Raw genomic sequence first — 56823 nt, 5'->3', positions numbered from 1 at the left:
TCGGTCCTAGACTGGTGCAGTGATGAGTACTGAAGAATCGCGCACCGAACCCACGCTGTCGGCGGACGAGAACCTCACCGACGCGGGAGTCATGGGCGCGCCGATGATCGTCCGGGGAATCCTCGGCGTCCTCTTCGGCTTCGCCACGGTGTTCTGGCCGCGCGATGCCGAGAATCCGATGCAGCTGTCCCTCGGCGTCGGCATCGTCGACCTGCTCTGCATGGTCGACCTCGGTCTCCTCGCCCTCGTGCTCGTCTACCAGGCGCTGCGCTCGCCCCTGTCGGTGCGCACCGCCGTCTTCGGCCAGGCCATCGTCACGGTGCCGGCCATCGTCTTCCTCGCCATCGCCGACACCCCCGCCGAGCTGCGCGCGGCCCTGAGCATCTGGGCGATCCTCCACGGACTCATCGAGCTGTGGAACTACCGCAAGCTCGTCCACCACCCGATGGCCACCGACTTCCTCATCTCCGCCGCCGTCCACATCCTCCTGGGCATCATCCTCCTCGCCGGGGACACCCTGCAGGCGCTCGACATCGTCGGCTTCACCGGTGCCGCGGCGCTCATCGCCGGCGTGATCTTCATCATCGGCGGGTACTCGCGCATGAGCAGAGTCAGACAGGTCCGCCGGGCTGAGAGCTCCGGCGAGACGCCCGAGACGCCCGGCGAGACCGCAGCCGACGACGTGTGAGGCTCACGCACCGACACTCCGGCACCACCGACCGCCACCCGACCTCCGACCGATACCCGAGGTGAGATGAGCACCGTCGAACACGATTACAACGATGTGTCCCCGCTGACTCCGATCTCCGCGTCCGTCTCCTCGTCGGGCCTCCTCGGCGATCTCGCGGAAGCCAGCCGCGCACTGCCCGACGCCCTCTTCCGGCGCCTCTTCGAGGTCTCGCGCTCGCCGTCGCTGCTCATCGCCACCGACTACGACGGGACGATCGCTCCGATCGTCGACAACCCGGCAGAGGCGTACCCGCTCGAGAGCTCGGTCGACTCCCTGCGCGCGCTCGCCCTGCTGCCGTCCACCTCGGCGGGGGTGATCTCCGGACGCAGCCTGCGCGACCTCGCGGCGATGTCGCGGCTGCCGCGGGAGGTCCACCTCTTCGGCTCCCATGGCGGGGAGACCGACACCGACGTCCACCGTGCGCTCGACCCGAGCCAGCGGACGACGCTCGAGGCATTCCGCCGTGATCTCGTCGATGCTCTGCCCGCCGAGGTGATCGAGCATAAAACCGCGGGAGCGGCCGTCCATCTGCGCGGACTCGACGACGAGACGCGGGCACGGGTCGAGGACGGGATCGCCGCCCTCGTCGAGGACCACGCGATCTTCCCGACCCGGGGCAAGCAGGTCGTCGACCTCTCCGTGGTGCCCTCGTCGAAAGCCGATGCCCTGGCGAACCTGCGGACGCGCACCGGAGCCGACGTCGTCGTCTTCATCGGCGACGACCGCTCCGACGAGGGTGCGATGGAGACGCTCGGCGACCTCGATCTCGGGATCAAGGTCGGTGACGACGAGACGCATGCGGACTTCCGCCTCCCCGACCCGAATGCGGTCTCGGTCGTCCTCGCCGCGATCTACGAACTGCGCAAGTCCTGGCTCTTCGGCCGTGAGGCCACCCCCATCGACCGCCACAGCCTGCTCGGCAACGGACAGTCGACGGCGCTCGTCGACCCGCACGGAAGCATCTGCTGGATGCCGCACCCGCTGCCGCATTCGGCCTCGATGTTCTCCGAGATCCTCGGCACCGCTGCTGCCGGCTACTTCGCCGTCGACGCCGCCTCCGGCGTCGCCCCGCTCACCCAGCGCTACCTCACGCATTCGACCCTGCTCGAGACCCGGTGGCCGGGCCTGAGCTGCATCGACTACCTCGCTCCCGTCGACGGGGCCAGCGACGACACCATCGTCGTCCGCGTCCTCACCGGCGACGCCCCCGCCCGCATCCGCTTCGCCCCGCGCCTCGACTATGCGACCGTGCCCACTCGACTCGCCCCGGTTCGTGACGGCGTCCGGGTGCTCGGCACCGCCGAGCCGATCATGCTCATCGCCCCCGGTGTCGACTTCGACATCGTCGAGTCCGGACAGTCCCAGACTGCCGAGGCGACGGTGGTGCCCTCGGAGTTCCCCGGCGGAACCGTCGTCCTCGTCCTCGCATGCGGCAGCGGCACCGGCGATGCCCGCTACATCGCCGAGGGCGGTGAGGAGCGGGTGCGCGATCAGGCGCTGCGGTTCTGGACGAACTGGACGTCGACGCTGTCGATCCCGAGCCACCACCGGGAAGAGGTCATCCGTTCGGCGATCACCCTGCGCGCGCTCTGCCACGAACCCACCGGCGGCATCCTCGCCGCCCCGACGACCTCCCTGCCCGAAGGCATCGGCGGTGTGAGGAACTGGGACTACCGCTACACGTGGCTGCGCGACGGGTCGATGACGGCCCGTGCCCTGCTCGCGCTCGGCTCCCCCGCCGAGGCGGAGGGCTTCCTCTCCTGGCTGACCGGGATCCTCGACCACACCGTCGCCCCGGAACAGCTCCACCCGCTCTACGCCGTCGACGGATCCGCGCTGACCACCGAGGCGGTGCTCGCGCACCTGCCCGGGTACGCCGGCTCCCGGCCGGTACGGGTGGGCAACGCCGCCGAGCATCAGGTCCAGCTCGACGTCTTCGGACCGATCACCGAGCTCCTCGACGAACTCACCGAGCACCTCGGCGAGCTGCCGGAGGCGTACTGGAAGCTGACGACCCAGATGGTCGAAGCAGTGAGCAAGCGGTGGTTCGAAGCCGACCACGGCATCTGGGAGGCCAGGCGGCCGCCGAAGCACAACGTCTACACGCGGGTGATGTGCTGGGTCACCGTCGATCGGGCGCTGCGGATCGCCGAGCGCTTCGACAGGCAGCCCCCCGGCGCGTGGCGCCAGCTGCGGGAGGAGATCAAGAGCGACATCCTCACGCACGGCTACAACGAGGAGATCGGTGCGTTCACCGTCGCCTACGGTGAGACCGATCTCGACTCCGCGTGCCTGTTCGTCGGGCTCAGCGGTCTGCTCGAACCCGACGACCCGCGGTTCATCGCGACCGTCGACGCCATCGAACGGGAGCTGCGGGTGGGCCCGACGGTCTTCCGCTACCGCTACGAGGACGGTCTGCCGGGACTCGAGGGCGGGTTCCACATCTGCACGACGTGGCTCATCGAGGCGTTCATCAAGGTCGGGCGCATCGACGACGCGTGGGATCTGTTCCGCCAGCTCGACAATCTCCTCGGACCCACGGGGCTGCTGCCCGAGGAGTACGACCCCGTCGCGGAGATGCATCTGGGCAACCACCCGCAGGCGTACTCCCACCTCGGCTACATCCGGGTCGCGCAGATGCTCGACGCCCACCGCCAGAGCTGAGGGGGTCGTCGCTCAGACGAGGTCGGCGAGCGCCGCGGCGTCCGGGGTGCCCGCCTCGGCGGACCAGAGGATGAGCTGCTGCCCGGTCGACCCGGCGTAGGTGAACGAGTCCCACTGGAGGCGGATCCGCCCTGCGCGGGGGTGGTTGAGCACCTTGTCCCCGAAATCCTGCTCGGCCACGCGATGCTCGGCCCACCAGCGGCGGAAGTCCGCATCGGCGATCGAGAGCCGACCGACGAGCGAGGCGAGTTCGGGGTCGTCGGGGTTGTCCGCGGCCTCACGGCGGAGGATGCCCACGCACGTGCGCGCCACCGTGTCCCAGTCCTCGTAGAGGTCTCGGATCTGCGGGACCGTGAACGTCATCGAGACGTAGTTGCGCTCGTGCGGCGGCAGTTGGGAGAAGTCCATGAGCAGAGCCGCTGCCGCCGGGTTCCAGGCGAGGATGTCCATCCGTGCGCCGAGGACGATCGCGGGCAGGTCTCTCAGCTGGTCGAGGAGCAGCTGGAGGCGGCCGTTCGCGGCTTCGCGACCCGGTGCGGGGGAGTGGTGCCCGCGAGCATGAGCGAGGAGGTCCTCGGCGTAGGCGGTCTGCTCGGACGTCAGGGACAGCACTCGGCAGAGGGCGGCGAAGACCTGGTCGGACGGGGCGAGTCGGCCCTGTTCGACCCGGGTGTAGTAGTCGGGGCTGACCGCGACGAGCTGGGCGACCTCCTCGCGGCGCAGACCGGGCACCCGCCTGATGCCCGTCGATCCGACGACGTGGCTGGGCACCGACCCTGGCGAGACTTCGCCTCGGCGGACGCGGAAGAACTCGCCGAGCGCGGCGAGCTGGGGTGAGGAGGCCATGCCCTCACGATAGCCCGGTGCGCGGGCGGTGTTCCTGGGAGGGATCCTTCCCAGGAACAGTCCTGTTCTGGTTGGGGCGCGGGAACCCGCGAAGGATGGAAGCACGAGGACGACGCACAGGATCGTCCCACCGACCACGAGGAGGACCCGTGTCCACAGGCACCATCAAGCGCACCGAACTCACGAACGTCGAGCACGTGACGTTCCGCAATCCCGACATGTACTGGGACATCGCCGCCGACATCCACTTCCCGACCGACTTCGACGAGACGCGCACCTATCCGACGATCGTCGCCGCTCACCCCATCGGCAGCTGCAAGGAGCAGACGTCGGGCAACGTCTATGCTCCGGCCCTCGCCGATGCCGGATACGTCGTCATCGCCTTCGACGCGAGCTTTCAAGGGGCCAGCGGCGGGCTGCCGCGCTTCCTCGAGGATCCCGCTCAGCGCGTCGAGGACTTCAGCCGCGTCGTCGACTACGCCGTCACCCTTCCCTACGTCGACGCCGAACGGATCGGCGTCCTCGGGATCTGCGGCGGAGGCGGCTACACATGGGCGGCGGCGAAGACCGAGAAGCGGTTCAAGGCCGCCGTGTCGATCACCGGAGCGAACTTCGGCCGTCTCCAGCGGGAGATGTCCGAACTCAGCGGTGGCCCGCTCGCGGCACTGCGCGGCATCGGAGATCAGCGCACCGCGGAGGCCCGAGGCGCCGAGAGCCTCGTCAACGGGTTCCTCCCCGAGACCGCCGAGGCGGCACAGGAGACCGGAGACATCGACATCATCGAAGCCTTCGACTACTACCGCACCAACCGGGGCCGGGCCGAGGGCGGTGCCGTGAGCTTCGAAGGCGCGCACGGATCGTCGGCGCTCGGCTGGGATGCCTTCGACCTCGCCGAAGTGCTCCTCGACCAGCCGCTCCTCGTCGTCATCGGCGACGAGGGCAAGCAGGGGGCCTTCGGCGCGTGGCGCGACGGCCACACGATCATCGAGAAGGCCGCATCGGAGGACAAGGAACTCGTCGAAATCCCCGGTGCCTCCCACTACGACCTCTACGACCAGGGCGACGGGGCCGGGAAGGCGCTCGAGTCGGTCATCCCGTTCTTCGCTCGGACGCTCTGAGGCCTCACTCGACGAGGAGGCTGACCATCTCGGCGATGCACGCCGGGCGGTCCTCTCCCTCGATCTCGATGACGTGACTGATGATCACCTGCGTGCCCTTGGGCCCGCGGGTGACATCGGTGAGCGTGGCGGTGTCGCGCAGGCGCGAGCCGACGCGGACCGGCTGCGGGAAGCGGACCCTGTTGAGCCCGTAGTTGATCTTCATCGACACCCCGTCGATGGCGAAGATCTCCGAGGAGAACTTCGGCAGCAGCGAGAGCGTGTAGAACCCGTGGGCGATCGTCGCCCCGAACGGACCCGCCGCGGCCCGCTCCTCATCGAGGTGGATCCACTGATGGTCGTCGGTGGCGTCGGCGAACGCGGTGATCGCCGCCTGGTCGACGGTCAGCCACTGCGAGGAGCCGAGCTCCGTGCCGACGGCTGATTCGATCTCGTCGATGCCGGTGAGGGTGCGCATGGGTTCTCCTTCGATCCTGTGGGTGCGCGGGCTGTTCTCTGCGGGGCGTGTCATCGTGCGCGGGCTGTCGGAGTGTCTGGGCAGCCGCGTGATGTCCTTATCGGACATTCGATCGTCGAATGCCGTCACTGTGCACTCTACTGCCGAATCGGAGGCGTTGGCTACGGTGTTCCTATGACCCCGGTTCCTCTGACCTGTCCGCAGAATCCGCTCCTCACCCGTCCCCATTCGCCGAGGTGGCTCGACCGTCCCGACGGCTACCGCTGCTTCGAGGCCGCGTACTTCGTCGGGCGGGGTCGGACGACGTTCGAGGCCTGCGCCGAGGACCTCCTCCAGTGGAAGGTGAAGACCCGCAGCGGCTTCGACATCGAGCCGGCCGGGCGCCGGGTCGAGGCCGGCCAGGAGCCGACGATCCGCGTGCGGCTCGGCCCGTTCCGACTGCCCGAACCCTCCCGGGTGCTCGAGGTCGTCGAGACCGAGGATCTCCGCGGGTTCACCTACGGCACGAAGCCGGGGCATCCGATCACCGGGGAGGAGTCGTTCCTCCTCGTCCACCGTCCCGACGACCGCGTGTTCCTCGTCCTCCGCTCCGTGTCGCGGGCGGGGCTGGGCATCTGGCGCCTCGGCGAGCCGGTCGTCCGCCTCGCGCAGAGGGTCTACCGGCGACGGTACTCGCGCGCCCTGCGGGGTAACGCGAACGGGCTCGCGAGGCGACCACTCCCCCGAGGAGGATCCGAGTCGAAAGTGAGCCGGATTTCGCACCGGATCCGCCTCCTGGGCACCGACGGCAGGGTGCCGCGCGGAGGCTCATCTCAGACCGGGGTCACTTGCCCTTGATCTGGTCCCGGGCGGGGACGTACTCCCAGTGCCAGGGCTCGTACTTCGACGACTTCGCCCAGTCCGGGTTCTCCCAGCCGAACTTCCCGGCGTTCTTCACCAGCCAGTCCCATGGGCCGGTCTTCGATTCGGTGCCGCCGCCGAGGTCGAGGGCGATCCCCCAGCCGTGCATCGACGTGCCGGGACGGGCGGAGAGGCCGGGCTTGCGGCCGGCGACCGAGACCTGGCCTTCGAGGCTGCGGTAGGAGTCCGTGATCGGAATCTCCTTGCCCGTCTCCTTCTTGTACGCGGCATTCATCTCCGCGAACGACACCGCGGCGTCGGCGCGGAGCTTGTGACCGCCCTTGCCGAGGTCGCACAGCCACTCATCGGGCAGCTGACCGTTGCTCGCACCCGAACCGAACTCGGTCTCTGCATCGCAGCCGGGCAGGGCGCTCTTCGCGATCGAGCGGCTGGCGGCCTTGGCCCCCTGCTGCTTCGCACTCGGGGCACCGACTTCGATCGACGAGTTCTCGTCGGCGGCGGGGATGTCGGCGTTGACGGATTCGGCGTTGATCTGACGAGGTTCGGATCCGGCGCTGGTGTCGACTGTGACTTCGCTGCCGTTTCCGGCGGTCGCGAACATCACCGTGGCGACGGCGGCGCCGGCGACCGAGAGGCCGGAGAGGGTGGTGACCGTCGTCGCGCGCTTGCGGCGCACCGAGCGGAGCAGAGCGCCGTCGGATCCGCGACGGCCGGACTGTGCCGTGAACGCCGAGCCGGACTCGCGGGCCTCCTTGGCCATCGCTGCGCGCCGCGGTGATCCGGCGGCTGCGCGGGCCTCTGCCGCCATGGCGGCGCGGCGGGGGGAGAGCGGTGCGGTCGACGCGGATGCGGCGGTCACTGCCGAGGTGGAGATCGGTGCGGTGTCGAGGTCACTGGGGTGGGGTGCGACTGTCGGGGTGTGTGCCTGCTGCCTGCGAAGATCTCGCCGCCGCACCTGTCCCGCGGTCGTTGCCTCACCCGTCATACTGCTCCACGTTGCTCTCACGATTCGACCGCCGGATCTCCCCGACGGCCGCGACACTCAATATCACAAGAGTGTAACGGTCGAGTAACGCTCTGTCACATCGGTGAAGGGACCTACTCCACTCCGAGCTGCTGGCGCAGGGCGATGTCCTGGGCCTCCTCGTCGGGGAAGATCACCTCGGTGCGCGCACCCCCGGCTGGCGCGTTGCTGAAGATCAGACGGATGCCGAGGAGGCGTGCCTGACCTTGGGCGATGACGAGACCGAGCCCCATCCCGCCGCCGCCGGCGGAGACGAAACGGGTCGGGCCGGTCTCGACGATGTCGGCGGGGTATCCGCTGCCGGAGTCGGTGACGACGATCGAGGTGGGGCTCGTCGTCAGGTGGATGGGGTCGGCGCCGTGCTTGATCGCGTTGACGAGGAGATTGGAGATGATGCGCTCGAAGCGGCGGACGTCGGTGACGAGTTTGGCGCCCTGCGCACCAAAGTCGGTGCCGACCTCATGTCCGGCGAGCGCTCCCGACGCGGTCATCGTCCCGAGCAGGGACCGGATCGCCTGGTCGATGTCGACGCGGGTGAACTCCGGGTTCGCCCGGCCGGCGTCGAGGCGGGAGACCTCGAGGAGGTCCTCGACGAGGACCTGCATCCGCTGCACCCGGTCCTTGACGAGTTCGGCGGGACGCGAATCCTCAGTGAGCAGGCTCGCCGCGTTGACGAGGCCGGTGAGCGGGGTGCGCATCTCGTGGGCGAGGTCGGCGGTGAACCGCTGCTCGGAGTCGATGCGCTCGCTCAGCCTCGTCACCGCAGTGTCGACCGCCGAGGCGAATGCCCACACCTCCTGATCCGATTCGTCGACGACGTCGGCGATGCGGATCGACGTGTCCCCGGCGGCGATCTTCCGCGCCGCCTGTGCGCCCAGGGTGAGTCGGCGAGAGATCCGTCCGGCGACGATCGACCCGACGCCGCCGACGACGAGGGCCGATCCGATCATCCCGACGAGCAGGGCCTGGTCGATGCGGCCGATGAGCTCACGGCTGTCGGCGGTCGAGGCGCGCACGGAGATCACCTCGGTGTACGTGCCGACCTCGATCGGTGCGGCCGCCCAGACGATCTCCTCCCCGTCGACCTCGGAGCGGATCGTCACGCTCTGGCCCTTGAGCGCCTGCGCGCGGGCCTCGTCGGGCAGCTGCGGGTCGTCGATGCGCGCATTGAGGGTGAGCACCCCGGTCTCGGAGAAGATGTTGACAGCGTTGGCGAGCTGGTCGGTCACCGTCGAGCGCATCCGGTCGTCCTCGGCCCGGGCTGCGGACTGCCGGAGGATGATGCTGCACGAGAGCACCGCGATGATCACGGACGCGACGATGAGAAGGGAGATCTTCCAGCGCAGGGACATGGCTCAGCCGGCGAAGCGGTACCCGAAGCCGCGAACGGTCTCGATCATGTTCGCCCCGATCTTCTTCCGCAGGCGCTGGATGTGGACGTCGACGACGCGCGAGTCGCCGGCCCATTCGTAGCCCCACACGGTGAACGCGATCTTCTCCCGCGAGTAGACGTGTTCGGGCTGCTCGGTGAGCAGGAGGAGGACGCGCAGCTCGGTCGGGGTGAGGTGGACCTCCTCACCGTCGACCTCGACAGTCAGTCGTCCGGTGTCGAGGACGAGGGACCCCAGCCGCGTGCGGAAGGGTCCGAGCTCATTGGTCGACTGCCCCGCCTCGGCGGCCGAGGGCGGAGACGATGCGGGCCGCGGAGGGACGGTGACATCCGTGCCCGCCGCCGACGTGAACTTCCCGCCGGCACCGAGGTAGGTGTCGTCGTCGGCTAGGGCGCTGCGGGTGCGGTCACGGGAGTCCATGCCGGGGCTGGGACCGAGCACTTCGGGGATCCCGTCGCCGGTGATGACTCCGCCGGGGCCGATGACGGTCTCGTGTTCGTCGACGATGTCGGTGGTCGGCGAGTAGCCGAGGCGGTCGGTGCCGGTGGTGATGAAGCGGCGGACGACGGCGCGGATGCGGGCGTTGAGGACCTGCATGTCGAAGGGCTTGGTGAGGTAGTCGTCGGCGCCGGCCTCGAGGGCCTGGACGATGTCGATGGCCTCCGAGCGGGCGGAGATGATGATGATCGGGATCGACGAGCGCTCCCGGATGGCCCGGCAGATCGAGGCCCCGTTCATCGTCGGGAGCATGAGGTCGAGGAGGAGCACGTCGGCGCCGTGCGCGGCGACGAACTCGTAGCCTTCGCGGCCGTCGGCGAAGGCGGAGACGGTGTAGTCGAACTGCTCGAGTCCGATCTGCGTCGTCTCCCGGATGACCTCGTCATCCTCGACCAGCACGATATGCATTACGACTCTCCATTCAGTCGCGTGAAGCGTTGACCCGGTTCAAACCTACCGTCATGGAGACGGAATACCTGCACCGACCAGCCAGAAGGGCAGCAGTCTTCGTCGCCGTCGGCATACATCGCCTCCTGGACGACGAGGGTCCCGTTCTTCCCGGGGCTGAGCGTGAGCTGGTTGCCGGTGGCGATGAGCTCGAGGCGGGGGGCACCGTCCTTCTCGCTGACGACGACACCGGCGATGTCCTCACTGCGCTGCTGCGGGTTGGCGACGGTGACGACCTGGAACTTCTCCTCGCCACGGGTGAATGGGGCACCGAACTTCAGGCAGTCCTTGCATTCGCCGACGACCTCGGCGGTCTCCGCCGCGCGACCGGTCACGGCGACACCGGAAGCGTCCTCGATCGCTGTGCGGATCGTCTCGAGCGAGAAGGGCTTGTCCGGAGGGCCGGCGTCCTCGTTGGACTGGTTGAGCAGTGTCGGGGAGGCTGTGCTCGCGGGCTCGATCCGCAGTCCCCGGTCCGGGCCGCAACCGGCGACCGTGAGGAGGACGAGGGCGCACACGCACGCAAGCAGCGTCCTCGGACCGACTCTGGTCAGGACGCCTGCTGCCGACGTGGCAGCCCGCGAGCGCACAGGTGTGGGGATGGGCACGATGACATTTTCGCGTGTTCGGGCGTGCGCGTCCACCTGGGGTGATTCGCCGGGGTCAAGGAGTCTTGGCCGATCGGGCGGATGCCGGGAGAGGCGGGGGAGAGGTGCGGATGCGACGACTCCCAGCTCGAGTCGGTACCCTGGGGGTATGGCAGCGTCGAAATCCGCGAAGAAGTCCTCCAGCACCGTGTCCTACAAGGACGCGCTCAAAGTCGGGCTGGTCTGCGGCGTCGCCGTCCTCATCCTCTCGATGATCGTCACCCGCGCGTGGCAGGACTCCGGTGCCTTCGGCTTCTCGTTCATCTACGCTGGTGTCGCGTTCGTCCTCGTCACTGCCCTCGCGTCGGTGCTCAACTGGGTGATGCGCAACGACACTCAGAACGACGACCAGTCCTACCCTGTCCTCAAGTAGGCACCCTGGCCTCAGGTAGGCGGGCGCTGCCTCGAGCAGGGCCCTGCGTATCACGTCGAGGTGCCCTGCCTGGTCCGGGCGAGAACGGCCCATGAGCCGAGGCCCGCGGCCACGACGAGCACGGCGACGACTCCGAGGGTCCGGAGGTCCGTCTCGAGGATCGACTGACCGCTGATCGCCTGGGCCGCGGTGACGGCGACGATGCCGAAGTAGAAGAGTGCGAAGATCCTCACGAGCCCCACCCGGGTGCTCTCGGGGTGCAGCCTGGGCCACTTCCGCCCGAGGAGCACGAGGCCGAGGGCGAAGGCGGGGATGATCTGCAGGGCGTGGAGACCGACGAAGTGGGGGACGCGGATGTCGCCGGCTTGAGTGTTCCAGCCGGTGATCGGCATCGTCGGACCCCCGTCGACGGCGCCGACGCTGTGCGCACCGGCGAGCCCCTGCGCCTCGGCGGCGTCCATGTCGACGATCTCGAACTCGCCGATGGTCATGAGGAAGGCGATGGCCATTCCGATGAGCCCGATGGCCGTCCCCCAGCGGATCCCGGCGGCGATGCCGCGGTCGGGGAGGCGGCGGACGGCGAGCACGATGCCGAGGATGAGGTTCGCGATCCACACTGCGACGATGAAACCGCCCATGCCGTAGTAGACGGCGGCGTCGAAGACGGTGCCGACATTGAAGTGGCTCATCTGACCACGGATGATCTGGAGGACGATGAGGACGAGTTCGACGGTGATGCCGAACGCGATGATCGTGCCGATCACGCGAGCGAAGCGGCTGCGCGAGGGCAGGAAGGTGAGCATCCACGCGATCGTCAGGGTGTAGATGGTGATCGAGACGCCGAACTTCGCCGCTTTGTGCCAGATCGGAACGCCGACAAGCGTGCGGTCATCGACGAAATAGCCGATCGTCGCGACGACCGCGACGACCGCGGAGAACGCCGCCGCGACGAGCAGGGGCCGGTGGAGGCGCAGAAGTGCGGTGACGAGGGTTCCTCGCCGTGGTTCGCCGAGGTGGTCCCCGCGCCGGTGCTCCGGCGACGTCCCGGTCGACGTCCGCTCCGGTGACCTCTTGCCGCCATTGGCAGATAGTCCGCTATCCATACATGGATAGTAGGCTATCTGCGAGGCCTGCGCAAGAGGTCAGTGACCAGGGGCCTGCGACGAGGGCGGCAAAGGCCGCGACGAGGTGAAGGCCGCGACGACGGTGACAGGTGCTGCGCCTTCGACGACGGCTGCGGCACCGGCGACGACGAGGAGGCGATGGACGGCGATGCGGATCTCCGAGCTCAGTGCTCGCAGCGGCGTGCCCATTCCGCGGATCAAGTACTACATCCGCGAAGGGCTCGTGCCGCGCGCGCAGCCGACCGCTGATGACCCGGGCGGCTACGGGGACGACCACCTCCATCGCGTGCGCCTCATCCGAGCCATGGTGACCATAGGCGGGATGTCGATCGCCACGGCGCGCACGGTTCTCACGGAACTCGACTCCCCGACCCCGGAGGTGCCCGTCGTGCTCGGCCAGGCGATGCTCGGGATCAACGCCCGATCCGACGATGCGCCGAGCGAGAACCGCGCGCGGGCCGCGAGGGTCGTCGACGACCTCGTCGCCGCGCGCGGCTGGAACCTCGCCGAGGACGAACCGGCCAGGGACGCCCTCATCACGGCCGTGGAGACCATGCTCGACACCGGTCACGCCGACCTCCTCGGTCATCTCGACGTCTACGCCGAGGCGGCCGACCGGATCGCCGATGCCGATATGGCCAGCGTGGCAACCACCGATTCCGCAGCGGCGATCGTCGAGAAGGCGGTTCTCGGCACCGTGCTCGGCGAGATCTTCATCGGCAGCCTCCGCAGGCTCGCCCACTCCGACCGGGCGCGGCGGAGGTTCTGGCCCGGCGAGGGCGACGACGCTGAGCAGTGAGGGCGGGGGTGCGCGCTCAGACTGAGCACGGGCTCCGCCGGCGGCGCGGTCGCACCGCCGGCAGCGCTCACGAACCGCCTGCGCCCGCGGACACAGACGCGAGCGGCGCCCACGGACCGTGCCGTGAGCGCCGTTCGCGCAGTCGCCGTGGCCGGGGAGCGCCGGTCACAGCGACTGCGGCCGTGCTGCCTGAACCGGAGGCGCCGCCGTGCGGCCTGAACCGCAGCAGCCGCCGGGCTACCTGAACCGCAACAGCCGGAGGCTGTTGAGGACGACGAAGACCGAGGAGAACGCCATCGCAGCACCCGCGATCATCGGGCTGAGCAGCCCTGCCGCGGCCACCGGGATCGCCGCGGTGTTGTAGGCGAAGGCCCAGAACAGGTTGCCCTTGATGAGCCCGAGCGTCTTCCGCGAGAGGCGGATCGCCTGCGGGATCTGCCGCGGGTCCGAGCGCACCATCGTGATGTCCGAGGCCGCCATCGCCGCATCCGTGCCCGAGCCCATCGCGATGCCGAGGTCGGCCCCGGCCAGCGCCGCGGCATCGTTGATGCCGTCGCCGACCATCGCGACCGACCGGCCCTTCTCCTGGAGCTCGTTGACGACGGCGATCTTGCCCTCGGGACGGACGTCGGCGCGGACCTCGGTGATCCCCACGGCCTGCGCGACCGCCTCGGCGGCCGAGGCGTTGTCCCCGGTGAGCAGCACCGTGGAGAGTCCGAGGTCATGGAGTTCGGCGATCGCCGAGGCGGCCCCGTCCCTGATCTCGTCCGCGACGAAGGTGAGCCCGCGGAACTGCCCGTCGACGGCCAGGGCGACGACCGTCGCTCCGGCCGGCACCTCGGCGGGGTCGATGTCGACGGTGATCCCGCGGTCGCGGAGCAGATCGGGTCGACCCGCGAGGACCGCGGAGCCGTCGATGCGAGCTTCGAGCCCACCGCCGGGGATGGCGGCGAAGTCCTCGACCCCTTCCCTCGACCGTTCCACCCCCGCCGAGGCGGTCCCCGCGTCCGTGGTCCGCAGTGCGGTGCGTTCACCCGCGCCGTTGGTATCGGGCGAGCCGCCGGCGGTGCCGCCGGTGACAGAGCCTCCGACCGTGCTCCCCGCATTGCGCGCGGCTTCGGCGTCGACGATCGCCCGGGCCACGGGGTGCTCGCTGCCGTGCTCGAGGCGCGCAAGGAGCGCGAAGTCGTCCGGGCTCAGCTGCGTTCCGGTCAGCGACATCACGCCCGTGGTCAGGGTGCCCGTCTTGTCGAGGACGACCGTGTCGATCGACCTCGTCGACTCGAGCGCCTCGGGCCCCGAAACGAGGATGCCCAGCTGGGAGCCGCGACCTGAGGACACGGCGAGAGCCGTCGGAGTCGCGAGTCCGAGCGCACACGGGCACGCGATGATGAGCACAGTGAGCGCGGCGTGCAGGCCCATCGCCCAGTCACCGGTGACCACACCCCACGTGAGCAGGGTGAGGGCGCTGATGACGAAGACGATCGGAACGAACACCGCGGAGATCCGGTCGGCCAGGCGCTGCACGGCGGGTTTGCCCAGCTGCGCGCGGCTGACGAGATCGGCCATCGCTGCCAAGGTCGTGTCGGCCCCGACGCGTTCGGCGCGGACCTCGAGGACGCCCGCGGTGTTGATCGTCGCCCCGGTGACGGTGTCGCCGACGCCGACCTCGACGGGCGCGGATTCGCCCGTGAGCATCGCCTCGTCGACGGCCGAATGACCGGCGACGATGACTCCGTCGGTGGCGATCTTCTCACCCGGCCGGACGAGGAAGACGTCGCCGACCGCCAGCTCGTCGATCGGCACCTCGACCTCGACCCGCGAGCCGGAGAGCGCACCGGTCCCGACCGGCGACCCGGACACCGAACCGCCGGCCCCAGCCCCAGTCTCCCAGAGCACGGTCGCCGACTTCGCCCCGAGGTCGAGCAGCTCGCGCAGAGCCGCCGTCGCCCGGTTCTTCGCCCGGTCCTCGGTGAGCTTGCCGATGAGGAGGAAGACGGTGATCGCCGCAGCCGCCTCGAACCACACGTGGTAGTCGCCGGGGATCTGCCAGCCGTAGCCGTCGACGACGGCGCGGATGAGTGTGGCGTAGGAGTAGCCGCTGGCGACGATGATGCCGACGCTCACCAGCGTGTCCATCGTCGTCGAGCGTCCCCTGGCGGCTTTGAACGCCGCCGAGTGGAAGGGCCAGGCGCCCCACGTGACGACGGGCAGGGCGAGAGCGCCCACGACCCACTGCCAGCCGGGGAAGTGCCAGCTCATCACCATCGAGATGGCGATGATCGGCACGGACAGGACGAGCGAACCGATGAAGCGCGGGCGCAGGTGCCGGGGATCGTAGTCGACGATCTCCGGCCCCGCCGAGGCGGCCTGCCGCACCGTCGCCCCGTACCCGGCCTTCGCGACGGCCGCGGTGATGTCATCATCACTGAGACCTGAGTCGATGACGACATGGGCCGTATTCAGCGGCAGGTTCACCTCGGCGCTCACCCCGTCGAGACGCGAGAGCTTCTTCTCGATCCGAGCCGAGCACGATGCGCAGGTCATTCCCGTGATGTCGAGATCAACCTCGCGCGACATCACTTGACCTCGTAGCCCGCTTCGTCGACGGCGGCGCGCAGGTCCGCATCGTCGAGGTCGTTCGCCGAGGTGATCGTCACCGGGGAGTCCCCGCCGGCGTTGAGATCGACCGCGACGTCGGAGACTCCGGGCAGCGCCCCGATCTCCTCCTTGACGGACGCGACGCAGTGGCCGCACGTCATGCCTGACACGGTGATGGTGGTGGTGGTCATGTCTCCTGCTTTCCTCGCACGTGCTCGCCGACCGGTCGGTCGGCGAGGTCGCGATGACTCGTCAGAGATGCGCGATCGTCGGGGGCATCGGTCCGGGAAGGGGGCCGGCGCCCTGGAGATCAGGTCAGCTCTTGATGAGCCTGGCGATGGCGGCTGAAGCCTCCTCGATCTTCTTGCGCGCTTCGTCCTCGCCGGCGGCGGAGGCGTCGACGACGCAGTGAGCGATGTGCTCCTCGAGGAGATTGATGGAGACCGCATGCAGCGCAGCCGTGGCGGCCGAGACCTGGGTGAGGATGTCGATGCAGTACTTGTCGTCATCGATCATCTTCGCGATCCCGCGGACCTGTCCTTCGATCCGCTTCATCCGGCGAGCCAGAGCGTCTTTCTGCGGGGTGTATCCATGTTGCTCAGTCATGACAGGACTATATACCCCCATAGGGTATCTGGCAACCCCGGTGGCCCGTGTGCCGTTGGTCTCATTCTCGCATCCCCGCGGCGGCGGTGCTCGTAGAATCGGGGCATGCGTGCATCCAGACTGTTCCGCTTCCCCGTCAAGGGGTTCCCTGCAGAGGAGATCGCCGAGGCGGTCGTCGACTCAGGTCGCGGCATCCGCGGTGACCGCGTCGCCGCCTTCACGAACGGAAGCCTCAACGTCCCCGCCGACCAGTGGCAGCGCTATTCCGCTTTCACCGTCCTCAAGAACTACCCTGACCTGCAGAAATGGCAAGTGAGCACGGCTCCCGATTCTGCGATCACGCTGACCGCGCCGGCGGGAGGGTCGACGACCTTCTGCGCGGACGATGACGAGTCACGGGCCGCCTCGGCGGAGTTCCTCTCCTCGCATATACCCCCGCAGGGTTCTCATCCGCGCGGGATCGTCGTCGCCGGGCAGGGGATGTTCGACTCCCGCGAATCGGGGATCTCCCTCATCAACCCCGCCACCGTTGAGGCCCTCGGCGCCACCGAGGAAGGACGGGCCGCGCTCGGCACTGGCGACCTCGACCCGCTGCGGTTCCGCGGCAACATCTTCGTCGAGGGGCTTGATCCCTTCGCCGAGTTCGGGCTCATCGGTCGGATCGTGCGCATCGGCGGCGTCCGGCTGGCGATCAGCCAGGCGATCGAGCGCTGCCCGGCGACGACCGTCAACCCCGTGACCACCGAGGTCGACGTCAACGTCCCCCGCATCCTCGCCTCGGCGTGCGGGCACCTCCACTGCGGGGTCTACGGACGGATCCTCGAGTCAGGGACGATCACTGCCGGCGATGAGATCGTCGTCGAAGGCGAGGCCCCGCGCGATCTCGTCCCCACCGCGCGGACCCCGCGCTTCCTCACGGTCGTCAGTTCCCGGCAGATCTGCAACGACACGGTGGAGATCTCCCTGCGCGACGAACTCGGGTGGATCCGCGACTTCGACGAACCGGGGACGAACCTGCGCGTCCACCTCGAGCTCGGGGCGCCGTTCTGGCGGACGTACACGATCACCGACGTGACCGACGACGTCGTCTCCATCGCCGTGCGCACCCAGGGGAAGGGATCGCGTGCGGTCGCGAGCCTGCCGCCCGGCGAGCGCGTGCTCGCGTCAGGACCGCATGGGACGATGACAGCGGATCGGGTCTTCGGCGGCACGACCGCGCTCGTCACCGCGGGCATCGGGATCACCCCGAGCCTCGGGCTGCTCCGCGAGGTCGCCCGTGAACCCATGACCGTCGGCGCTGCGCTCGGTGTCGGCGGCGACTCCGCGGCCGGGGTCGGGCCGGGGTCTGCGGACGGGGCTGCCGCACAGGAGACGCTCGGCAGAGCCGTGCCGGCAGCCGAGCGGCTCAGGCTGCTCCACATCGACCGGGATCAGCGCACGGCGTGCCTGTGGAACCGGCTCGTCGACCGAGCCGAGGGCACGGGCCTGCCCGTCGAGGCCGAGCACCGCGACACCGCCGTCGACGGCAGGCCGGGCCACGACGATCTCGTCGCGACCCTGAGCGGCTGCGACAACGTCATGGTGTGCGGGCCCGCCGACTTCACCCGGGCCGTGCTCGCCGCGGCCGAGGAAGCCGGGGTTCCCGGCGTCCACCAGGAGACCTTCGCCTCCCCGCACACGGGGATGAGCGAGGCGATCGCCGACTGCGAACCCGCCGAGGTCACGCTCGCCGAATCCGGCACGAGCTTCCTCTGGGAGCCCGCGCAGGGCACCCTCCTCGACGCGCTCGAGTCGCGCGGGGTCCACGCGGAGAGCTCGTGCCGCGGCGGATCGTGCGGAACGTGTTCGATCGCGCTCGCCTCCGGCACCGTCCTCTACCCCGTCGAACCGGCAGCGCGCGTTCCTGCCGATCACGTCCTCGCATGCTCGGCGGTGCCCGCCGGACCGATCAGCCTCGCCCTCTGAGGCTTAGCCTCGGGCCGGCCCGCAGTCGCGCCCGCTGAGTCGCGGTCTCGTCCCGCGCCCGCCGCGCCCCTGCCTGATCGGCTGAGGCGGGACGACGACGGCCCGCGCCCGACCGCCTCGGCGGGTCCGGGTGACACAATGGGGCCATGACCGAGGCTGCGACGACCCCCCGCCCGGCGCTCTCCCGCGCGCTCGTCGGGCCCGTCGTCCGGCTGAGCCGCCGGGTCCGCTACGGCGTGGCCGGGCGGATCATGTTCGCGAACTCGGTCATGCTCATCGGCATCATGGTGCTCACGACGAGCCTGCTCTACCTCCAGCTCTCGCAGCTCAACACCAAGCGCGAACAGGACCTGCTGCGGTCCGCCGCGGACACCATCTCGCTGTCCCTCGGCGTCGTCGAGGCCGACGAGACGAACGCGCGCGACGAATTCCTCGCCCCCTCCTCGCACGAGAAGCTGCAGACGATGCTGCGCACTGTCGTCAGCGAATACGACTTCGACATCGCCGCCGTCGTGCCCATCGACTATCTGCGCACTCCGCCCTCGCTCGGGTCCGCGAACCGGCGGGCGGGCCTTGCGGAGAACCTCGTCACCGCCTCCTCCGGCGACATCCCCGTCGACTCGCTCGACCAGCTCGCCGCCTCGGTGAATACGACCCGGGTGCTCAGCGGCCGGTCGGATGTCCGCTTCGTCGACGACGGGGGTGAGGGCGGAGGCACGATGTACGTCGTCACCCCGGTCTTCGCCCAGCAGCTCGGCCTCGACGAGGTCGGCCCGGGCACAGTCGTCGGGGCGGTCGTCGTCGGCAACTCCGCTGACTCCGTGCGTGCGGGCTTCCTCGCGCAGAGCAAATGGCTCATCGGCATCGCCATCGCCACGCTTCTCCTCGGCATCGGCGCCTCATGGGTGACGTCCCGCGGTCTGCGCAGGGTCACCGGGGACTACGGTGCGAACGAGCTGCGGAGCATGATCGAGTTCTACTCCTCCGTGCTCAAAGCCGTCTCCGAAGGACTCATCCTCATCGACCGGTCGATGGGCATCGTCCTCATCAACGCCCAGGCCAGGGAGCTGCTCGGTCTCCCGAGCACGGGGTCGAAGCGGGAGCCGGCGCCGGCGGCGGTCGGTGCCGGAGGCGACGAGCAGATCCGTGGTGGGGACGAGCAGAGCGTCGGCAGTGCCGAGCAGCGCCTCGGCGAGGACGCGCACGTCGGCGCCGGGGACGGAGAGAAGTCCCCGCACCTCGGCGGCGATTCCGCCCCGCCCGATGCGGTGGCGGCGACGACCCCGGAGGGCGGGATCCCGCTCGCCGAGCTCGCCCTGCCCGAAGCCCTCTCCGAACTCCTCTCCTCGGGCCGGTGGGCGCGCGACGAGATCCACTACACCGACGAGCGTGTCCTCGTCGTCAACCAGCAGCCCACCGAGGAGGGTGCGGACACGTGGGTCGTGACGATGCGCGACCACACCGAGCTTGCGGAGCTCACCGGCGAACTCGTCTCCGTCCGCTCGTTCTCCGATTCGCTGCGCGCTCAGACCCATGAGTACGCCAACCGCCTCCACATGGTCATCTCCCTCCTCGAGACCGGTCACGTCGACGAGGCCATCGACTTCGCGGCCAAGGACCTCGACGACCTCAGCTGGGTCACCGGCGATGGTCACATGAGCTTCGACCATCCCGTGCTCTCGGCCCTGCTCCTGTCCAAGGTCGCCCAGGCCGCCGAGGCGGGCATCGAGATGACGGTCGACACCGCGGGACTCACGAGCCGCCTCGGCGGGGACGACCGGGATCTCGCGACGATCCTCGGCAACCTCGTCGACAACGCCTTCGACGCGCTGAGCAGGCAGGACGTCCTCCCGGAGAACAAGCGGGTCCACGTCCACCTCAGCGGCGCGGGGGGAGCGGCAGGATTCACGATCGAGGTCAGCGACGACGGTCCCGGCATCGCCGAGGAGGACCTCGACGCGATCTTCGAACGCGGCTGGTCGACGAAGCACGACGGGGTGACCACCGACAGCGGGCACGGACGCAGGCAGACGGGCACCCGAGGGGTCGGACTCTCGCTCGTCATCCAGGCCATCCGCCGCCTCGGCGGGGCCATCGACGTCCAGGGCCGCGGTGAGGACGGCGACGACTTCACCGGTGCCGTCCTCACCGTGTGGCTGCCCGACCGCGGCTGAGGCAGGACCCGGCGGCTCACGGCATGTGTCGAGCCTGGAACACGTGCCCAGCCCGCAGGCGCGGTGCGGAGATTAGACTGACGGCATGCCCGAGACCACCCAGCCTGATGCGAGCATCGGTGTGCTCGTCGTCGAGGACGAGGCCGTCGCCGCCCGTGCTCACGCAAAGTACATCGAGCGCCTCGAGGGCTACCACGTCGCCGGGGTCGCGAAGAACGCCACCCAGGCGATGGCGGCGCTCACGGGCAAGATCCTCGGCCTCGACCCCGACGGGATCGACCTCGTCCTCCTCGACATGAACCTCCCCGACGGCCACGGACTCCAGGTCTGCCGTGCCATCCGCGGTCAGCGGGTCGATGTCGACATCATCGCCGTGACCGCGGCCCGGGACATGCAGATCGTCCAGGAGGCCCTCTCCTACGGCGTCGCGCAGTACATCATCAAGCCCTTCACGTTCCCCGTCTTCAAGTCGAAGCTCGAAGCGTACTCGTCGTACCGGTTCCGCCTCGGGGCCGACTGCCCGGAGGGCGAGGTGACCCAGAACGAGGTCGACACCGCGATCGCCGCCCTGCGCACGCACACCGTCACCGCGACTCCGAAGGGAGTCCCTGACGGTGTCCAGGACGAGGTGAGAGGGGTGCTCACGCAGACCCCCGGTCAGTCCGCCGCCGAGGTGGCCGAGAGTCTCGGTGTCTCGCGGGTGACCGCCCGCCGCTACCTCGAGGCCATGGCCGACGCCGGCCTCCTCGATCGCCGTCCCCGCTATGGGTCCGCGGGGCGTCCCGTCCTCGAATACACCGTCGTCGACGAGGAGTGAGGGGCCCTGGCTCCCGGGCTCCGGAGATTAGTTTCGCTCACCGGAGCGAGCGCAGGTGCTCGATCGCGAGCCGGGCGCAGTAGCCGATCGAGGCGTCGAGTTCGGGCTGGGAGAACGTCGCGATCGTCGAGCGGGTGAAGATCGCGATCGAATACGCCGTGCCGTCGCTGTCGACGATGACCCCTGCCTCGTGCCGGAAGTTGAGGAACGTCCCGGTCTTCCCGTAGTAGCTGACCGCATCCATGGGGAAGCCCGCGGCAATCCGGTGCCGGAAGATCTGCCTGCGCAGGAGGTCGCGCAGCACCGCGGAGTCCTCGGCCCCGAGCAGACGGCCTGTGTGGATGAGCTCGAAGAGGCGCGCGGTGGCACGCACGGTGCCGGTGTTGAACGCCGAATCCGGCAGCTGGGGCACGCGACCCGAGCGGGCATCGGCGACGGCGACGGCCAGGGCACGGGCCTCGTCGCCGCCGGCCACCTCGGCGAGGACATCGTAGAGGTGGGACATCGGGGCGACGACGTCGAACGAGCGGATACCGAAGCGGTGGAGCAGAGCGGTGATCCTCTCGGGCCCGACGAGGGCGAAGAGCGTGTCCGCGGCGGCATTGTCGCTGACCGACAATGCCATCGCGGCGAGGTCGCGCAGGCTCATCTCGACGGGATCGTGCAGTCCGGAGATCCCCGTCCCGCCCGGAGTCGCGGTCGTCGGGTCGACGACGACGCGCCGCGTGAGGTCGAGGACGCCGTCGGCGGCGGCATCGAGGAGGCCTGCGACGATCGCGACCTTGCCGACCGAGGCGAGCGGGATGCGCGCGGACTCCCGGATGCCGACCGAACGGTGGGTCTCGAGGTCCTCGGCGAAGAGGAACCCCTGCGCGCCGAGGCTCGTCCACACCCCGTTGATCTCGTCGATGACGGTTTCGCTCATGACGGTCCGAACAGCCTTTCATCCGCATAGCGGCCCTGGTGAGCGACGCTGCGGGTCTCATGGGAGCGGGCCCCGAGGATCCGGGCGATCGCCGTGAGGATGAGCGGCGACTCCATCGCGTCGAGGAGATCGAGGCTGCCGGAGCCGACGACCTCGACCCGGCGGGCGAGGTCGACGTCGCGCAGACCGCGGTAGGGCAGGGAGTGGGTGCGCGCGGTCATCGCCGGGCACAGGAGCACCGAGCCGTGGGCGAAGACATGGGTGACGGCGTCGAATTCGGTGTCGGCGACGACGAACTGGCCGAGGTGGATGCCGCGAGCGACGAGCGGGGTGAGCAGACCCGAATCGTGGAGGAGGCCGGCATCCTCGGGGAGGATCATGATCGTCTCCCGCTCCGAGGCCCGTCCGAAACCCATGCCAGGCGGCATCCCGCGCAGGTCGGCGGCGCTCATCGCTCCCTCGGACCCTGTGAATCGGGTCGAGGCGGCGACGAGGTCGACGACGAGGTCACTGGACTGCCGTCGACGCTGCGTCGGCAGGGGAGAGCCGAGCCCGCGGACGTCGAGTCCCGCGTCGATCTCCCCGGACTCGATGAGATCGTCGAGGGCCGCCGATTCGGCGGGGACGAACCGCGGCACGGCCCCGCCGAGGCGCAGCTCCTTCGTCGCCGAGACGAGGACCGCGGGGTCGAGGCGCCCGTGGACGCCGATGAGGGTGCCCTCCTCGCGACGACCCGCCACCTCGGCGAGGCCGTCGATGCGGCGCAGTATCTCGAGGATGTCGGGCAGCACCGCCCTGCCGGCGGCGGTGAGTCGGATGCGGCGACGGCTGCGGTCGAAGAGGCGCACCCCGAGGTGCCTCTCGAGGTCGGCGACCCCACGGGAGATCGGCGGCTGTGCGAGCGAGAGTTCGTCGGCAGCCCGCGTGAAGCTCTCGTGCTCGGCGACGGCACGGAACATCTCGAGGCTCTTGAGGAGGTTCACCGACCGGTCTCCACCTGGGTGTATATCAGAATCAGCATGATGCGAACTCCATGTGATATTGGACATGCTCAGGATGGGTGCCAACGATAGCACCATGAAGCCCCTGACACGAAGGATCATCGGTGTCGTCGTCGTGCTCGTGCTCGTCGGAGTCGGCGTTCTCGCGCTGCGCACCCTCCCCGTCCTCCCCTCGATCGCCGCGAGGCAGATCGCCGCCGACCTCACCTCCGGTCAGCTGCGCTCACAGGCATGGACGAACCCGGACGACGGGGACGACCTCGCCGGGATCGTCACGGACCTCGCCGAGGCGGGACAGGGCACACGCCGTGTCACCGTCGACGGCGTCGACTCGGCCGGCGGCACCGCGACGGCGACGCTGCGCTGGGACTGGGAGTTCGCCTCGGCGGCGGGTGACTGGTCCTACTCCGTCGACGTCTCCCTCCGGCGGTCCGGGGCACTGTGGACGGCCGAGTTCGAGCCCCGCCTCGTCCACCCCGACCTCGGTGACGGTGAGATCCTCACGGCCGAACGCACGGCCGGTGAGCGCGGGCGGATCCTCGGTGCTGACGACGCCGTCCTCGTGGCCGAGGGCGAGGTCATCGACGTCGGCCTCCAGCCGAGCAGGCTCACGGATGAGAAGGCGACACTCGCGCAGCTGGAGAAGTCGCTCGACATCGATCCGAAGGAGCTCGCCGAACGCGTCGAGAAGGCCGACCCGGACGCGTTCGTCCCCGTCATCACCCTGCGCAAGGACGACTACGAGCTCGTCAAGGGCGCGATCCTTAAGCTGCCGGGCACCGTCTTCCGCTCCCGCACGCAGCCGCTCGCGCGGACGAAGGGATTCGCCGCGGCGACGCTCGGCTCGGCCGGACGCGCCGAACCCGACGAGATCGCCGCCGAACCCGAGAGCCTCACCTCTGACTCCTACGTCGGGCGCAGCGGAATCCAGATGCTCTACGACGGCACGCTGCGGCCGGGCCCCGGGCTGCGGATCCTTGCCGAGGATGCTGCTTCGGGTGCTGCGGGCGGCGGATCCGGTGAGGGTCCGGGATCCGGTGAGGGTCCGGCGACGCTGTACACGGTCGACGGGACTTCCGGGGAGGACGTGACGACGACGCTCGACGTCGCCGTCCAGACCGCCGCCGAGGAAGCGGCGGCCACGGCGACGAAGCCGAGCGCGATCGTCGCGATCCGCCCGAGCGACGGCCATGTCCTCGCCGTGGCGAACTTCGACCCCACCGGGGCCGCGTGGGACCGGGCCCTGACCGGCCAGTACCCGCCCGGGTCCGTGTTCAAGATCGTCTCCGGGGCGGCGATGGTCGACTCCGGGATCACCCCCGGCACCGCCCTCGACTGCCCGAAGACGACGAGCGTCAACGGCAAGCGGTTCAAGAACGCCGAGGACCACGTGCTCGGCGAAGTCGACTTCTCAGAGAGCTTCGCCCAATCGTGCAACACGGCCTTCGTCAACTCGGCCCCCGACGTCACCGCGGCAGCCCTGAGTGAGACCGCGTTGAGCATGGGCATGGGCCAGATCGACATCGGCACAGACTCCTACATGGCCTCGGTGCCCGAGGCCGACGACCCCGTCGAGCACGCGGCGGCGATGATCGGCCAGGGCAAGGTGCTCGCCACACCATTGGCCGTCGCGACGATGACCGCGACCGTGGCCAAGGGGTCCACGGTCCGACCCCTCCTCGTCCTCCCCGACCGCCGGGACCGGGCCGGCGAGGTGCCCGCCCCCGATCCGAAGGGGCTGGCCGAGGTCAAGGAGATGATGCGGGCGACGGTGAGCGACGGCACCGCCTCGGCGCTCGCCGACGTCCCCGGTGACCCGGTCTACGGGAAGACGGGGACCGCCGAATACGGCACCGCGGTGCCCCCGCGCACCCATTCGTGGTTCGCCGGGTTCCAAGGCGACCTCGCCGTCGCCGTCCTCGTCGAGGACGGGGGATTCGGCGCCGAGGCGGCAGTGCCCGTCGCCGACCGATTCTTCACGGAGCTCAACTCATGAGACATCTGCTGAGATTCCTCGCCCTGTCCGTGTGCGCCGGGATCGTCGCCGCCGGACTCGCCAGCCCCGTCGCCGGATCCTCCGCCGCCGCCCTCGGTGCGGGAATGGACCTCTTCGACTCCCTGCCCGCCGAGCTCGACGACCGCCCACTCGCCCAACCGTCGACGCTGCTGACGAAGAATGGGACGACGATCGCGACCTTCTCGTGGCAGAACCGGGACGAGGTGCCGCTCGAGAGGATCTCGCAGCCGATGCGGGATGCGACGCTCGCGATCGAGGACCGCCGCTTCTACGAGCACGGTCCTGTCGACGTCGAAGGTGTGGCCCGGGCCGTCGCGAAGAACCTCCTCACCGGGTCCCTCCACGGCGGATCGACGCTCACCCAGCAGTACGTGAAGAACGTCCTCATCAATGCCAGCCAGGCCGATGGGGACGAGCAGGGCATCGACCGGGCCAGGGACCGCTCCGGGGTGAGCGGCATGGCGCGCAAGCTGCGGGAGATGCGGCTCGCGATCACAGTGGAGAAGACGTTCACGAAGGACGAGATCCTGAACCGCTACCTCAACATCGCCAGCTACTCGGGATCGCCCAACGTCTACGGCGTCCAGGCCGCCGCCCGGCAGTACTGGGGCGTCGACGCCGCCGAGCTGTCGATCGCGCAGGCGGCGACGCTCGCCGGGATCGTGCGCAACCCGTATGAGTACAACCCGCAGAAGAACCCCGAGGCGGTCATCGAACGCCGCAACCTCGTGCTTGAGAAGATGGCCGAATACGGGTACATCACCGCCGACGAGCAGAAGGAGGCGGCGGAGTCCGGACTCGACCTCAAGCCGAACGTCACTCCCAACGGCTGCGCCTCCGCCGGTGACCTCGCCTACTTCTGCACCTACGTCGAGAGCGGCGTCCTCACCGACGAACGCTTCGGTGCCACCCCCGAAGAGCGGAAGGAGACCCTGCGCCGAGGCGGTCTGACGATCCGCACCTCCATCGACTCGGCCCTGCAGAAGAAGGCCGTGGAAGCGGTGCGGGACCGGCTTCCCGTCGGGGACTCCTCCGGGGCGGTGCAGGCTCTCGTCAGCGTCGATGTCGCCACCGGAGAGATCCGGGCGATGACCCAGAACACGGAGTACAGCCTCGGCGAGGAGGAGAAGCGGGGACGCACCTCGGTCAACTACGCCGTCGACAGTCCCTTCGGCGGGGGCACGGGCTTCCAGCCGGGTTCGACGTGGAAGCCGTTCGTGCTCGCAGCCTGGCTGGCCGACGGCCGCAGCCTCGGCGACACCGTCAACGGGTCGGGGACCGACTACACGGGGTTCTCGACGCAGGGATGCGACGGTCGCAACTATGCCGCCGGCGGCTACAACCCGCGCAACGCCGGGGACTCCGGCGGCGCGGACGGCAGGATGACCGTGCTCGAGGCGACGAAGAAGTCGGTGAACAAGGCGTACGCGGACATGGCCTCGCAGCTGAACATGTGTGAGATCCGGGATACGGCGACGAGCCTCGGCGTGCGTCTGGGAACCGGGGAGAAGCTCTCTGCGGCGACATTGGAGAACGGGACCGAACAGGTCCTCTACCCGTCGTCGATCCTCGGGACGGTCTCCGTCTCACCGCTGACGATGGCCTCGGCGTACACGGCGTTCGCCAACCACGGGACGCGGTGCGCACCGCAGGCGATCGTCACCGTCACCGACTCCGAGGGCGAGGAGATCCGCGGTGCCGGTGGTGATGGGAACGCGGGGTGCGCCGAGGTGATCGACCCGACGATCGCCGACACCGTCGCGTACGCGCTCAGTCAGACCTTCGAGGGCGGGACGACGACGAGGCTGCGCATCGGCACACCGGCTGCGGCGAAGACGGGGACGACGAACTTCGAGGTCGGAGCGAGCTGGCTCGTCGGGTTCACCCGCGGCCTGTCGACGGCTGTGTGGACGGGCGACCCCGAGGGCATGCGCGACTGGCGGCGGAACTCACGCGGGTCGATGCCGCGCATCGTCTATGGTCAGACTGTATCGGGGCCGACATGGCAGGAGTTCATGCGCTACGCGGGTCCGCGCGCGGAGACCGGCGGCTTCCCGCGGCCCGACGGCGGAGGCGAGAGCGCGGGTCGGAATGCTCGGGGACCCGACGGCGGTAGCGAGGTCTCCCGCGGTGCCGACGGCGGGAGCGAGCCCGGCCGGTCGGGCGACGGACCGTCGGAGGCGGACGATGCTGGGAAGCCGGATGATCCGGCGAAACGCGACGGTGCCGAGGCGGGGCTGGGAGGGAGATGACTGTCGATGCCAAGGGTCGTCCGCGCTCGGTCGGTGGGGCTGTCGGGTTCGGGATCGCTGCCCTCGCCGTGTTCGCGTTCCCCATCGCGATGCTCGCCTTCCTCGGTCTCATCGCCTACTCGGGCTGCATCGTCCACTGCTCGGGGGAGCCGCAGACGGACTGGGTGACCACGCTGTCCTACCTCGGCGTCGCAGGCCTCCTCATCGTCGACATCGGACTGTGGGCGTGGGCAGGGTATCGATGGGGCCGGCCCGTGCCGCTCATCATCGCGGCGGTCCCCGTCGTTCTCACCTACATCGTTGTCGGCATCGGCGTCCTCGCCGGCGCGTTCTGAGAACCGGGGGAGAAGTCGACAGGGGTGGCCCAATCACGTGCCTGCCCCGAGTGCTCGGCCGAGGCGCGCACAGGCTCGGGAAGCGTACGCAGAGGGGACTTACTCGGATAGGAGAGAGATGACGAAATCACTGACACCGCGAACCCGGATGCTGCGGGCTGCGGCCGCGCTGGCCTGCACGAGCGGCCTCATCCTCGTCGCCGGCTGCCAGGAGGGCGGGGCGGCCACCTCGGCGGACGGGGCCGATCCGACTGCATCCTCCACATCGGTGACGCCCACGGATACAGGGGATCCGACTGCGGCGGACCCAGCCGAAGCCGACTCCGCCTTCACCCAGCTCGAAGACGACTTCGATGCCAGGGTCGGCGTCTACGCCGTCGACCTCGACACGGGTCGAGAGCTCGCCTGGCGCGGCGATGAGAGGTTCGCGTACGCGTCGACGATCAAGGCCATGGCCTCGGCGGCGCTGCTCGATGAGGTGGGGACTGACGGACTGTCGAAGAGGGTGTCGATCTCCGAGGACGACATCGTCAGCCACTCGCCGGTGACCGAGACGAAGGTCGGAGGCACGATGACGCTCGCCGAGCTCTGCGAGGCCGCGATGACCCAGAGCGACAACGGTGCTGCGAACCTCATCTTCGCCGAACTCGGCGGGCCCGCAGCCCTCGACGAACGCCTGAACGATCTCGGCGACACCGGAACCACGGTCTCGCGCACCGAACCGGGACTCAACGAGGCGAAGCCCGGGGATCCCCGCGACACCACCACACCGCGCGCCTCGGCGGGCAACCTCCGCGAATACGTCTTCGGCGGAGCGCTCGAGGACGACGAGGCGACGACCCTGACCGACTGGATGAAGGCCACGCAGACCGGGGACACGCTGATCCGAGCGGAGCTGCCCGAGGAATGGACGGTCGGGGACAAATCGGGCACCGGATACTACGGTTCGCGCGCCGACCTCGGGATCGTCTGGCCCGGCGACGGCGGTCCCATCATCATCTCCGTCCTCTCATCGAAGGACGAGAAGGACGCCGAGGCCGACGACCGTCTGATCTCCGGCGCAGCGGCCATCGCGGTCGAGCAGATCCGCTGAGTCGGCGGGCAGTGCGGCGCCGGCCTCCGCCGCGGGCTGCGGATCTCGTTCCCCATCGAGGTGAGAGCCGCGGCCGCCGACGATGAGCCGCTGTCGACGGCGGACGCCCTCGTCTCAGGTGCGGGGTCGCAGGGATTCGTCCGCCGTCGGCTCCCTTCCCGGGGCGATGGGAGGCGAGTCAAGGCGGCCGGACAGGGAGACTTGATAGCGTGCGTCTGTCTGTACTCGTGTGACCAGGGAGGACACGATGAATTTCGGCTGAAGCCTCCCGTGTGTCCGGGTCAGCTGATAGTCTCAAGCGCGGATCACCTGAGAGGCCCCTGACGGCCCCCTTCACTGCGAGCGAACGGAACCGACGATGTCCGAGTTCGAACCCGAATCACGCCCCCGCACCCAGGCAGGGGCAGGCTCTGCCGAGAAGGAGAGGGGACGCCGCCGCTCGATGCTCGTCGCCGCCTTCGGCACCGTCGTCGAATGGTATGACTTCTCGATCTTCTTCTACGTCGCGACGACGCTGACGAAGGAGTTCTTCGGCGGGCAGGCCGATTCGCTGCTGCTCACCCTCGGCGTCGGCGCCGCCGGATTCCTCTTCCGGCCGCTCGGGGCCATGGTCTTCGGCCACCTCGGCGATCGGGTCGGACGCAAGCACGCACTCGTCGTCTCCGCGGTGCTCATGGCCGTGTCCATGCTCGGCATCGCGATCATGCCCGACTACAACACGATCGGGATCTGGGCCGGGGTCGGCCTCGTCTTCTTCCGCTGCCTCTCCGGGTTCTCCGTCGGTGCCGAGTACACGGGGATCATGGTCTTCCTCATGGAGTCGGCGAAGCCGGGCAAGCGCGGACTCGCTGCGAGCTGGGCTGCGGCGAACAGCGAGGTCGGCGCCCTGCTCGCCGTCGGTTCGGGCGCCCTGCTGGCCAATACGCTCTCGACCGAGGCGATGGAGTCGTGGGGGTGGAGGGTGCTCTTCGTCCTCGGTGCCGTCCTCGCCGCGCTCATGGTTCCGCTGCGTCGGATGATGGTCGAGACCGACACGTTCAAGCGCCTGCAGAAGGCGGAGAAGACCGATGTCGTCCTCAAGCGCTCGCCGCTCATCACCGCGATCCTCGAACAGCCCCGGGCGATCATCGTCGCCTTCCTCATCTCCTCGATCGGGTCGGTGAGCTACTTCCTCAACATCACCTATGTGCCCACCTACGTCGAAGAGGTCGCCCAGGTCCCGAACTCGGGTTCGCTGGCGCTGGGCACCGTGGCCGCAGTCGTCGCCATCGTCGTCACGCCGTTCTTCGGGCTCGCCTCTGACCGGTTCGGGCGGAAGGCCTCCCTCGCCGGCCTCATGGTCGTCTTCATCTTCACGACGATCCCCGCCTATGTGCTCCTGAGCAACGACTCGGCGTCGATCGCGATCGGCGGCGCCGCATTCCTCGCGATCCCCGCCGCCGGGTGGAGCGCTGTGGCCGCGGCGATGATCCCCGAGCAGTTCACCGGCACGAGCCGCTTCTCGGGCATGGCCATCGGCTACAACGTCGCCACCGTCCTCTTCGGCGGACTCTCACCGCTTGTCGCCACGTGGCTGATGTCCTCGACCGGTCTCACCCTGGCACCGGCGATCTATGCGACGGTCATCGTCGTCGTCGCCGGCGTCCCTGTGCTCTTCCTCGCTCGCAGCATGGCGAAGAAGTCGCTCGCAGAGATCGATGAGGACCGCCACCTCGTGCCCGCGTAGAGGCCTCTGGGGCGGCCTCCGGCAGGAGGATCCGGTTCGACATCGAGCCCCATGTCGAACCGGATCCTCCTCGCGAAGGCGGTCCGCGCGAGGTGTGATGCATACTCTCAGGGCGCGACCGGTTCCGCGGCGGCCTGTTCGCCGTCGACGGCCCGCCGCCGGCGACTGAGAACCGTGAGGGTGGCGAGGACAAGGGCCGAGGCCAGTGCCGCCCCTCCGAAGAGGAGGAAGCTCATCGACGGGTCGACCCCGTTGATTCCGAGGAGGATGCCCGAGACCTGCGGCGCGAGCACCGCACCGATGCGCCCGACGCCGAGCGCCCAGCCCAGGGCCGTGCCGCGCAGGTGTGCCGGGTAGTGCGAGGCGATGGCCCCGACGATGAGCGACTGCGTGCCGTGGGTGCCGATGCCCGCGAGGACGAGGGCGACGTAGATCGCGAGCGTCGCGGTCGTCCCGCTCATGAGCGCGACGAGGGCGATGCCGGCGACCGCCGCGGCGACCGTCGCCGTCGGCAGGATTCCGAACCGGTCGCCCGCCCATGCCGTGAGCACCGAACCGACGACCGCGCCGAGGTTGAGGGCGATCGTGAAGGCCAGGGCGGGTCCGAGATCGGCGCCGGAGTCGCGCATGATCTTCGGCAGCTGCGTGCCGAGGCCGTACCACGCGAAGAGGGTGAAGAGGGTCGTGAGTGCGAAGAGGATCGAGAAGCTCAGCCACGGCGTGGACAGGATCGTGGAGAAGCCGGTCCGCGGCGCTCCGCGGTCTCCGGCCTCAACGTCCGCCTGCCCCGGGTCGCTGCCGGACGCGGCACGGGGCGCACCCGTCTCCGGCAGCACCTTCCAGGCGACGGCGAGAAGGATGAAGGAGACCGCGGTGATCCAGAACATCGCCGGCCACCCGAAGGCGGGGATGAGCCAGAGTCCGGTGAGCGCGGCGATCGTCCCGCCGATCGGCACCCCGGACATCATCAGGGTCGCCATCGAGCCGCGCCAGCGCGGGGGAACGAGCTCGGCGGTGAGCGCGTTCGCCGAGGGCACGAGTCCGCCGAGGCCGAGGCCGGCGATGAGGCGCAGCGCCCCGAAGACGCCGGGGTTCGGTGCCAGGGCGCAGGCGACCGTGGCCACGCCGAAGACGATGACGCAGAGCAGGATGGTCCGGCGGCGCCCGATCGCATCGGCGAGACGGCCGGCGACGACGGCGCCGATCATCATCCCGAGGAACGCGAGCGAGCCGAGGGTGCCCGCCGAGGCGGGGGTGAGTCCCCAATCGGTGGTCTCGATGAGGGAGTTCTGGACGGCACCGTAGACGATGAGGTCGTAGCCGTCCATGACGATGAGCAGCCAGCAGATGACGACTGCCGCCCAGCGGCGCGCTTCGCTGCGCGCCGGGGCCTGTGAAGAGGTGGTCTCGGTCATGGGGGACACCGTAGGGAGGGTGTGAAGCCGATCACGAGTATATTCTGCTCTGCGGAATCCGGAGGACAGGCTACCGTGGGGGTCATGCCGCAGCATTTCAGCATCGTCAAACGTCCTGACCATGCCATCGAGTCCGTCGACAATGCCCTGCTGCTCATCGACCTCCTCCGCCGCCACCCGCAGGAGGGCGTGCGCGTCCAGGACGTCGCCGCGTACCTCGGGGTGGCGCCTTCGAGTGCGCACCGCCTGCTCTCAACGCTGCTCTACCGGGGATTCGTCACCCGCGGGCCCGCCAGGCAGTACCGGCCCGGACCCGCCCTCGGCGTCGCGGAGACCCAGGGCACACAGTCGGTGCCCGGCCCGGTCCTCGAGATCCTCGCCCAGCTCAGCGCCGACACCGGAGAGACCGTCTCCCTCCTGCGCCGTCGCGGAGTGAGCGTCGTCTTCCTCACGACCGTCGAATCCCGCCAGCGTCTGCGGGTGGGGGAGCGCACCGGCACCGTCCTCCCGGCGCGGCTGACCTCAGGGGGCAAAGCTCTGCTCGCCGCTCTCGACGACGTGTCGATCCGCGCCCTCTATGCCGGCGGGCGCTCGCCCGGTGAGCGCCTCGCCGGCAGCGACCTCGAGCGCCTCCTGGCCGAGATGGACGAGGTGCGAGCTCAGGGCTTCGCGCTCAATCTGCGGCAGACGGAGTCCGACATCAGCGCTGTCGGCATCGCGGTTCCGCACAGCAGCGGACTGCCTCCGCGCGACGCTGTGGCTCTGAGCGCGCCGGCGGTGCGCACGACGGCGCTGACCTCGGAGCGCTCGATCGACCTCGTGCGGCGCGCCTGCGCGGACCTCGCCGGACTCGAGCTCGTGCCGGAGAGCCCACCCCCGGCCGACTGAGCCGCCCGCGCCGTGCCCGCCCCCACCTCGGCGGAGCGATCGTTCCTGGTCACCATGGACAGCTTCCGACGCCGTCAACCTGTCCGGAACGACCAGCAGTCGGCGAGGGCACGTGCCTGCGCCATCGACCGATTCCGTCCAGCGGAATTCATGCTGTGACCTCGCCCACCGAGGAGTAGCCTCGGCGCAGATTCAACGCACTGGTCCGAGGAGGCCCCGATGACGCGCCCTGCACCGACGATGGTCAACCCCGACCCGACTCCCGAGGAGGAGCGAGAGCTCGAGGCGATGTATACGACCATGGCGGAGGAGAACATGATCCCGCTGTGGACCCAGCTCGACGAGCTCATGCCACAGGTCCCCGCCTCGGCGGCGGTCGCCCACCAGTGGCAGTGGTCGACCCTGCTCCCCCTGGCCGAACGTGCCGGCGACCTCGTGCCCGTCGGTCGCGGCGGGGAACGGCGGGCGATCGCCCTGGCCAACCCCGGCCTCGGCGGGGCACCGTTCGCGACCCCGACGCTGTGGGCGGCGATCCAATACCTCGGCGGCCATGAGGTCGCTCCCGAGCACCGGCACTCGCAGAACGCCTTCCGCTTCGTCGTCGAAGGCGAGGGCGTGTGGACGGTCGTCAACGGCGATCCGGTGCGGATGTCGCGCGGGGACTTCCTGCTCACCCCGGGCTGGAACTTCCACGGTCACCACAACGAGACCGACCAGCCGATGGCGTGGATCGACGGCCTCGACATCCCCTTCGTCCACTACGCCGACACCTCGTTCTTCGAGTTCGGCATCGACCGCGTCACCGACGAGTCGACCCCGGACATCTCCCGCTCGGAGAGGCTCTGGGGGCACCCCGGGCTCCGTCCGCTCTCGGGCCTGTCGAACACCGTGAGCTCCCCGATCGGGGCCTACCGCTGGGAGCACACGGACCGCGCCCTCACCGAGCAGCTGCGCCTCGAGGACGAAGGCTTCCCCGCCACCGTCGGTCAGGGGCATGCGGCGATCCGCTACGTCAACCCGACCACCGGTGGAGACGTCATGCCGACGATCCGCGCCGAATTCCATCGTCTTCGCGCAGGCACGACGACACCGGTGACCAGGCGCGTCGGCTCCGAGGTCATGCAGGTCTTCGAAGGCTCCGGGCGCATCCTCGTCGACGACCGCGTCTTCGACGTCGTCACAGGCGATCTCGTCGTCATGCCCTCGTGGTCGGCGGTGAGCATCGAGACCGAGACCGGCCTCGACCTCTTCGCATTCAACGACCGCCCGATCATCGAAACCCTGAATTTCGCCCGCACCCACGTCGAAGGAGAACAGCAGTGAGACTTGCCACCATCGCCACCCCGTCCGGATCCCGAGCCGCAGTGGAGGACGGCGACGACTATGTCATCGTCGAGGACTTCTCCGACGTCGGAGCCCTGCTCGCCGACGAGTACTGGCAGCGCACCGTCGCCGAGGCGATCGTCTCCCCGTCGGCGACCGTGCCCGTGAGCGAGGCCGAGGAGCTTCAGCTCATCACCCGCCCCGGCAAGATCGTGTGCGTGGGGCTCAACTACCGCAGCCACATCCTCGAGATGGGCCGTGACCTGCCCGCGTACCCGACCCTCTTCGCGAAGTTCGCCGAGACGCTGACCGGCCCGCACGACGACGTGCCGTTCGCGCCCGAGGATCCGGAGCTCGACTGGGAGGGTGAACTCGTCGTCGTCATCGGCAGGCAGGTCCGCCGGGCCGATGAGGCCGAAGCCGCCGAGGCGATCGCCGGGTACACGATCGCCAACGACATCTCGATGCGCGGCTGGCAGTTCCGGACGAAGGAATGGCTTCAGGGCAAGATGTGGGAGGACTCGACCCCGCTCGGACCCGTACTCGCGACCGGTGATGACTTCGACCCCGCCGAGGCGGTGCTCACCACCACGGTCAACGGCGAGGTGATGCAGCAGCATGCCATCGTCGACCTCCTCTTCACCCCGGCCCACCTCGTCTCCTACATCTCGACGATGATCACCCTCGAGCCCGGAGACATCATCCTCACCGGCACCCCCGGCGGCGTCGGCCGTGCCCGCGACCCGCAGGTCTACCTGCAGCCGGGCGACGAGGTGAGCGTGTCGATCGACGGGATCGGGACGATCTCCAACCGCATCGTCGACGCCGGGTGAGCCATGGTCGCCCGGCACGATCTCACCACCGACCCCGCACTCCTGGCCGAACTGCTCACGGTGCGGCGGGGGACGGCGTTCTTCGCCCGCAAGCTCGGTGAGCTCTCCGACGCCGAGTTCGACGAACCGAGTCTTCTGCCCGGCTGGTCCAGACGCCACCTCATCGCCCACGTCGGGTACAACGCTCGGGCGCTCACCCGCCTCGTGCAGTGGGCGAACACCGGCGTCGAGACGCCGATGTACGAGTCGCCTACGGCCCGTGACGCCGAGATCGACTTCGGGTCGACCCTGCCGGTGCGCGCCCTGCGCCACCTCATCGAGCACGCGGCGATCAGCCTCGACGTCGAATGGCGCGACAGCCCCGACGAGGCGTGGGAGGCGATCGTGCGCACCGCGCAGGGCCGGGAGGTGCCCGCACGGGAGACCGTGTGGATGCGCACCCGCGAGGTGTGGCTCCACGCGATCGATCTGGACAACGGGGCACGGATGAGCGACATCCCCGCACCCGTCCTCACCCGGCTGCTCTCCGACATCACCGGGGCGTGGCGGGCGCGGGGAACCGATGCGGGGATAGTCGTCGCCGTCGAGGGGACGGACGACCGCCTCGGCGGGGCCGGCGTTGCGGACGGGGACCCGGCGGACGCGGGTGACCCGGACGGAACGGTCGTCAGCGGATCGCTGCCCGACCTGGTCCGCTGGGCCTCGGGCCGGGGCGATGCAGGCGTGCGGACCTCGACGGGTGAGCCGGTGACCGCGCCGAGGTGGATCTAGCCGACCCGGGGCACTCCCGGAGCCGAGCGGTCCCGGGACCGCTCGGCTCCGGGACCGCTCATGGTCGAAGGGCTCAGCCCTTCGCGGCTGCGTTCCAGGCGGCGATCTCGTCGCGGGCGAGCTGCTCGGCCAGCCCGATGTAGCTCGCCGGGGTGAGGGCCCTCAGGCGCCGGGTCTCCTCCTCGGGCAGGCCGAGGCCCGCGACGAACTCCTGAAGGTCGGCCTGGTGGATGCGCTTGCCGCGGGTGAGCTCCTTGAGCTTCTCGTACGGGTTCTCCATCCCGGCCACGCCCTGCAGGCCGGCCGCGCGCATGACCGACTGGATCGCCTCGCCGAGGACCTCCCAGTTCCCATCGAGGTCGGCGGCCAGGGCGTCCTCGTTGATCGCGAGCTGCCCGAGTCCCTTGACGAGGTTGCCCAGCGCGAGCACCGAATGCCCGTAGGCGACGCCGATGTTGCGCTGGGACGTCGAATCGGTGAGGTCCCGCTGCATCCGGGAGGTCACCAGCGTCGAGGCGAGCGAATCGAGAAGGGCGGAGGAGAGCTCGAGGTTCGCCTCGGCGTTCTCGAAGCGGATCGGGTTGACCTTGTGGGGCATCGTCGATGATCCCGTGGCGCCCGCGACGGGGATCTGCTTGAAGTAGTTCATCGAGATGTACGTCCACATGTCGGTCGCAAGGTTGTGGGCGATCCGATTGAACCGGGAGATGTCGGCGAAGAGCTCGGCATCCCAGTCGTGCGACTCGATCTGCGTGGTCAGCGGGTTGAACGTCAGGCCCAGGCTGCCCTCGACGAAGGTGCGGGCGATCTGCGGCCAGTCCGCGCCGGGCACCGCGGCCATGTGCGCGGAGTACGTGCCGGTCGCACCGTTGATCTTGCCGAGGAATTCGGTCGCGGCGATCCGCTCGTACTGGCGGCGCAGGCGGTGGACGAAGACCGCGAGCTCCTTGCCCATCGTCGTCGGCGTCGCCGGCTGCCCGTGGGTGTGGGCGAGCATGGGGACGCCGGCGAGGTCGGCGGCGGTGTCGGCGAGGGCGTCGATGAGGGCCTTCGCCCGCGGCAGCCACACCTGTTCGGTGGCCTCCTTGATGCCGAGCGCCCACGAGAGGTTGTTGATGTCCTCGGACGTGCAGCAGAAGTGGACGAGCTCGCTGAGGTCGTCGGCGCCGATCTCGACTAGTGCGTCCTTGATTGTGTATTCGACGGCCTTGACGTCGTGGACCGTGACCGCTTCGTGAGCGGCGAGCGTCGCAATCGTCTCAGCGTCGAAGCCCGCGGCGAACTTCCGCAGCGCCGTGACCTCTGACTCGGTGAGAGTGCGGACGCCCGGGATCACCGAGTTCTGCGCGAGGTGGATGAACCATTCGACCTCGACGCGGATGCGGTTGCGGTTGAGCGCGGCCTCCGAGAGGTGATCGACGAGGTCAGCGGTGTCCTTGCGGTAGCGACCGTCGAGCGGTCCGAGGGCGATGGCGGGTGAGACTTGAGCAAGTGAAACGGTCGGCATGCCCTCATTTTCTCACGACCCGCCGCCACAGGCGGACTCGCGCTCACTCGCCTGTGGACGGGCAGGGGACTCGCGTGTCAGGCGGCTGTGGACGCTCAGGCCGTGTCCACAGGCCTATTCGCACCCCTTGGTCTCGGTCGGCCGGATTCCTAGCGTGGGGGCGATGACGAGAGGAGACCGGGATGATCACCGACGAACTCGCCGCCAGCCGCGACGGCTGGCGGCAGCGGGCGAACGAGCTGCGGGTGCTCGCGAACGCGACCCGGCGGATCGACGGGTGGGACTCACCGGCGGGCCGTCTCCTCATCGAGCGTCTCGGTTCGTGTGCGGAGGCGATCGGTCTCCTCGCCGATCGCGCCGACGACCTCTCCGAAGCGTACGATCTCCACCTCCAGGTCGTCTCCGTGGGCGGGAGGATCCAGCTGTGAACGGCCACGGCGTGCTCGACTCCCGGTGGATCACCGTCGACCTCGGACGCATCCTCCGCCTGCCTGACCGGCTGCGCCGCCTGTGGCCGAGCGATCTCCTGCCCCAGACCGACAGAGACCCTTCCGTCGGGCCGACCCCTTCAAGGCGGTGTGCGACCCGGCCGCCGGGGTCTGCCGTCCCGGACGGGGATGGCCACCCGCCGGAGCTCGGCGGGCACCCGCCGTCACGGGCCGCCGTCGCCCGAGCGGCCGCCTCGGCGGGGATCACCCTGACCGCACCGTCGGCCGCAGTCCGCGAGGAACTCCCCGCCGAGGTCGTGCGCCCGCGCGACCTCGACGTCCTCTCGGCGTGGCTGGCAGGGTTCGCCGCCGAACTCGCCCTCGCCCGCACCCGGATGGCGCTCGTCGTCGGTGCCGAGAGCAGCGCCGTCCACCTCGAGATCGCCATGGCCGCCGACTCCTGCCTCGCGATGCTCGCCCTGCGCGGAGCAGACAACGCCGACTTCGCCGGGTACGAGTTCCTCCGCCGCCTCGAACCGGGTGAGGTGGCGTCCGTGTGCGAGGACCTCTCCGACCTCGTGGCCGGCGACTGCGTCCTCACCCTCACCTGCCTCGGCAGCAGTGCCGACGGGCAGCCTGCCCGCGCAGGGATGGAGTTCCTCCACCGACAGGCGGGGAGATGGTCACGACCGCTCCTCGAGCGAGGGGAGAACGGGATGACGGTCGCGCGCACGGAGGAGATGCCCGATGGTGCGGTGCGGATGGTCGTCGCCTCGATGCTCACGCGTCTGCGCTTCGCCGAGGTGGGCTCCCCATGATCGGAACGACGACCCGTGGCGGGGGCGGGATCACGGTCGGTGATCGGATCGAGATCAGCGGCACCGACCTCGACCGCCTCGGCGCGCGGATCGGGGAGCTCTCGGCCGACGGCACGGTCGGCGACTTCGACCTCGGCACCCTGCTCACGCAGGTGCCGGCGCCGCTCACCGCCCTCAACCTCGACGCCGCCCGGGTCCGCTATCACCAGCAGCTCGCGCTCGTGCTCGCCGAACTCGAAGCGACGGTGCTCGCGATCCGCACCGCAGCGCTCGCCTACCGCGAGGCAGAGAAAGGAGTGAGCGAGGTCTTCGGGGGACTCCTCGACGGCCTCGGATATGCCACCGGCAGGCTCATCGCCATCAGCCTGCCCGTCATCATCCCCGCCGCCATCGCCGTCGGCGTCCCCGCCGTCGCCGGATGGCAGATCATCGACGCCACGGGACTCGACGACGTGGTCGAGCGGCACTTCGGCATCGACCTCGGCCAGGCCAAAGCCGACATCAGCGAGGACTTCGTCGCCCTCGTGTTCGAGAACTCCGACGCCACCGGTGCCGTCATCGAGCACGTGCTGCCGGGGATGGTCGTAGGCTTCCTCGGGTTGCCGCCGGGACTGCTCGCCGTCGACTCGGACACGACGCTGTGGCCCCACGACTCGGGGTCGATGACCGCGTGGGTGCTTGCGGCCGCGAACCTCGTCGGTCTGCTCACCCCCTCCGAGGTCGAGGTGTGGAAGGCGCAGGGCCTGACGCAACCCCACACCAGACCCCCGGCCGACGTCGCCGAGCTCTACGACCGCGAAGCCGCCCAGCATCGCGGAGTCGACTCGGGCCAGGTGCGCATCGAAGAGGTGCGCTCTCCCGACGGAACCACGCGCTACATCGTCTATGTTCCGGCGACCACGGACTGGTCACCGGTCCCGGGGGAGAACACGACCGACCTGACGACGAACGTCGAGGGCATGGCCGGCAACGACACGGTGATGCGCGAGATGGTCCGGCGGGCGATCGCCGACGCCGGGATCCCAGACGACGCCGAGGTGATGCTCGTCGGATACTCCCAGGGCGGCATCACGGCCGGGTCGCTGGCCGCCGATCCCGCGTTCCTCGCCGACGTCAACGTCACCGCGCTCGTCACCGTCGGGGCGCCCGTGTCCGACTTCCCCATCGATGAGGGCATCGACGTCCTCTCGATCGAACACGAACAGGACCTCGTTCCCGATCTCGACGGCAACGAGAACCCGGTCCGGGACCGCTGGTCGACCATCACCGTCGACTACGATCCCGACGCGCTGCGGCAGGCACCGAACCTCGCCGACCGCAGCGACAAGGAGCTCGACGACATGTTCGACTCCGCGGGCGCCGCACACTCCTCGGCCGCCTACTCCGCCTCGATCGGCCTCATGGTCGCCGCCGGTCACCCGGCACTCAGGGGATTCACGGCGAGGAACGCGCAGTTCTTCTCCGGGCGCATCACCGAGACCCGGGACTACCAGGGACGACGCAGGCGCAGCTGAACGGATCGGGGTGCTCGGACATACGGTGGTCGGACTCCCAACCACCTCGGCGAGGATCGACAAACGGCACCGCGAACCTTTGGCGAGTGACGCACAGCACGAGGTCACACCCCTAGGCTGACCACGACCGATGATCTTCGGAGTCGGTGCGGACGCCGCTTCCGCACAGCGCGCTCGACACACCGGTCCAGTGGCACCGGCTGAGGCGATTCGGTATCGTTGACATACCTGTGAATCGCATCACTCGAGGGTGAGTCCTCCCACCAGAGGCCCCGCCCGCAGCACCCGGTCCGCCACTGGTCACCTCCGGTGGGTCGGACCACGAACAAAGGAGTACTGGAATGACCTCGAACATTTCAGTGGGATCCGGGACTGCCCACAGTCAGCCCACGGAGCCTCGCATGATTCAGATGCTCACGGAGGACGGCAACCGCGTCCAGTCCGGAGAGTACGACGCGTTCGCCGCAGAGCTCACCGATGAGGATCTGCGCGGGTTCTATCGGGACATGGTCCTCGTCCGCCGCGTCGATGCGGAGGGAGCCGCACTGCAGCGGCAGGGACAGCTCGGCCTCTGGGCGCCGATGTTCGGCCAGGAGGCCGCTCAGATCGGCATGGGGCGCGCAGCGCGTCCGCAGGACTTCGTCTTCCCCACCTACCGCGAACACGGCCTCGCCTACACCCGCGGCGTCGAACCGGAGACCCTCCTCGGCATCTTCCGAGGTCAGAACCACGGCGGTTGGGATCCGCAGGAGCACCGCTTCCACACGTACACGATCATCATCGGCTCCCAGACTCTTCATGCCGCCGGGTATGCGATGGGTGTGAACATGGACGGCGACGTCGGCACCGGCGACCTCGAGCGCGACACCGTCGCCATCGCCTGCTTCGGTGACGGCGCGACCTCCGAGGGCGACGTGTCCGAGGCGCTCAACTTCGCCGGGGCCTTCCACGCCCCTGTGCTCTTCTTCTGCCAGAACAACCAGTGGGCGATCTCCGAGCCCACCCGTGTCCAGAGCGCGGCCCCGCTGTACAAGCGCGGCGAGGGCTTCGGGGTGCCCGGCATCCGCGTCGACGGCAACGACATCATCGCGATGTACTCCGTGGCCCGTGCGAGCCTCGACTCCGTGCGCGCCGGCAACGGTCCGATGCTCATCGAGGCCTTCACCTACCGTCGTGGTGCCCACACCACGGCTGACGATCCGACGAAGTACCGTGACCGCGCCGAAGAGGAGATCTGGGAGGACCGCGACCCGATCACGCGTCTGCGCGCCTACCTCGAGAACCACACGGACACGGGTGAGGACTTCTTCGCCGAGGTCGACGCCGAAGCCGACACCCTGGCCGCGCGCATCCGCCACAACTGCGTGACCATGGAGGACCCGGATCCGGTCGAGATGTTCGCCAATGTCACCTCCGAGCCTCACTCGCTGGTCGATGAGGAGCGTGCGGAATTCCTCGCATACCAGTCCTCATTCGCCGATGCAGGTGAGGCCTGATGGAGAAACTTCCCCTTTCCAAGGCGATCACAGCCGGTCTGCGGAAGGCCATGGAGGACGACCCGAAGGTCGTCCTCATTGGTGAGGACATCGGAAAGCTCGGCGGCGTCTTCCGCGTCACCGAGGGCCTGCAGAAGGATTTCGGTCCGCAGCGGGTCATCGATGCGCCGCTGGCCGAATCCGGGATCGTCGGCACGTCGATCGGCATGGCGATCCGCGGCTACCGGCCCGTCGTCGAGATCCAGTTCGACGCGTTCATCTTCCCCGCCTACGACCAGATCGTCACGCAGGTCGCCAAGCTCTACAACCGCACGCTCGGCAACGAGCGCATCCCGATGGTCATCCGCGTGCCCTACGGCGGTGGGATCGGCTCTCCCGAGCACCACTCGGAGAGCCCGGAGGCCGTCTTCGCCCACCACGCCGGCCTCAAGCTCATCAGCCCGTCGACGGCCAATGACGCGTACTGGATGATCCAGGAGGCGATCAAGAGCGACGATCCGGTGATGTTCTTCGAGCCCAAGCGCCGCTACTGGCAGCGCGGGGACGTCGACACCACTCGTCATGATCTCGGGATGCTCGAGGCGCGGGTGCTCAGCGAGGGCACCGACGTCACGCTGGTGACCTACGGCCCGCTCGTGCCCACGGCCCTCGACGTCGTCGCGGCGGCCGCGGAAGAGGGCAAGAGCGTCGAACTCATCGACCTGCGCAGCCTCAACCCGCTCGACCTCTCGACGATCGAGCGCTCCGTGGTCAAGACCGGTCGCCTCGTCGTCACCCATGAGGCGCCGACGTTCCTCGGTCTGGGATCGGAGATCGCCGCCCGCATCTCGGAACGCTGCTTCTTCAACCTCGAGGCCCCGGTCATCCGGGTCGGCGGGTACCACACCCCCTATCCGGGCTCGCGGATGGAAGAGCACTACCTGCCCGACCTCGATCGCATCTTCGACGGTGTCGACCGGGCCCTGGCCTACTGACGAGAAGGAGAGCAAGAATGGCATTCGAATTCCCCCTTCCCGACGTCGGCGAAGGCCTCACCGAGGCGGACATCGTCTCCTGGAAGGTGTCCCCGGGCGATGAGGTGACGGTCAATCAGATCCTCGTCGAGATCGAGACCGCGAAGTCACTCGTCGAGCTGCCCAGCCCTCAGGCCGGGACCGTCGGCGCCCTCCTCGTCGAGGAGGGTCAGACCGTCGAGGTCGGCACCCCGATCATCCGCTTCGGAGGTGCCGATGACTCCGGCGCCGAGGCGGCCGAGACGATGTCCGCGCCCCACGCCGAGACGCAGGCGCCTGCCTCCGAAGGCGCGGTGACGACCGACGACGAAGGCGGTGCCACGCTCGTCGGCTACGGCGCGAAGGCTGCCTCGTCGAAGCGTCGCCCCCGCAAGGGTGCGCCGGCGACCGGCGGCTCCGGTGCGTCGGCGACCGGCGGCACTGCCGCCGGTTCGGCTGCGGAGGCTCCGGCAGCGCAGTCGGGTGCGGGAGCGCAGTCGGGTGCGGAAGCGCAGCCGGCCGCGGAGGCGCCGACCGCCTCGGCGAATGAGGCACCGACGGGAGCAAAGCCCCTGGCCAAGCCGCCGGTGCGCAAACTCGCGAAGGACTTAGGCGTCGATCTCGCCACGGTCACGGCGACCGGCTCCCGCGGCGAGGTCACCCGCGCCGACGTCCTGGCGGCCGCCGACGGCTCGGCCGCACCTGCAGTCTCAGGGGCGACCGCCTCGGCGAGTGTCGATACCGGCGAACTCGAGGAGCGGATCCCGTTCAAGGGCGTGACGAAGATGATGGCCAAGGCCATGGTCGACTCCGCGTTCACGATGCCCCATGTCACGGAGTTCCTCGACGTCGACGTCACCGAGACGATGGCGTTCGTCCGTCGGCTCAAGGCGTCGAAGGTGCTCGGCGAGGATGTGCGCGTGTCTCCGCTGCTCATCGTCGCGAAGGCCGTCGCGTGGGCGGTGGGACGCAACCCGCGGATCAACTCGGCCCTCGAGGGCGATGACATCGTCGTCAAGAAGTACGTCAACCTCGGGATCGCCGCTGCGACTCCGCGCGGACTCATCGTGCCGAACATCAAGAACGCGCACGCGATGGGTCTGACGCAGCTCGCACAGGGCATCCAGGACCTCACGGCCCTGGCCCGGTCGGGCAAGACGCCTCCGGCGGACCAGACGGGTGGGACGATCACCATCACCAACGTCGGCGTGTTCGGCGTCGACGCCGGCACCCCGATCATCAACCCTGGTGAGGCCGCGATCCTCGCCTTCGGGCAGGTGCGGAAGAAGCCGTGGGTGGTCGACGACGAGATCGTTCCGCGCGAGATCACGACCCTGTCGGTGAGCGCCGACCATCGCGTCGTCGACGGCGAGATCATCTCGAAGTTCCTCGCCGACGTCGGCCGTGGCCTCGAGGATCCGAGCGTCCTCCTCGCGTGAGGTCGCGCGCCTCGTTCGGTAGGTGTGTCCCGCTCGGTCCCTCTCGGTAGGGGGGCCTCGCTCGCGTAAGACGATGTCGGGCGACCGTCGCGCAGGCTCCGATGCCACAACGCCCCCGCAGCGATAACGCCCCCGCAGCCTCTTGTCCTACCCTTGCACGCGTAGGAGAAGAGGCTGCGGGGGCGTTGCGCGAAGCTGCCGGGAGGACGTATCGCTCAAGGGGTGATGCGGCGCCTCGGGTGCATACTGTCGCTGCGGGTGCGTACTGCCGCTCAAAGTGGGATTCGTCGCCCAAGGTGCGTTCTGCTGCTTCGAGGGCGATTCGGCGCCTCGGGTGCTGTGGGCACCCTACTTGTCGAGGTAGGCGCTGTTCTTCTCGGAGTACTCGCCGTCCTTGACGAGCCGCTTGGCGAGGCAGTGGTCGCGGTCGAGACCCCATGAGCGGCACTGCTCGAGCGCCGGGCCGGAGTCCTTGTACGGCGTATCGATGACGGTGACCCAGTAGCCGCCGGTCTTGTACGCCTTCCACTCACTGCTGTCGAGGAGGATCGCGCCCGGGTACTTGACCTGGTTCGCCTTGAATTCGTCGAGGATGTCCTGCGCCGACCACGTCTTCCCGTCGGCTTCGGTGCCGACCTGCTTCGCGCTCACCTGCGTCACCCACTGACCTTCGAGGGCGGCGGCCTTCTCGGCACCCGACTCGACGAAGCCGTCGAGCTCCTCCTCGGGCGAAGCAGAGGGCTGGACGAGTTCGTCGCTCGGCGACGGTGCCTGAGAGGTCGGCTCGCCGCTGACATCGGCGGGCACGGTCCCGGTCTCCGGAGCGAGCCACCGGATGCCGAAGAAGCCGACGAGCGCGAGGACCATGACGATGGCGAGGATGACGACGACGACCTTGAGGCCGGTGCTTCTGCGCGGGCGCACGGACTGCGTCTGACCGGAATCGGGACCGCCGTAGGCGGGCACCGCTGCGAAGCCGCCCGAATCCGTGCCGCGCCCGGAGGAGCCGCCGGCATAACCGGGCTGGGCGGGGAACCCGCCGCTGTTCGGGTTGCGGGCCTCACCGGTGCGGCGAGGTCCTCCGCGACCGCCACCGCGGGCGGGTTCGGGCGCGCGCGCGTTGATGTGGTCCTGGAACGGTGAGCTGCCGGCCGGAGCGAAGACGTTGCTGCGGCGGGTCTGCGAGACGGGGAAGTCGCCGGTGTGGCGTTCGATGTACTCGTAGTACGTCGAACGGTCGAACTCGGCCTCGGCCGGGTTCGGGTCCTGATCCTGTCCCTGCGGCCGGGCCTGGGCGCCCCGGCCGGATCGATCGGTCGGAACCCAGTCATCGCTGGTCGCGGGACGGATGCGCGGCCTCGGTGGAACGTCGCTCATCTGTCCTCCAGAGTGCCAGATGTGGTGGCAATCATCTTCTTACCTTGACACGAGTTCCATGGGTCTTCAACACGGCCCCGAAGTCCCCGCACCCCTTACATCTGCAGTGATCGCCGAGGCGGCCCGACCCTGAGAGCGGCCGTGCAGAGGGGCGTCTGGCAAGGGGAGTGGGTGTCCGACCCGCCGAGATCCGCGAAGATCTGGGCCACACCCCTACCGGAAGGTAGTTGAAATGCAGACTTTTCGGGCGAGCGGCGGCTCGCGCGGTGACCCGGGTGACTTCGGAGGGTGTGAATTTGCCCAGAAGGCCCGGGTCTCTCTAAACTGGTTGTCTGTTGTGTCGTGACGGCCCGGTCCCCGACTGATCCGCCGCGACCGACATGGTGCTCACCCACCGCTGCACTCCAGCTTCGGCCATCTCTCACAGGCTACGGCTTCAGCGCTGGTGAGACATCTCGCCCGAACGGGCATGCCTGTTTCGGCGTACACAATTTCCATTGCGAACGCCGCGTGCACGGGTGCACATCCGCCTTTCGACCGGACGCAGGTCCGCGCCTGGGTCGGATCGTGCCCGCCACAGCAGCATCGCGTGAATTTGTTGATGTCTTCCGACATCGGCGCAAGCGAATGAGCTTGTCTCGAGAGTCGGTAACTTGTGAACTGGAGGAGAGTCATGGCAGCAACCTGCCAAGTCACCGGGGCCGTTCCCGGTTTCGGACACAATGTGTCCCACTCGAAGCGCCGCACGAAGCGCCGCTTCAACCCGAATATTCAGACGAGGCGCTACTACGTCCCGTCGCTGCGCCGCAACGTCACCCTCAATGTGTCCGCCAAGGGCATCAAGGTCATCGACGTCCGCGGGATCGACGCCGTCGTCGCCGAACTCATTGCCAAGGGAGTGAAGCTCTGATGGCGAAGACCCAAGACGTTCGTCCGATCATCAAGCTCAAGTCGACTGCCGGCACCGGGTACACCTACGTGACCCGCAAGAACCGCCGCAACAACCCGGATCGCATCGTGCTCAAGAAGTACGATCCCGTCATCCGCAAGCACGTCGATTTCCGAGAGGAGCGCTGAGCGCACATGGCCAAGAAGTCCAAGATCGCCCGCGACAAGCAGCGTCGCGTCATCGTTGAACGCTATGCGGAGCGCCGCGCCGCCCTCAAGCGTCAGCTCACCCACCCCGACAGCACGGACGAGCAGCGTGAGGAAGCACGCCTCGGCCTGCAGAAGCTTCCTCGCGATGCCTCGCCGGTGCGTGTGCGCAATCGCGACCAGGTCGACGGCCGCCCCCGCGGCTACCTGCGCAAGTTCGGACTCTCGCGCGTCCGCTTCCGCGAAATGGCGCACGACGGCGAGTTGCCCGGCATCACGAAGTCGAGCTGGTAATCTCGAGGGAGTTCGTTATCGGAAAACGGACCGGTAACTGACCGACTTGTCCTAAGGAGGACACTTTTATGGCTAAGAACCGCAGTGAGCTCGTTGCAGAAGTTGCCGAGAAGTCCGGCCTGACCCAGAAGCAGGTCTCGGATGTTCTCGATGGTGTCTTCGATGTCTTCTCCGACGTCGTCGGCAAGGGCGAGAAGCTCACCATCCCCGGCTGGCTCTCCGTCGAGCGCACCGAGCGTGCCGCTCGCAAGGGTCGCAACCCGCAGACCGGTGAAGAGATCGAGATCAAGGCCGGCTACTCCGTGAAGCTGTCCGCTGGTTCGAAGCTCAAGGCTGCCGCTGGCACCCCGAAGTGACCTTCGCGCTCAAGCGCAGGATGGCCCGGACCGATCGGTCCGGGCCATCTGCTTTCCCCGGGCGATTCCCACGCCGAGGCGGCTGACCGGAATCGTGTCCGCCCCGCACAGCGGGGTGATCCTCAGGAGATCTGCACCACCTCGGCGGTCGTGAGTTCGCCGCCGCAGACCCCGGGACGATATCCTTGTTCCATGCACGAATCGGCAGGCGGACCTCTGTGACCTCTCACGACAACGAGCCGATCATCCGATTCACCGCTCGCGCAGCGATCCCGCTCGTCGCACTCCTCGGCGCAGCCGTCGGACTCGTCGCGATGCTCTACACGGGAGCCGCCGAGCCGACCGTCATCAACGACCCGGGAGCCGTCGTCCGCTTCGGACTGCCGGCCGCGAAGTTCGTCTTCAACCTCGCGATGAGCCTCACCGTCGGCGCACTCCTCTTCGCGCTCCTCATCCTGCCCCGCACGCAGGGGCGGATCCGGGGCAGGAAGGCTCAGCAGGACGAGCAGCCTCCGCTCGACGCGCTGTGGGAGAAGTCGCTCAAAGTCGCCGAGGTCGCCTCTGTGGCGTGGACGATCTCCGCTGTCGCCGTCCTCCTCTTCACCTTCGTCTCCACCGTCGGTGCGCAGGCCTACCTCAACTTCTCGAACCAGCTCGGCGTCTTCCTCACCCAGATCGCCTTCGGCCAGTACTGGGCCCTCATCGTCGTCCTCATCGCCGTCGCCTCGACGCTGTGCTTCGGCTCCCGGTCCTACCTCGGCCTCGCCTTCGCCGGCGTCCTCTCGCTCGGCGTGATGATCCCCCTCGCCCTCATGGGCCACTCCGCCCAGGCGTCGGGCCACACGCAGGCCGTCAACAGCATCGGACTCCACCTCTTCGGCGTCGCCCTGTGGCTCGGCGGTCTCTTCGTCATCGCCCTGCTCGGCTCCCGCCTCGCCAAGTCGCCCGAGCTGGGGACGTTCATCGCCCGCTACTCGTCGATCGCGCTCTTCGCGTTCGTCGTCGTCGCCTTCTCCGGCGTCGTCAACTCGATGCTGCGCGTCGAGGACCTCGCGGATCTCATGACCCCATACGGCCAGGTCATCATCGCGAAGACCTTCGCGACGATCCTCCTCGGGCTCGTCGGCTTCTGGCACCGCCGGTTCGTCATCGCCCGGCTCGGCAAGGTCGCCTCCGTGACGGGCGAGTTCTGGCGCCTCATCCTCGTCGAGTTCGTCATCTTCGGAGCGACGATGGGCCTGGCCGTCGCCCTCTCCCGCTCCCAACCGCCCGTCCCGCAGGAGCCGGTGGGCAACCCGACGCCCTCGGAGATCCTCACCGGAGAGCCTCTGCCCCCCGCACCGAACCTCGCCCGCTTCTTCTCCGAGTGGTCGGTCGACCCGCTGTGGGTCGTCGTCGCCGTGGGGCTGACGATCGCGTACGTCGCCGGGTATCTCCAGCTCCGTCGCCGAGGCGACACCTGGTCGGTCTTCCGCCTCGTCAGCTGGGTGCTCGGAATGATCGGCCTCGTCTACGTCACTTCGGGCGGCGTCCAGGTCTACGGCGAGGTGTCGTTCTCGGCGCACATGATCCAGCACATGCTCCTCGTCATGGTCGTGCCCATCCCGATGGTCCTCGGCGCCCCGATCACCCTGCTCATGCGGGCGACGACCGCGCGCACCGATGGCTCCCGCGGCATCCGCGAATGGGTGCTCTGGCTCGTCCACACCCCCTACATGCGCTTCTTCGCCAATCCGGTCGTCGCCTCGGTCAACTTCGCCGGTTCCCTCGTCGTCTTCTACTACGCGGGGCTGATGAAGTACGCCCTCGAGTGGCATCTCGGCCACGAGCTCATGATCGTCCACTTCCTCGCCGCCGGCTACCTCTTCACCCAGGCCCTCATCGGCATCGACCCCGGCGTCAAGCGGTTCCCCTACCCGCTGCGCCTGCTCATGCTCCTCATCACGATGGCCTTCCACGCCTTCTTCGGCATCTCCCTGCTCAGCTCCGAGGTGCTCATCGAAGGCGACTGGTTCGGCAACATGGGCACCGACTGGGGATACTCCGCGATCGAGGACCAGCAGCGGGGCGGCGCGATCGCCTGGGGCATCGGCGAGATCCCGACGCTGTTCCTTGCGATCATGGTCGCCTTCCAGTGGTCGAAGTCGTCCGACCGGGAGGCCAAGCGGGTCGACCGTCGGGAGGCCCGCACCGGCGACGCCGAGCTGCGCGCCTACAACGACATGCTCACGCAGATCGCCGAACGCGACGCGAACGCCGGTCCCCGCCGAGGCTGACCCCGGCCCCCGCTGAGGCTGAACCACCCGACCGCCTCGGCGAACCCGTCTCACGCACACCTGATGTGCGGGAATGTGCACGTCGAATTCCCGAATTCCCGCCCTCACGTATCCCATTCGCCGATGTGATGGCGCACACTGTTTCTTGAGCACCATTCACACATCGGGTGGATGTGGGCGCGGTCAGCCGCGGGAGGGGCCTCATCGCCGAGTCCCCTGACATCGCGGGATCGCCGCCTACGCTGCCCCAGCGGAACGATCCGACCTGTCAACGATGAAGCGGATCGTGGAAATCAAGGAGAGTCATGAGTGCACAGAGCAATGCCGAGAGGAAGACGATCCGAACGCAGCTGCGCAAGGTCGTCGCCGCCTCGATGGCGGGCACCGTCGTCGAATGGTACGAGTTCTTCCTCTACGGGTCAGCGGCGACGCTGGTGTTCAACCACATCCTGTTCCCGCCGTCGGACAACCCGCTGACGCCGATCCTCCTCGGTTTCGCGACCTACGCTGTCGGCTTCATCGCCCGCCCCATCGGCGGCATCGTCTTCGGCCACTACGGTGACAAGTTCGGACGCAAGAAGCTCCTCCAGCTCTCCATCATCCTCGTCGGGGCGGCGACGTTCCTCATGGGCTGCCTGCCGACGTTCGGTCAGATCGGCTACCTCGCTCCGATCCTCCTCGTCCTCCTCCGCATCGTCCAGGGCTTCGCCGTCGGCGGCGAATGGGGCGGCGCGGTGCTCCTCGTCGCCGAGCACTCCCCGGACAAGGAACGCGGTTTCTGGTCCTCGTGGCCGCAGTCGGGCGTGCCGCTGGGCAACCTGCTCGCCACCGGCGTCCTCTTCGTCCTCACTGCCACCCTGTCCGAGGAGGCTTTCCTCTCGTGGGGCTGGAGGATCGCGTTCTGGCTCTCGGCGGTCATCGTCCTCATCGGCTACTACATCCGCACCCGAGTCTCCGACGCCCCGATCTTCGAGAAGATCCAGGCCGAGGAGATCGAGGAGGGCGTCGACTACGGCGTCAAGGCCGTCTTCAAGCGCTACCCGCGTGAGGTCTTCACCGCCATGGGTCTGCGGCTGGTCGAGAACATCCACTACTACCTCGTCGTCACCTTCTCGATCACCTACCTCGCGGTCGCCGTCGGCATCGAGGCGAGCGAGATCCTCGGCCTCCTCCTCGGCGCGCACGCCATCCATGCGCTGCTCGTGCCGATGATCGGTGCCCTCGGGGACCGGATCGGACGCAAGCCGCCCTACGCGATCGGCATCATCCTCACCGCCTCGTGGGGCTTCTTCGCCTTCCCGATGTACGACACGGGCAACCCCGGACTGATCTTCCTCGCCCTCCTCCTCGGACTCGTCTTCCACGGCTTCATGTACGCGGGGCAGCCGGCGATCATGGCGGAGATGTTCCCGACCCGGATGCGCAACTCGGGTGTGTCCACGGGATACCAGGTCACGGCGATCGTCGCCGGATCGTTCGCGCCGATCATCGCGACCGCGCTGCTCGACGAGTTCGGCTCCTCGGTGCCGATCGCGATCTACCTCGCCGTGGCCGCTCTCATCTCGCTCGTCGCGCTCATCTTCACCCGCGAGACGAAGGGCATCGACCTCCACTCCCTCGACCACGCCGACAAGGTTCGCCGCGGGGTCGTCACGCACTGATCGGGTCGTCGCCGCATCGCCGTGGCTCATCCGCCGCGGTGGTGCGGCGTCCGCGGTCAGGCACAGCAGAGAAGGGACGGGAAATGGCAGTTGATCTCACCGGCAGGAGAGCCCTCGTCACCGGCGGGGCCTCGGGCCTGGGCAAGGCGATGTGCGAGTCCTTCGCCGAGGCGGGTGCGACCGTCGTCGTCGCCGACGTCGACGCGGAGGCGGCGGGGGCAGTCGCCGAGGCGATCGGTGGGGAGGCGTGGGCCGTCAACCTCGCCGACACCTCGGCGCTCGACGGGATCGACCTCGAGGTCGACATCCTCGTCAACAATGCCGGGATCCAGCGGATCCACCCGATCCCGGAGTTCCCGCTGGAGGAATGGCGGCTGATCATGACGATCATGCTCGAGGCGCCGTTCGTGCTCACGAAGGCTGCGCTGCCGGGGATGTACGAGCGGGGCTGGGGGAGGGTCATCAACGTCTCCTCCGTCCACGGGCTGCGCGCCTCGGCGAACAAGTCCGCGTACGTCGCGGCCAAGCACGGACTCATGGGTCTGACGAAGACGACGGCGCTCGAGGCCGGTCCGCGCGGGGTGACGTGCAATGCGATCAACCCGGGCTATGTGCTCACGCCCCTGGTCAAGGGGCAGATCGCGGATCAGGCGGTGACGAACGGGATCAGTGAGGACGAGGTGCTCGAGAAGGTCTTCCTTGGCCACTCGGCCGTGCCCCGCCTCGCGGAGCCCGAGGACATCGCCGCGCTCGCGCTCTTCCTCGCCTCCGACGCCGCCGCGGTCGTCACGGGCACCGCGCACAGCATCGACGGGGGTTGGACCGCCGCCTGAGCAGGGATAGCGGGGAGAGCGCCGCGCGGGCTAGAGCACCTCGAGGATGCTGCGGACGGCGGCATTGCGCAGGGATTCGTGCCGCACCGACGCCCAGTAGGACACGCGCTTTGAGAAGAGCTCGGGCAACACCTGGATCAGGCGGCTGCTGTCCCGGGCGAGGAAGTCGGGCAGGATGCCGATGCCCACCCCGTTCGCCGTGGCGAGAACGTGGGCGTGGACCGAGGTCGAACGGAAGAAGCCCCTGCCGGCCGGGATCTCGCTCGAGGCGTCGTCGAGGTCGTCGACCTGGAGTGCGTTCTCGATGTAGTAGACGATCCTGTGCTCGGCGAGGTCGTCGAGCGTGACCGGAACCGGGTGCGTGCGCAGGTACTCCTGCGACGCATAGAGCTGGAGCCGGTAGTCGCGGATGCGCTTGGCGACGCTGCGCGGGGCGTCGGGTCGACCGACGACGACCTCGATGTCGACGCCGGACCGGTACTGGCGGGCCCGCTGGGTCGCGGTGATGAGCTCGATCTGCAGGCCCGGATGGCTGATCTGCAGCGCCGTCAGCGCCGGCACCGCGTATTCGAGAGCGAAGGCCTGCGGGCAGGCGATGCGGATCGTGCCCGAGAGCGCTGAGGACTCGCGCGCGTCGATCCTCCCCAGCGCCGCCTCGATGTCCTCGGCGATCGGCAGCAGCTGCCGACCCGCGGTGCTCAGCTCCCATCCGTCCGGGGAGGCGACGAGAACGCGCTGACCGTAGGCCTTCTCCAAGGCAGCGATGCGCCGCGACACGGTCGTGTGATTGAGTCCCAGACTGTGCGCGGCGGCCGTGAACTTCCCCAGACGCGCCACGGCGAGGAGGGTGAGGAGATCCTCCGGCGAGATCTGCTGAGGTGCATGAGCGGCCATAGTCCGCCCAGTCTATCTGCGTGCATGCACACAACCGGTGCGGAAGAGGTGACCGTCGCCGGCGGCCGGCACGGGCAGGGCTGGCGTAATGTGAAGGGGAACACACGAGATCTCGATGCGAGGAGGCATGCGATGGCGACGATTGGATGGATCGGCCTGGGGAACATGGGCCGACCGATGACGGCGAACCTGGTCAAGGCCGGCCACACGGTCAAGGGCTTCGACGTGGTCCCGGAGGCCGTGACCGCGGCGGCGGAGGATGGTGTCACCCCGGTGGGTTCGATCGCCGAGGCGGTCGCCGGTGCCGATATCGTCTTCACGATGCTGCCCAAGGGCGAGCATGCCCGCGCCGTCTACCTCACCCCTGACGGTGTCCTCGCCACCGCCGATCCCGCGACCCTCCTCGTCGACTCCTCGACGATCGACTTCGACTCCGCCCGGGCCCTGCACGCCGAGGCGAAGGCCGCCGGCTTCCGCTTCGTCGACGGTCCCGTCTCCGGCGGTGTCACCGGTGCACAGGCCGGCACGCTCACCTTCATGCTCGGCGGCTCCGATGCGGACGTCGCCGAGGCGAAGCCCTTCATCGAGCCGATGGCCGGCAACATCTTCCACGCCGGCGGCGACGCCGCAGGTCAGGCCGCGAAGATCGTCAACAACATGATGCTCGCGATCAGCCTCGAAGGCGTCGTCGAAGGCGCGGTGCTCGCGCAGCGCTTCGGTCTCGACCCTAAGGCGTTCTACGACATCGCGAAGGTCTCCTCCGGCGACTCGTGGCCCCTGCGCACCTGGTATCCGGTGCCCGGGGTGACCGAGACCTCGGCGTCGAACAACGACTTCAAGCCCGGCTTCGCCACGGCTCTCATGCACAAGGACGTCGGGCTCGCGCTCGCCGGTGCCGAGACCCAGGGCGTCGACCTGCCCGCGGCCACCCTCGTCTACGCGCAGCTGCAGAAGCTCGTCGACGAAGGCCTCGAGGGACTCGACACGACGGCGATCATCAAGAACATCGACCCCGAGGCGCAGGGCCTGCCGACGAAGCCCTGAGCCACCGCGGCGCCGTGATCCGACGATTCTGCGCCCCCTGACCGGGGCCATGCTGCGCCCGCTCTCCGGTGAGCGGGCGCAGATGCCTCTCCCGAGGAGCGCAGAGATCCGGCCCGGCAGCGGCGCATGCGAGACTGGGAGCATGAGTTCGACCGAGCCCCTCACCGCAGAAGAGTCCGCCGCGATCCGCACCCGCCTCGACGAGGTGGCCGAACGCACGGCAGCCGCCGCCAAGGCCTCGGGCCGGTCCGCCGAGGACGTGCGGATCCTGCTTGCGACGAAGACGCAGCCGGCGGAGCGGATCCGTGTGGCCATCGAGCACGGCTTCTCACTCATCGGCGAGAACAAGGTGCAGGAGCTCGTCGCCAAGGCCGACGACCTCGCCGACCTTCCGCACGAATCGCACCTCATCGGTCCCCTGCAGAAGAACAAGGTCAACCACACGCTGCGCCACGCCCAGTGCATCCAGTCCGTCGACAGCCTCGCGCTCGCGGAGAGGATCGACAACCGCCTCGGCGTCCTCGACTCCACCGTCGACGTCTTCGTCCAGGTCAACACGTCCCGCGAGGACTCGAAGTCCGGGGTCGCACCCGAGGACGCCGAGGCGCTCGTGGCAGCAGTGCGCGACCTCGATCGCCTGCGTCTGCGGGGCCTGATGACCATCGGCCTGCCCGGCCAGACGCCCGAGGAGATCCGCCCGAGCTACTCAGACCTCCGCGAGCTCCGCGACCAGCTCATCGCGACCGGTGCCCTGCCCGCCGACGCCACCGAGCTGTCGATGGGGATGAGCAACGACTTCGAGCTTGCGATCGCCGAGGGGGCGACGATGGTGCGCATCGGTTCGAGCGTCTTCGGCGCCCGCCCCGCCCCGTGAGCATGTGTCCCCCGATGACAGCCGCCCTGCCGCCACGCCAGCGGATCTGAGACGATGGAGAGATGAACGCCAGTCCGCAGAGTTCCGCGGCCACCGCCGCAGACGACACCCCCGCCGAGGCGACCGCCCCGACCCGCGCCCGCGAACCCAAGGTCCGCGCCCCCGAGCTCATCGGCCGCCGGTGGATGAACTCCGGCGGCAAGGAGCTCACCCTCGCCGACCTCCGCGGCAAGGTCGTCCTCCTCGACTTCTGGACGTTCTGCTGCATCAACTGCCTCCACGTCCTCGACGAGCTGCGGCCGCTCGAGGAGAAGTACGCAGGCGAACTCGTCATCATCGGCGTCCACTCGCCGAAGTTCGAGTTCGAGCGCACCGTCGAGGCCGTCGACCAGGCCGTTGAGCGCTACCAGGTCGAACACCTCGTCCTCGACGACCCCGACCTCGTCACGTGGCAGGCGTACACGGCCCGGGCATGGCCGACGCTGGCCGTCATCGACCCCGAGGGCTACCTCGTCGCGACCCTGTCCGGGGAAGGCCACGGCGCCGGCCTCGGGGAGATCATCGAAGGCCTCATCGAGGAGCACTCGGCGAAGGGCACCCTCCATTCCGGAGACGGCCCCTACGTTCCCCCGCCGGCACCGGAGACCGAGCTCTTCTACCCCGGCAAGGTGACGGTCCTGCCCTCTGGAAACCTCCTCGTCGCCGACTCCGGCCACCACAGCCTCGTCGAATACACCCCTGATGGACAGACCGTGCTCCGGCGCATCGGCACCGGGGAACGGGGACTCACCGACGGCGACTTCGCCTCCGCACAGTTCAGCGAGCCCGGTGGCATCACCGTCCTCCCCGAGGACATCGCCGCCCGTGCCGGCTACCAGCTCGTCGTCGCCGACACCGTCAACCACGTCCTGCGCGGCATCGACCTCGACGGTGAGACCGTGAGAACGATCGCCGGCACCGGCGAACAGCACATGGTCGGGGCCATCGACAACGTCCGCGGCACCCACGGCGCGCTCGGCCGCTATTCGGGCCCCGCCCTCGACGTCAAGCTCTCCTCCCCGTGGGACGTCCTCTTCGTTCCCGCCACCGGCGAGGTGGTCGTGGCGATGGCCGGCAACCACACGATCTGGTCGTTCGACCCCGTCACCGGCGACATCCGCCTGCTGTCCGGCACGATGAACGAAGGGCTCGTCAACGGCGACGCGGAGTCCGCGTGGTTCGCACAGTCCTCTGGCCTCGACCTCCACCCCGACGGCGGCGTCATCGTCGCCGACTCCGAGACCTCGGCGATCCGCCGCCTCGATCCGGCCTCAGGAGAGGCGACGACGCTCGTGGGCACGGGCCTCTTCGACTTCGGCTTCCGCGACGGGCCCGCCGCCGAGGCACGGCTCCAGCACCCGCTCGGAGTGCGCACCCTGCCCGACGGGTCGCTCGCGATCGCCGACACGTACAACGGTGCGATCCGCCGGTACGACTTCACGACGAACGAGGTCTCGACGCTCGCCCGTGGACTGCGCGAACCCTCGGACATCCTCGTCGTCGAAGCGGGTGCTGCGGGCGGGGACACGGCCGGCGGGACGGGAGCGGGCAGCGGCACCGCCGAACTCCTCGTCGTCGAATCGGCGAACCACTCGCTCACCCGGGTGACCCTGCCGAAGGACGCCCAACGCGTCGACGAGGGTGCGCAGACGAGCCACCGCCCGTCGACGGAGCTCGCCGCCGGACCTGTGTCCATCAGCGTGAGCTTCACCGTTCCAGCAGGTCAGAAGCTCGACGATCGGTGGGGTGACCCGACCTACCTGCAGGTGTCCTCGACTCCGCCCGAACTCATCGTCTCCGGTGGCGGCGGGGCCGAGGGGCTGAGCCGCGACATCGTCATCGACCCCGAGGCGACCTCGGGAGTCCTCCACGTCACCGCGCGCGCCGCCGCGTGCGACGGCGAACCGGGAGGAGAGATCCCGCTCCACGCCGCCTGCCACCTCTACCAGCAGGACTGGGGGATTCCGATCGAACTCACCGAGGCGGGTCCCTCAGTGCTCGACCTCGACCTCCGCGGCGCCTGAGACCCGGCCAGTGCTCCTGCGGCCCTGAGCCGGCGGTTCAGTGCTCGCACTGCGCCGGAGACCGCCGTCCTGGCTCCGCCACCGCCGGTTGCGGTCGAAAACCGGTGGAAAATGGGCCCGATCGCTCGATTTTCCTCGGTT

The 56823-nt window shown here is 69.0% G+C and carries 50 protein-coding genes; 34 read left to right on the top strand and 16 right to left on the bottom strand.

What is annotated here, in order from left to right; all coding sequences use genetic code 11:
- The first annotated feature begins 22 nt into the window (after positions 1-22).
- Both EZE58_RS05380 and otsB read left to right on the top strand, forming a co-directional pair.
- Positions 23-688, top strand: a complete 666-nt coding sequence (locus EZE58_RS05380; protein WP_167560003.1) for a hypothetical protein — start codon at positions 23-25, stop codon at positions 686-688.
- 66 nt (positions 689-754) lie between these two features.
- The gene (gene otsB / locus EZE58_RS05375; protein ID WP_167560001.1) at positions 755-3394 is read left to right on the top strand and encodes a trehalose-phosphatase; all 2640 of its coding nucleotides are present in this window, start codon (positions 755-757) and stop codon (positions 3392-3394) included.
- A gap of 12 nt (positions 3395-3406) precedes the next feature.
- On the opposite strand, the gene EZE58_RS05370 is transcribed toward otsB, so the two are convergent.
- Positions 3407-4240, bottom strand: coding sequence for a helix-turn-helix domain-containing protein (locus EZE58_RS05370; protein WP_009376640.1), 834 nt, complete (start codon positions 4238-4240; stop codon positions 3407-3409).
- A gap of 149 nt (positions 4241-4389) precedes the next feature.
- Here EZE58_RS05370 and EZE58_RS05365 point away from each other — a divergent pair, with 149 nt between their 5' ends.
- Entirely contained in the window at positions 4390-5358 is a 969-nt protein-coding gene (locus EZE58_RS05365; RefSeq protein ID WP_009376639.1) for an alpha/beta hydrolase, read from the top strand.
- Between the two features lie 4 nt (positions 5359-5362).
- On the opposite strand, the gene EZE58_RS05360 is transcribed toward EZE58_RS05365, so the two are convergent.
- On the bottom strand, positions 5363-5815 hold the full coding sequence (locus tag EZE58_RS05360) for a MaoC family dehydratase (RefSeq protein WP_009376638.1): 453 nt from the start codon (positions 5813-5815) through the stop codon (positions 5363-5365).
- 174 nt (positions 5816-5989) lie between these two features.
- Here EZE58_RS05360 and EZE58_RS05355 point away from each other — a divergent pair, with 174 nt between their 5' ends.
- The gene (locus tag EZE58_RS05355; RefSeq protein ID WP_009376637.1) at positions 5990-6652 is read left to right on the top strand and encodes a DUF1990 domain-containing protein; all 663 of its coding nucleotides are present in this window, start codon (positions 5990-5992) and stop codon (positions 6650-6652) included.
- Here the strand turns inward: EZE58_RS05355 and EZE58_RS05350 are convergent.
- The 4 genes from EZE58_RS05350 to EZE58_RS05335 form a co-directional block, all read right to left on the bottom strand.
- Positions 6639-7661, bottom strand: coding sequence for a M15 family metallopeptidase (locus tag EZE58_RS05350; protein ID WP_009376636.1), 1023 nt, complete (start codon positions 7659-7661; stop codon positions 6639-6641). The two genes, EZE58_RS05355 and EZE58_RS05350, sit on opposite strands and share 14 nt — an antisense overlap.
- Positions 7662-7774: 113 nt before the next feature.
- Positions 7775-9052: a HAMP domain-containing sensor histidine kinase gene (locus EZE58_RS05345; RefSeq protein WP_009376635.1), complete on the bottom strand. Its 1278-nt coding sequence runs from the start codon at positions 9050-9052 to the stop codon at positions 7775-7777.
- A 3-nt stretch (positions 9053-9055) separates the two neighbouring features.
- On the bottom strand, positions 9056-9997 hold the full coding sequence (locus EZE58_RS05340) for a response regulator transcription factor (RefSeq protein WP_009376634.1): 942 nt from the start codon (positions 9995-9997) through the stop codon (positions 9056-9058).
- Positions 9997-10644 carry a hypothetical protein gene (locus EZE58_RS05335; protein ID WP_223290002.1) on the bottom strand — a complete coding sequence of 216 codons (648 nt, stop codon included), beginning with the start codon at positions 10642-10644 and terminating at the stop codon, positions 9997-9999. The genes EZE58_RS05340 and EZE58_RS05335 overlap by 1 nt, the downstream gene beginning before the upstream one ends.
- A 148-nt stretch (positions 10645-10792) precedes the next feature.
- Here EZE58_RS05335 and EZE58_RS05330 point away from each other — a divergent pair, with 148 nt between their 5' ends.
- Positions 10793-11056 (top strand): hypothetical protein, encoded by a 264-nt coding sequence (locus tag EZE58_RS05330; RefSeq protein ID WP_009376632.1) that lies wholly within the window; start codon positions 10793-10795, stop codon positions 11054-11056.
- A 50-nt stretch (positions 11057-11106) separates the two neighbouring features.
- On the opposite strand, the gene EZE58_RS05325 is transcribed toward EZE58_RS05330, so the two are convergent.
- Positions 11107-12159: a hypothetical protein gene (locus tag EZE58_RS05325; protein ID WP_009376631.1), complete on the bottom strand. Its 1053-nt coding sequence runs from the start codon at positions 12157-12159 to the stop codon at positions 11107-11109.
- A gap of 85 nt (positions 12160-12244) precedes the next feature.
- On the opposite strand from EZE58_RS05325, the gene EZE58_RS05320 reads away from it, so the two are divergent.
- A complete protein-coding gene (locus tag EZE58_RS05320) occupies positions 12245-12979 on the top strand; it encodes a MerR family transcriptional regulator (RefSeq protein WP_131248256.1) in 735 nt (244 codons plus the stop codon).
- A 237-nt stretch (positions 12980-13216) separates the two neighbouring features.
- On the opposite strand, the gene EZE58_RS05315 is transcribed toward EZE58_RS05320, so the two are convergent.
- The 3 genes from EZE58_RS05315 to EZE58_RS05305 all read right to left on the bottom strand — a co-directional run bounded on the left by EZE58_RS05315 (position 13217) and on the right by EZE58_RS05305 (position 16186).
- Positions 13217-15559 (bottom strand): cation-translocating P-type ATPase, encoded by a 2343-nt coding sequence (locus EZE58_RS05315; protein WP_009376629.1) that lies wholly within the window; start codon positions 15557-15559, stop codon positions 13217-13219.
- Positions 15559-15771: a heavy-metal-associated domain-containing protein gene (locus tag EZE58_RS05310; protein WP_009376628.1), complete on the bottom strand. Its 213-nt coding sequence runs from the start codon at positions 15769-15771 to the stop codon at positions 15559-15561. The genes EZE58_RS05315 and EZE58_RS05310 overlap by 1 nt, the downstream gene beginning before the upstream one ends.
- A gap of 124 nt (positions 15772-15895) precedes the next feature.
- A complete protein-coding gene (locus EZE58_RS05305; RefSeq protein WP_009376627.1) occupies positions 15896-16186 on the bottom strand; it encodes a metal-sensitive transcriptional regulator in 291 nt (96 codons plus the stop codon).
- Between the two features lie 105 nt (positions 16187-16291).
- Between EZE58_RS05305 and EZE58_RS17325 the strand changes: the two genes are divergently transcribed.
- The 3 genes from EZE58_RS17325 to EZE58_RS05285 all read left to right on the top strand — a co-directional run bounded on the left by EZE58_RS17325 (position 16292) and on the right by EZE58_RS05285 (position 21142).
- Positions 16292-18151 (top strand): 2Fe-2S iron-sulfur cluster-binding protein, encoded by a 1860-nt coding sequence (locus EZE58_RS17325; protein ID WP_009376626.1) that lies wholly within the window; start codon positions 16292-16294, stop codon positions 18149-18151.
- A gap of 146 nt (positions 18152-18297) precedes the next feature.
- Entirely contained in the window at positions 18298-20325 is a 2028-nt protein-coding gene (locus EZE58_RS17320; RefSeq protein WP_009376625.1) for an ATP-binding protein, read from the top strand.
- Positions 20326-20410: 85 nt separating this feature from the next.
- A complete protein-coding gene (locus EZE58_RS05285; RefSeq protein WP_009376624.1) occupies positions 20411-21142 on the top strand; it encodes a response regulator in 732 nt (243 codons plus the stop codon).
- Positions 21143-21179: 37 nt separating this feature from the next.
- Here EZE58_RS05285 and EZE58_RS05280 read toward each other — a convergent pair whose 3' ends face one another.
- Entirely contained in the window at positions 21180-22067 is an 888-nt protein-coding gene (locus tag EZE58_RS05280) for a serine hydrolase (protein ID WP_009376623.1), read from the bottom strand.
- Positions 22064-23050: a LysR family transcriptional regulator gene (locus tag EZE58_RS05275; RefSeq protein ID WP_009376622.1), complete on the bottom strand. Its 987-nt coding sequence runs from the start codon at positions 23048-23050 to the stop codon at positions 22064-22066. The genes EZE58_RS05280 and EZE58_RS05275 overlap by 4 nt, the downstream gene beginning before the upstream one ends.
- Before the next feature lie 94 nt (positions 23051-23144).
- On the opposite strand from EZE58_RS05275, the gene EZE58_RS05270 reads away from it, so the two are divergent.
- The 5 genes from EZE58_RS05270 to EZE58_RS05250 all read left to right on the top strand — a co-directional run bounded on the left by EZE58_RS05270 (position 23145) and on the right by EZE58_RS05250 (position 30491).
- Positions 23145-25064 (top strand): penicillin-binding transpeptidase domain-containing protein, encoded by a 1920-nt coding sequence (locus EZE58_RS05270; protein WP_009376621.1) that lies wholly within the window; start codon positions 23145-23147, stop codon positions 25062-25064.
- Positions 25061-27337: a transglycosylase domain-containing protein gene (locus EZE58_RS05265; protein WP_009376620.1), complete on the top strand. Its 2277-nt coding sequence runs from the start codon at positions 25061-25063 to the stop codon at positions 27335-27337. Before EZE58_RS05270 ends, EZE58_RS05265 begins: the two co-directional genes overlap by 4 nt.
- Positions 27334-27672 (top strand): hypothetical protein, encoded by a 339-nt coding sequence (locus EZE58_RS05260; RefSeq protein ID WP_009376619.1) that lies wholly within the window; start codon positions 27334-27336, stop codon positions 27670-27672. The genes EZE58_RS05265 and EZE58_RS05260 overlap by 4 nt, the downstream gene beginning before the upstream one ends.
- A 118-nt stretch (positions 27673-27790) precedes the next feature.
- Complete coding sequence (gene bla, locus EZE58_RS05255; protein ID WP_009376618.1) at positions 27791-28765, top strand: class A beta-lactamase; 975 nt, start codon at positions 27791-27793, stop codon at positions 28763-28765.
- Between the two features lie 358 nt (positions 28766-29123).
- The gene (locus EZE58_RS05250; protein WP_009376617.1) at positions 29124-30491 is read left to right on the top strand and encodes an MFS transporter; all 1368 of its coding nucleotides are present in this window, start codon (positions 29124-29126) and stop codon (positions 30489-30491) included.
- A gap of 107 nt (positions 30492-30598) precedes the next feature.
- On the opposite strand, the gene EZE58_RS05245 is transcribed toward EZE58_RS05250, so the two are convergent.
- On the bottom strand, positions 30599-31906 hold the full coding sequence (locus EZE58_RS05245; protein ID WP_131248261.1) for an aromatic acid/H+ symport family MFS transporter: 1308 nt from the start codon (positions 31904-31906) through the stop codon (positions 30599-30601).
- An 84-nt stretch (positions 31907-31990) separates the two neighbouring features.
- Here EZE58_RS05245 and EZE58_RS05240 point away from each other — a divergent pair, with 84 nt between their 5' ends.
- From EZE58_RS05240 to EZE58_RS05225, 4 genes are all read left to right on the top strand, one after another.
- Positions 31991-32794, top strand: a complete 804-nt coding sequence (locus tag EZE58_RS05240; protein ID WP_063249511.1) for a helix-turn-helix domain-containing protein — start codon at positions 31991-31993, stop codon at positions 32792-32794.
- Positions 32795-33013: 219 nt separating this feature from the next.
- Entirely contained in the window at positions 33014-34117 is a 1104-nt protein-coding gene (locus tag EZE58_RS05235; protein WP_009376614.1) for a cupin domain-containing protein, read from the top strand.
- Positions 34114-34950 carry a fumarylacetoacetate hydrolase family protein gene (locus EZE58_RS05230; RefSeq protein ID WP_167559998.1) on the top strand — a complete coding sequence of 279 codons (837 nt, stop codon included), beginning with the start codon at positions 34114-34116 and terminating at the stop codon, positions 34948-34950. Before EZE58_RS05235 ends, EZE58_RS05230 begins: the two co-directional genes overlap by 4 nt.
- 3 nt (positions 34951-34953) lie before the next feature.
- Complete coding sequence (locus EZE58_RS05225; protein ID WP_009376612.1) at positions 34954-35721, top strand: maleylpyruvate isomerase family mycothiol-dependent enzyme; 768 nt, start codon at positions 34954-34956, stop codon at positions 35719-35721.
- A gap of 73 nt (positions 35722-35794) precedes the next feature.
- On the opposite strand, the gene purB is transcribed toward EZE58_RS05225, so the two are convergent.
- Positions 35795-37228, bottom strand: coding sequence for an adenylosuccinate lyase (purB, locus tag EZE58_RS05220; RefSeq protein ID WP_009376611.1), 1434 nt, complete (start codon positions 37226-37228; stop codon positions 35795-35797).
- A gap of 182 nt (positions 37229-37410) precedes the next feature.
- Here purB and EZE58_RS05215 point away from each other — a divergent pair, with 182 nt between their 5' ends.
- The 6 genes from EZE58_RS05215 (at position 37411) to EZE58_RS05190 (ending at position 43915) form a co-directional block, all read left to right on the top strand.
- The gene (locus EZE58_RS05215; protein ID WP_009376610.1) at positions 37411-37656 is read left to right on the top strand and encodes a hypothetical protein; all 246 of its coding nucleotides are present in this window, start codon (positions 37411-37413) and stop codon (positions 37654-37656) included.
- Positions 37653-38474 (top strand): hypothetical protein, encoded by an 822-nt coding sequence (locus tag EZE58_RS05210; protein WP_009376608.1) that lies wholly within the window; start codon positions 37653-37655, stop codon positions 38472-38474. Before EZE58_RS05215 ends, EZE58_RS05210 begins: the two co-directional genes overlap by 4 nt.
- Complete coding sequence (locus tag EZE58_RS05205; protein ID WP_009376606.1) at positions 38471-39988, top strand: hypothetical protein; 1518 nt, start codon at positions 38471-38473, stop codon at positions 39986-39988. Before EZE58_RS05210 ends, EZE58_RS05205 begins: the two co-directional genes overlap by 4 nt.
- 401 nt (positions 39989-40389) lie before the next feature.
- Positions 40390-41484 carry a pyruvate dehydrogenase (acetyl-transferring) E1 component subunit alpha gene (pdhA, locus tag EZE58_RS05200; RefSeq protein WP_009376604.1) on the top strand — a complete coding sequence of 365 codons (1095 nt, stop codon included), beginning with the start codon at positions 40390-40392 and terminating at the stop codon, positions 41482-41484.
- Positions 41484-42458 carry an alpha-ketoacid dehydrogenase subunit beta gene (locus EZE58_RS05195; RefSeq protein ID WP_009376603.1) on the top strand — a complete coding sequence of 325 codons (975 nt, stop codon included), beginning with the start codon at positions 41484-41486 and terminating at the stop codon, positions 42456-42458. The genes pdhA and EZE58_RS05195 overlap by 1 nt, the downstream gene beginning before the upstream one ends.
- A gap of 17 nt (positions 42459-42475) precedes the next feature.
- Entirely contained in the window at positions 42476-43915 is a 1440-nt protein-coding gene (locus EZE58_RS05190) for a dihydrolipoamide acetyltransferase family protein (RefSeq protein ID WP_009376601.1), read from the top strand.
- 348 nt (positions 43916-44263) lie between these two features.
- Here EZE58_RS05190 and EZE58_RS05185 read toward each other — a convergent pair whose 3' ends face one another.
- Positions 44264-45292: a hypothetical protein gene (locus EZE58_RS05185; RefSeq protein WP_009376599.1), complete on the bottom strand. Its 1029-nt coding sequence runs from the start codon at positions 45290-45292 to the stop codon at positions 44264-44266.
- A 673-nt stretch (positions 45293-45965) separates the two neighbouring features.
- Here EZE58_RS05185 and rpmB point away from each other — a divergent pair.
- The 7 genes from rpmB to EZE58_RS05150 all read left to right on the top strand — a co-directional run bounded on the left by rpmB (position 45966) and on the right by EZE58_RS05150 (position 51807).
- Positions 45966-46202, top strand: a complete 237-nt coding sequence (gene rpmB / locus EZE58_RS05180; RefSeq protein ID WP_009376597.1) for a 50S ribosomal protein L28 — start codon at positions 45966-45968, stop codon at positions 46200-46202.
- Entirely contained in the window at positions 46199-46369 is a 171-nt protein-coding gene (gene rpmG / locus EZE58_RS05175; RefSeq protein ID WP_197464177.1) for a 50S ribosomal protein L33, read from the top strand. The genes rpmB and rpmG overlap by 4 nt, the downstream gene beginning before the upstream one ends.
- Positions 46370-46375: 6 nt before the next feature.
- Positions 46376-46681 (top strand): 30S ribosomal protein S14, encoded by a 306-nt coding sequence (gene rpsN / locus EZE58_RS05170; RefSeq protein WP_009376593.1) that lies wholly within the window; start codon positions 46376-46378, stop codon positions 46679-46681.
- Between the two features lie 68 nt (positions 46682-46749).
- Positions 46750-47037 carry an HU family DNA-binding protein gene (locus EZE58_RS05165; protein WP_009376591.1) on the top strand — a complete coding sequence of 96 codons (288 nt, stop codon included), beginning with the start codon at positions 46750-46752 and terminating at the stop codon, positions 47035-47037.
- A 218-nt stretch (positions 47038-47255) separates the two neighbouring features.
- Positions 47256-49313, top strand: coding sequence for a cytochrome c oxidase assembly protein (locus tag EZE58_RS05160; RefSeq protein WP_009376589.1), 2058 nt, complete (start codon positions 47256-47258; stop codon positions 49311-49313).
- A gap of 305 nt (positions 49314-49618) precedes the next feature.
- Positions 49619-50974: an MFS transporter gene (locus EZE58_RS05155; protein WP_009376586.1), complete on the top strand. Its 1356-nt coding sequence runs from the start codon at positions 49619-49621 to the stop codon at positions 50972-50974.
- Between the two features lie 83 nt (positions 50975-51057).
- Positions 51058-51807: a 3-hydroxybutyrate dehydrogenase gene (locus EZE58_RS05150; protein WP_009376584.1), complete on the top strand. Its 750-nt coding sequence runs from the start codon at positions 51058-51060 to the stop codon at positions 51805-51807.
- Positions 51808-51837: 30 nt separating this feature from the next.
- On the opposite strand, the gene EZE58_RS05145 is transcribed toward EZE58_RS05150, so the two are convergent.
- Positions 51838-52701: a LysR family transcriptional regulator gene (locus EZE58_RS05145; RefSeq protein WP_009376581.1), complete on the bottom strand. Its 864-nt coding sequence runs from the start codon at positions 52699-52701 to the stop codon at positions 51838-51840.
- Between EZE58_RS05145 and mmsB the strand changes: the two genes are divergently transcribed.
- The 3 genes from mmsB to EZE58_RS05130 all read left to right on the top strand — a co-directional run bounded on the left by mmsB (position 52690) and on the right by EZE58_RS05130 (position 56682).
- Positions 52690-53745 (top strand): 3-hydroxyisobutyrate dehydrogenase, encoded by a 1056-nt coding sequence (mmsB, locus tag EZE58_RS05140; RefSeq protein WP_332260280.1) that lies wholly within the window; start codon positions 52690-52692, stop codon positions 53743-53745. The two genes, EZE58_RS05145 and mmsB, sit on opposite strands and share 12 nt — an antisense overlap.
- A 142-nt stretch (positions 53746-53887) precedes the next feature.
- Positions 53888-54619: a YggS family pyridoxal phosphate-dependent enzyme gene (locus EZE58_RS05135; RefSeq protein ID WP_167559996.1), complete on the top strand. Its 732-nt coding sequence runs from the start codon at positions 53888-53890 to the stop codon at positions 54617-54619.
- 62 nt (positions 54620-54681) lie between these two features.
- Positions 54682-56682, top strand: coding sequence for an NHL domain-containing thioredoxin family protein (locus tag EZE58_RS05130; RefSeq protein WP_144587703.1), 2001 nt, complete (start codon positions 54682-54684; stop codon positions 56680-56682).
- Positions 56683-56823 lie beyond the last annotated feature (141 nt).

It is taken from the genome of Brevibacterium sp. LS14 (genome assembly GCF_012027885.1).
GTDB lineage: Bacteria > Actinomycetota > Actinomycetes > Actinomycetales > Brevibacteriaceae > Brevibacterium > Brevibacterium casei.
Note: the sequence above shows the minus strand (reverse complement) of the source record. Positions and strands in the feature narration are given on the sequence as shown.

Bases quoted from the DNA above. Each gene is read 5' to 3' on its own strand.
- EZE58_RS05305 (WP_009376627.1), bottom strand. From the start codon at position 16,186: ATGACTGAGCAACATGGATACACCCCGCAGAAAGACGCTCTGGCTCGC.
- EZE58_RS05260 (WP_009376619.1), top strand. From the start codon at position 27,334: ATGACTGTCGATGCCAAGGGTCGTCCGCGCTCGGTCGGTGGGGCTGTC.
- EZE58_RS05135 (WP_167559996.1), top strand. From the start codon at position 53,888: ATGAGTTCGACCGAGCCCCTCACCGCAGAAGAGTCCGCCGCGATCCGC.
- EZE58_RS05250 (WP_009376617.1), top strand. From the start codon at position 29,124: ATGTCCGAGTTCGAACCCGAATCACGCCCCCGCACCCAGGCAGGGGCA.
- EZE58_RS05355 (WP_009376637.1), top strand. From the start codon at position 5,990: ATGACCCCGGTTCCTCTGACCTGTCCGCAGAATCCGCTCCTCACCCGT.
- EZE58_RS05150 (WP_009376584.1), top strand. From the start codon at position 51,058: ATGGCAGTTGATCTCACCGGCAGGAGAGCCCTCGTCACCGGCGGGGCC.
- EZE58_RS05185 (WP_009376599.1), bottom strand. From the start codon at position 45,292: ATGAGCGACGTTCCACCGAGGCCGCGCATCCGTCCCGCGACCAGCGAT.
- EZE58_RS05380 (WP_167560003.1), top strand. From the start codon at position 23: ATGAGTACTGAAGAATCGCGCACCGAACCCACGCTGTCGGCGGACGAG.
- EZE58_RS17320 (WP_009376625.1), top strand. From the start codon at position 18,298: ATGACCGAGGCTGCGACGACCCCCCGCCCGGCGCTCTCCCGCGCGCTC.
- EZE58_RS17325 (WP_009376626.1), top strand. From the start codon at position 16,292: ATGCGTGCATCCAGACTGTTCCGCTTCCCCGTCAAGGGGTTCCCTGCA.
- EZE58_RS05265 (WP_009376620.1), top strand. From the start codon at position 25,061: ATGAGACATCTGCTGAGATTCCTCGCCCTGTCCGTGTGCGCCGGGATC.
- EZE58_RS05195 (WP_009376603.1), top strand. From the start codon at position 41,484: ATGGAGAAACTTCCCCTTTCCAAGGCGATCACAGCCGGTCTGCGGAAG.
- EZE58_RS05205 (WP_009376606.1), top strand. From the start codon at position 38,471: ATGATCGGAACGACGACCCGTGGCGGGGGCGGGATCACGGTCGGTGAT.
- EZE58_RS05280 (WP_009376623.1), bottom strand. From the start codon at position 22,067: ATGAGCGAAACCGTCATCGACGAGATCAACGGGGTGTGGACGAGCCTC.
- rpsN (WP_009376593.1), top strand. From the start codon at position 46,376: ATGGCCAAGAAGTCCAAGATCGCCCGCGACAAGCAGCGTCGCGTCATC.
- EZE58_RS05325 (WP_009376631.1), bottom strand. From the start codon at position 12,159: ATGGATAGCGGACTATCTGCCAATGGCGGCAAGAGGTCACCGGAGCGG.
- EZE58_RS05360 (WP_009376638.1), bottom strand. From the start codon at position 5,815: ATGCGCACCCTCACCGGCATCGACGAGATCGAATCAGCCGTCGGCACG.
- EZE58_RS05240 (WP_063249511.1), top strand. From the start codon at position 31,991: ATGCCGCAGCATTTCAGCATCGTCAAACGTCCTGACCATGCCATCGAG.
- EZE58_RS05155 (WP_009376586.1), top strand. From the start codon at position 49,619: ATGAGTGCACAGAGCAATGCCGAGAGGAAGACGATCCGAACGCAGCTG.
- purB (WP_009376611.1), bottom strand. From the start codon at position 37,228: ATGCCGACCGTTTCACTTGCTCAAGTCTCACCCGCCATCGCCCTCGGA.
- mmsB (WP_332260280.1), top strand. From the start codon at position 52,690: ATGAGCGGCCATAGTCCGCCCAGTCTATCTGCGTGCATGCACACAACC.
- EZE58_RS05245 (WP_131248261.1), bottom strand. From the start codon at position 31,906: ATGACCGAGACCACCTCTTCACAGGCCCCGGCGCGCAGCGAAGCGCGC.
- EZE58_RS05350 (WP_009376636.1), bottom strand. From the start codon at position 7,661: ATGACGGGTGAGGCAACGACCGCGGGACAGGTGCGGCGGCGAGATCTT.
- EZE58_RS05315 (WP_009376629.1), bottom strand. From the start codon at position 15,559: ATGTCGCGCGAGGTTGATCTCGACATCACGGGAATGACCTGCGCATCG.
- EZE58_RS05165 (WP_009376591.1), top strand. From the start codon at position 46,750: ATGGCTAAGAACCGCAGTGAGCTCGTTGCAGAAGTTGCCGAGAAGTCC.
- EZE58_RS05370 (WP_009376640.1), bottom strand. From the start codon at position 4,240: ATGGCCTCCTCACCCCAGCTCGCCGCGCTCGGCGAGTTCTTCCGCGTC.
- otsB (WP_167560001.1), top strand. From the start codon at position 755: ATGAGCACCGTCGAACACGATTACAACGATGTGTCCCCGCTGACTCCG.
- EZE58_RS05130 (WP_144587703.1), top strand. From the start codon at position 54,682: ATGAACGCCAGTCCGCAGAGTTCCGCGGCCACCGCCGCAGACGACACC.
- EZE58_RS05340 (WP_009376634.1), bottom strand. From the start codon at position 9,997: ATGCATATCGTGCTGGTCGAGGATGACGAGGTCATCCGGGAGACGACG.
- EZE58_RS05225 (WP_009376612.1), top strand. From the start codon at position 34,954: ATGGTCGCCCGGCACGATCTCACCACCGACCCCGCACTCCTGGCCGAA.
- EZE58_RS05215 (WP_009376610.1), top strand. From the start codon at position 37,411: ATGATCACCGACGAACTCGCCGCCAGCCGCGACGGCTGGCGGCAGCGG.
- bla (WP_009376618.1), top strand. From the start codon at position 27,791: ATGACGAAATCACTGACACCGCGAACCCGGATGCTGCGGGCTGCGGCC.
- EZE58_RS05145 (WP_009376581.1), bottom strand. From the start codon at position 52,701: ATGGCCGCTCATGCACCTCAGCAGATCTCGCCGGAGGATCTCCTCACC.
- EZE58_RS05345 (WP_009376635.1), bottom strand. From the start codon at position 9,052: ATGTCCCTGCGCTGGAAGATCTCCCTTCTCATCGTCGCGTCCGTGATC.
- EZE58_RS05285 (WP_009376624.1), top strand. From the start codon at position 20,411: ATGCCCGAGACCACCCAGCCTGATGCGAGCATCGGTGTGCTCGTCGTC.
- EZE58_RS05235 (WP_009376614.1), top strand. From the start codon at position 33,014: ATGACGCGCCCTGCACCGACGATGGTCAACCCCGACCCGACTCCCGAG.
- EZE58_RS05270 (WP_009376621.1), top strand. From the start codon at position 23,145: ATGAAGCCCCTGACACGAAGGATCATCGGTGTCGTCGTCGTGCTCGTG.
- rpmB (WP_009376597.1), top strand. From the start codon at position 45,966: ATGGCAGCAACCTGCCAAGTCACCGGGGCCGTTCCCGGTTTCGGACAC.
- pdhA (WP_009376604.1), top strand. From the start codon at position 40,390: ATGATTCAGATGCTCACGGAGGACGGCAACCGCGTCCAGTCCGGAGAG.
- EZE58_RS05190 (WP_009376601.1), top strand. From the start codon at position 42,476: ATGGCATTCGAATTCCCCCTTCCCGACGTCGGCGAAGGCCTCACCGAG.
- EZE58_RS05310 (WP_009376628.1), bottom strand. From the start codon at position 15,771: ATGACCACCACCACCATCACCGTGTCAGGCATGACGTGCGGCCACTGC.
- EZE58_RS05330 (WP_009376632.1), top strand. From the start codon at position 10,793: ATGGCAGCGTCGAAATCCGCGAAGAAGTCCTCCAGCACCGTGTCCTAC.